Here is a 57671-nt window from a genome sequence, read left to right as displayed (position 1 = left end):
AAATGTAGACTTTTACCTGCGATTCGTTTAAATTGGTCAGTTTTCCGATTTCTGCGTACGAGTATCCTTCGTAATCGCGCAACAGCAGAACCATTCGCTGAATTTCGGGCAACCGGGTTACGGCTTCTTTTAAAACCTCACCCAGGTCGCTGTAATTGTTTTCCCGGCCTTCTTCGGGCAGGTTGAGGTCTTCTGTGTAAGCAGAACGTTTTTCTTTGCGAATACGGTCTATCATGGTATGATAGGCAGTGGTAAACAAGTACGCTTTTACTTTTGCGCCATCAACATTTTCAATGTTTTTCCATAGTTTTTCGTAGCTGTCCTGTACAATGTCTTCAGTCGTGTACGTGTCTCTTATGCTTTTCAGCACAAACCGGTACAGACTGTCAGAGTATAAGTCGATTGCCTCGTTGTATTCGTTTACTGTCATTGGCTATTTGCGAACATTGTTCATAGCATATGACGAACGAGTGCCCCGGATGTTACAGAATTAACCAAAAAAAAGCTCCGGGTTTACCGAAGCTTTTAAATATTATTTCAACGTGTCGAAAACTGTGGGTTTATTCGACAACTTCCACCCATTTAAATTTGTCGGGCTCATCGCCGTATTGTATTGAGCGCAGTTTGTTGTATAATTTGGTTGACCATTCGCCGGCTTCTTTCTGATCGCCGTATTTAAACCATTTGTCGTTGTCGGCATCGTAAACACCTTTTACCGGAGAAATAACGGCTGCGGTACCACAAGCACCTACTTCTTCAAAAGTAGCCAGTTCTTCGTAAGGTACCTTTCTGCGTTCCACTTTCAATCCCAGTTCTTCGGCCAGCATCATCAAGCTTTTGTTGGTAATAGAAGGCAGAATTGATTCGGAAAGCGGGGTAACGTATGTTTTATTTTTTATTCCGAAGAAGTTGGCAGGGCCGCATTCGTCGATGTATTTTTTCTCTTTGCTGTCGAGGTAAAGCACGGCCGAAAAGCCTTTTTTCTTGGCCAGTTTACCGGCGCCCATGCTGGCGGCGTAATTTCCACCTACTTTGTACTTGCCTGTTCCCTGCGGTGCGGCACGATCCTGTCCGCGAATAATTACCAGGTCGGTTGGTTTAAAACCTTCAGGGAAGTAAGGGCCAACGGGCATTACAAATACGATGAACAAAAATTCGTCGGCAGCCTTAACGCCAATTTGCGGGCCTGTGCCAATCAGTAACGGACGAATGTACAGTGCAGCGCCGCTTTCGTAAGGCGGAACAAAATGTTTATTCATTTTAATGGCCATTCTTACTGCTTCCATAAATTTTTCCACCGGAAGCTGAGGCATTAAAATTCCGTCGCAGGAATTCTGCAGGCGTTTGGCGTTTTCATCCATTCTGAAAACCCTAATTTTACCGTCTTTTCCTTTGAACGCTTTCAGTCCTTCAAAGGCTTCCTGCCCGTAATGGAGCGCAGTGGCTGCCATGTGCAGGTTTATGATGTCTGACGAACTGGTTTCAAGCTCGCCCCACTCTCCGTTGCGGTAATAACAGCGGATATTGTAATCGGTTTTACGGTAACCGAATCCCAAGTTTTGCCACTCAATGTTTTCCATTTGTCAATACTTTTGATGGTTTTTCAGAAGAATACCTCACAATCTTTTCTTTAGGCAAAGAAAGCAATTTTTATTTTGGACAAAAAAAAGAATTATCAGGTAAATATCAAAAAACCAGTTATTTTAATAAACAGCTTATTTCGATTTACATGATTTACCCGAATTCATCCGGATGCCTGAATTTTCAAATAATACCCGTTGTGTTTTCGGATATTTAAAACGGTGTTGTTTTCGAAAATGAGGTACTGCCCTTTGATGCCTTTCAGCGTTCCTGAAATTTCAGGTGTTTTATCGAATCCAACGCTTTTTACTTTTTCCGGCGGGGCAGATAATGGATATTCTATGGTTGTAATTGTATTGTCGTTGCAGTAGTATTTTTGCAGTTCTGCAGGCAGAAAATGCAACGCGTTTTTCTTTTCTTCCTGAAGGTTTATATCTGTATTTCCTTCGCTTTTTAACATGGCTTGCCAGTTGGTTCGGTCGGCAAAATATTTTTTCAGAAAAACTTCAATAATTCCGGCAATGTGGCGGTTGGGAGTTTTAGCAAGCTGAATGGCAAAGCTGGCGCCCTGGTCGATCCAGCGCGTAGGTATTTGATGGCAGCGGGTAACCCCAACTTTGAGCCCGCTGGTTACTGCCATGTAAACAATGTGCTCAATCAGGTCGTTTTTTTTTGCCCATTCCAAATCGCGGGCAATGCCAAATTGTGATTTCGACAACTCCGGGCGCACTACCGATTCGCTGGCCTCGGGAGCAGTTTGAAGGCAGTTGTAGCAAAAACCCTGGTTAAACGATGTTTTGGTAATTTTTCCGCACGAAATACAGTTGATTTGCCCGGTGAACTTCAGGGTAATTTCTTTTCCAATCAGGCTGTTCATATCGATCTCCCGGCCTCCCACATACAAAAAATAATTTACCGGTTGTGCCAGCTCGGTACGCATTTTTATGATGTTGCCTTCGTAGTTCATCCCGAATTATTTTGTGATTGAAACCAGAAAAATACAAAAGTTGTCTGCGATGAAGCAAGTTTTACGCAAAAAGTTATCAATACTCCTGTAAAAATAACGCCGGGATATTGTTAGAGTGCCTGCGCCTTAACTTTGTTGGCTGTGTTCTGTGAAGAAAAATGAATAAAACGGAATTTAAAAAGATGGCCGGATTACGCTTGTGTGCACAATTATTTTGTGTTTCCTGTCATTCAAATCCGCGGTGCTAACAAAGAAGAATACTAATAAATTCCTATCTTGCGGGTCATAATAACAAGCCGAAATTCAGAAAAAATATTCGCTATGAAGAGTGTATCGTTTTCTTTATTTACATTGATTTTTCTTTTTTTGTTAACCGCTTCAAAACCGGATAAAAAATATTACAACGAGCTTTATCGTCCACAATTTCATTTTACCCCCGAAAAAAACTGGCACAACGACCCCAACGGGCTGGTGTATTACGATGGCGAGTACCACATGTTTTATCAGTACAATCCGAAAGGAAACGAATGGGGCTACATGCATTGGGGGCATGCAGTAAGTACCGATTTGGTGCATTGGGAACACCTTCCGGTTGCAATTTATCCCGATGAAAATTCTGAAGACAAAGAATATTGCACAGCATTTTCGGGGTCGGCCATTGTAGATGATCGAAATTTGCTGGGAAAACAGCAGGGCGACGAAAAAACGCTGGTGGCTTTTTACACCAGCAAGAGTTGCGGGCAACGAATTGCCTACAGCACCGACCGCGGCCGGACCTGGGAAAAATACGAAGGCAACCCGGTCATTGCGTACGATGAGACCGACGACGCCCGCGATCCCAAAGTAATATGGCATGAGCCTACGCAAAAGTATGTTATGGTATTGTACCGCAAAACGCTGGACGACGACAAGTCAAAAGGAATTTCGTTTTATACTTCGGAAAACCTCGTGGACTGGGAATACAAAAGCCATGTTTTTGGTTTTTACGAATGCCCCGATTTGATTCCAATGCAGGTGAGTAACCGTCCGGAAGAAACCAAATGGGTGCTTTTCGACGGCGATGGCAGCTACCTTATCGGAAATTTCGACGGCGAAAAGTTCGCACCGGAATCGGCAAAAATGAAAAGCGATTTTGGTAAAAATTACTACGCTACCCAAACCTGGAGTAATATTCCGGAAGAAGACGGGCGGGTGATTCAAATTGCCTGGATGCGCGGCGGTACGTTTCCGGATATGCCGTTTAACGGGCAAATGACTTTCCCTGCGGAGCTGCAGCTTACCAAATTTAGTTTCGGTTATAAAGTAACCCGCAAGCCGGTTGCCGAAATTGAGCTGTTACACGACAAACAGTATTCCTGGGAAAACGAAACACAAATTCCCGGGATAAACCAGAATATTATTAAAAAGGCAAAAGGCGACTGCTTGCACATTATTGGCGAATTCGACTTGAAAACCTGCAATAACTTTGGTTTTTTTATTCGAAACGGGAAAAAAACAGCAGGCACCGAACTGCTTTACGACGTAAAACGAGGCGTTTTGTCTGTGCTTGGTACTTCGGCGCCTGTAATGCCGGTTGACAACAAAATTACCCTGGAGATACTGGTAGACAGAGCCTCCATAGAAGTTTTTGCCAACGGCGGACAAACGGTTATTTCAAACTGCTTTAATCCGGAAGAGGGCGCAGAAAACCTGGTTCTTTTCAATAATGGTGGCGAGCTGAAGGTAAACAAGCTCGATATTTTTAAACTAAATTCCGCCTGGGTTCCTTCTAAGTAACTACATAAGTACCGAAATTAGCTGCACCATAACAATAAGTAGAACCATTGCCACCGGGTAAACTGTTGCGTATGCAATAGAATGTGCGTTGGTATCGGTCATTGAATCGGCAGCGGCCAACCCGGGAGTACTGGTCATACTTCCGCTAATTGCGCCAAGCATGCTTAAAAGGTTCATTTTAAAAATCCACTTACCAGCGATAACCGAAAAAATCATTGGCAGCAACGTAATTGCTCCACCGTAAAGGAAAAGTTGGTATCCGTATTTTCTGAACGTATCGATTATTTCTGCACCCGCCGAAGTTCCTACAGATGCCAGGAAAAAGATAAGTCCAAGCTGGCGCAGCAACTGGTTGGCGGCACCGCTCATGGTCCAGAGAATGGGGCCGGTTTTACCGAGGCGGCTCACTACCAGAGCAACAATAAGCACTCCTCCCGTTAACCCGGGGCTGAAGTTGAAACTGCCGATTGCAATATTTATTTTTCCAACTAAAACACCAAGTATAATTCCCAGCGAAACCGGTAAAATATCGGTGTCGGAAAGCCGTTTGTGGTCGTCGCCAAATGTGCGGGCCACAATTTCCATATTGGCTTTACTGCTGGCAATTATGAGTTTGTCTCCAAACTGAAGTTTTGAGTTGGGAGTGGGCGAAATATTAATCCCCGACCTGCGGATTCGGGTAATGGTAGCGTTGTAGGTGTGCAAAAGGTTAATTTGCCCGATTGTTTTATTCACCACATCTTTGTTGGTTACCAAAACCGATTTTACATCGTAATTCGGGTCCAGCGGAATTTCTTCTTCGGTGAAAGGGCCAATGAGCAGTTCAACGCGGTTGAGTGCCTCTTCGGTTCCCACTGCTTTAATTACGTCGCCTTTGTGAAGAATGGTGTCACTGCTGGGAGTAATTGCAATTCCGGCGTGCATAACTCTTGAAACAACAGCTTTGGTCATGTACCTGATGCGCAGTTCCCCAATGGACTTTCCCATTACGTTGTCGTTTTCCACAATAAAGTTTTTGCGGGCAATCTCGGGGAACTCCTCTTTCATTTTTGCGTGGTAGTTTTCTTCCGATTTCTTTACAGAAGTTCTCAGCATTTTCGGTAAAAAGCGGATAAAAAGAATTACGCCGATAACGCCAAACGGGTATCCTACACCGTACCCGATTGATGCCAGGGGAGAACCTGTAATATCAATAGCTGAAGCCAGTCCGGGCGTACTTGTGAGGGCACCTGTAAATAACCCGATGGCTATATTTTTGTCGATGTTGAAAACATAAATTATAGCAGCTGTAATACCGGCTGCAATGAGAATAAGCAGAGTCGCAAACGAAGCCAGCTGCCTGCCTTCTCTTTTGAATGATTCGAAGAATCCCGGACCCGCCTGAATACCAATGGTAAAGATGAATAGCACCAGTCCGAGGTACTGAAAATCTTTGGGTATAACAATCCCGAAATGGCCGAAAACCAATGCGACAAAAATAACTGCCGACACATCGAGAGATAGTCCCAAAATTTTAATCCTGCCCAGGATAAAACCCAGAGCAACAATAAGAAATAGTGCAAAGTAACTGTTTGATAAAAGTTCCATTTTCTGTCCAATTTTAAGTAGCAAAGGTAGTGAATTGTTCACTATCTATTTTTTTTGGGCAGAAAGGTGCTCCCTTACTTTCTAATTTAAAGTGAGGTTTATGTGAACCCTAATTTTATGTTAAAAAATGACCTTAAAAGCCGTTTTTTATCAAAAAACTGAAATCGCTTTCGCGGGTGACTTCCATCGGTTTTTCTCCTTTTTTAAATATGCGGCACATACGATCGCCAATTAACTCCAGCTTTTCATCTTCCAGTTTCAGTATGGAGCCTTCCCGTAGCCCAACCACGTATAAATTCGGGTTTACTTCAATAAACTCTTCAATACGTTGTTCGCGTGTTTCCCCGGCATGGCCTTCGGCATTGGCATCGAGGTAGTGCGGGTTTATCTGAAAAGGCACCAGGCCAATGCATTCGAAACCGTGAGGGTCAACAATGGGCATGTCGTTGGTTGTGCGGAGCGTGGGGCAGGCTACATTTGAGCCGGCGCTCCAGCCAATATATGGAGTTTCGTTAAATACTTTTTCACGAATCGGGTTCATCAGTTTTTGATCGTGCATCATGCGCACCAGTTGCCAGGTATTTCCTCCGCCAACCACAATTGCTTCAGCATCTTCTATGGCTTTTATCGGGTCTGAAAACGTGTGAATCCCGACAATGTGATGGCCAACCTCGGCAAAGCGTTCTTCTACTTTTGCGCAATAATCGTCGAACGAAAAAGTGACGGCTGCAAAAGGAATAAATAGTGCTGTAACCGGTTTTTCTCCCAGAAATTTTTGGATTTCATATTTTGGGTAATCCAAATAGGGTTCCCCTGCCATGGTTGAGTTGCTAATCAGTAAAAGTTTCATGTTTCTCCTTTTTATTTCGCTGCAATTACAGAAAAATTCACTGCTTAGGAAATGATAATTATTGGTTTTTATTTTATTCCGAATACAAATCTTCGGGGTTGCATTCTGCCAGTTCTGCCAGAAAATCTCCAATTCGGTCGGTTACTGCTTCCAGAAAAATTTTTCCTTTTTCTGCAGTAGACTTTTTGGGGTTTCCCACGCCGGTATCTTCAGTTACTTTATCCCATTGGCGCGGTGTCCAGGCAGTTTTATCGGCCAGCCCTTTAAGTTTGAATTTTTTTGCCTTTCCGTCTCCGGCTTCGTTCAGCGGCAGTACCAGTTCCGGAAAATAGTGCATAATAACGCTGGTCTCCATTTCGTTGGCATGGTCGCCCTCTTCTTCAAAAAAATCAGAATTGGGAAACAGCCGAAACCATTCGCTCAGGGCAATAAACATACCCGGAAACTTAGCCAGCGTTTCGCGAATCAGTGGTTTGAAGTCATTTCCGCCGTGGCCGTTCATAATAACCAGCTTTTTGATGCCCTGGTTAAAAAGTGCCCTTACAATATCTTCCAAAATAATTAGCTGGGTTGACGGGGGCGTGTGAAGACAAAACGGCATTTCAACCTGCCCGGGGTTTTGTACGCCCAGCGGAATGGTTGGCAACACCATTACTTTGGCCCCTTTGTTCCATGCTTTTTCGGCGGCTTCGGCTGCAATGCATTTGGTTTCGAGCGAGTCGGTGCCAAAGGGGAGGTGATAGTTGTGTGGTTCGGTGGCGCCCCAGGGGAGCACTGCCACATCATATTTTTGGTTTTTTACCTGTTTCCAGTTGGTTTCTTCTAAAATGTAAGGCCTCATATCGTTATTTTAAAAACTGATTAGTGTTATTCCAAATGTTACCGGAGTGAGTTCCGGTCCTTTGTCCTCTTTAAAAAGTGGAACCAAATCGTAGGTTGCAAAAAGGTTAATCCAACGGTATCCTGTTCTTATCATTAATCCGTAACTAAAGTCCTGAAGAGAGTAATGCCCCGGGGTTTTCAGCTTTTCTTTTTTTCCGTCGGCGCGGTATTTTATTTTTGTATGACTGTCAATTCTTATTCCGCCGTAAGCGCCACCGGAAATAAACAGCCTGTTTTTGTAGTGGTTTACCGGTATTTGAAATTCGGCAAGCAGGGGAACAACAATTGATACCACCGACAGTTTCGATTTCTGATTGTGATCAAAGTAAAGCGTTTGGGGTTCAATCCTTCCGTTGTCGAGCCGTTGAATGGTGGTATTTCGTTCAAGCCGGTAGCTTTTTAATTGCAGGCCTAATCCTGTTACCAAACCAATGGTATTTCGGTTTTTCTGAAGTCCGATACTTTGTTGGATAATATTCAGATAGGTTGTATTGGAACGAAAAACATCGTTTTCCATAAATTCCGACGAGTAACCGGTGTAATCGGGATTAACAAGCATGTTAAATCCGAAATCTATTCCTGCCCAGTGGCCGGAAAATTTGTCGTACCAAAAGTTAAACCCATTGTGGGTAAAGTTTCGAATGTTGGTTTTTCTCAGAATTTTTTCTGGATCTTTTTTTACAGGCACTATGGTGTCTTGCTGGGCTTTTAAACTTAAAGTGCAGAGAGTAAGTACCAATCCTGTAAATATCAGCCGGATTGCAAAAAGAACAGATGTTTTCAGGCTTTTATTATTCATACAATTCCTCTGAATTGGTTTTTAAAACAAACAAATGTAAAGCATTTAGGTTGAAATACTGTTTTTGTCGGGTTAAAAGTGAAAAGAGATAACAGAATTATGTATTTGTTAAGATGCCGAAGATTTTTCCATAATCCCCTGAATTTCATTTTAAAAGATTAACTTTGCGTCCACAAATCTTACACGTATTTACATGACATTATTTAACGAGATGGGCCTCAGTCCGGAAATTCAACAGGCTGTTGAAGAATTGGGATTTCAGGCGCCTACCCCTATTCAGGAGAAAACCATTCCTTTCTTGCTGGAAAACAACACTGATATCGTAGCACTTGCACAAACCGGAACCGGTAAAACTGCTGCTTTCGGGTTGCCAATTCTTCAGCAGATTTCCCCTGAAAACAAACACACGCAAGCATTAATTTTGAGTCCTACCAGGGAGCTTGCACTTCAAATTGCAAACGATTTAAGCAATTTTTCCAAATTCAGTAAAAATATTACTACTGTTGTTGTTTATGGTGGTGCCGATATAAGAGGGCAAATGAAACAACTGGATAAGGGTGCTTCTATTGTGGTTGGAACTCCTGGCCGGACACTCGACTTGATTAAACGAAAAAAACTTCACGTAAACGAAATAAAGTGGCTCGTTCTCGACGAAGCTGACGAAATGCTTTCCATGGGTTTCAAGGATGACCTTGACTCCATTTTGGAAACTTCTCCGAAGGAAAAGCAGACTTTGCTTTTTTCTGCAACAATGCCAAAGGAAATTGTTGGTATTGCAAAACGGTACATGACTGATCCTTTCGAAATTTCTGTAGGAAAAAAGAATACCGGAGCAGAAAATGTGGAGCACCATTATTACGTGATTAATGCCAAAAACAGGTACATCGCATTAAAAAGGGTAGCCGATGTTAATCCGAATATTTACGGCATTATTTTTTGTCGTACCCGCGCAGAAACCAAAGATGTTGCTGATAAGTTAATGCAGGACGGTTACAATGCCGATGCGCTGCATGGAGACTTGTCGCAGGCACAACGCGACCATGTGATGTCACGTTTCCGGAGCAAGCATTTGCAAATGTTGGTGGCAACCGATGTTGCAGCCCGCGGGCTCGATGTAAACGATCTTACCCATGTTATCAACTATAACCTGCCTGATGATCCGGAGGTGTATATTCACCGCAGCGGACGTACCGGGCGTGCCGGGAAAAAAGGCGTTTCGGTAACGCTTATTCATCTTCGCGAAAAAGGGAAGTTGAATCAGGTTGAGAAGAAAGTGAACAAAAAGTTTGTTAAGAAACAGGTTCCTTCCGGAAAGGAAATTTGTGAGAAACAGCTTTTTAGCCTCATTGATAAAATGGAAAACATTGAAGTGAACGAGACTGAAATTGCACAGTTTATGCCTGTAATTTACAAGAAGCTGGCATGGCTTGAGCGCGAAGAACTTATTAAAAGATTTGTTTCGCTCGAGTTCAACCGTTTCCTTCAATATTATGAAAATGCGCCCGATATTAATGTTGACGAGTCACGTTCCGGTGGTGGAGATTTTGAATTCGATGACCGGGGAAGACGCGGAAGAAGACAGGAACGCAGTCGGGGTAACGAAAGGCCCGGGAAAAGGCGTAAAGGATACGAATTCTCGCGTATGTTTTTCACCCTCGGAAAGAAAAGCGGAGTTAATAAACGGACGATTATTGATATGGTAAACCAGTACATGCCCGGCAAAAGCGTGGAAATTGGTGACATTGAGGTGATGAAGAATTTTTCGTTTTTTGAAGTGGACAAACGATACGAAAAACAATTGTTGAAAGCTTTCTCAAAAGCTACTTACAAAGGACAGAGAGTCGGTATCGACATTGCAAAGGGGAAATAAATTGGCAGGTTACACTTGCTTACCCGCTGAATAAAAGGCGGGTTATAAAAAATACATTAAAAGTCAGGATTGGGGTTTGAAAAGCAGTTCTGGCTTTTGTTTTGTTTGTATGTTTGTTTGCTGATTGTGCGGCGAAAAAGCTGCGGATTCAGGAGAAGAAACTGAGTTGCAAATGGAGGGGATAAAGTAGAAATAATTTAATATTTCAATAGCTATTAAACAGGCAGGTATAAAAGATGATGCCTGCCTGTTTTCTTTTTGCAATAATTTATTTAGCAACATGAAATGAGCAGGAGAGTGGATTTTACGTCAGGAGAGAGGATTGATCTTTCATGTGAATTCCTGAATGTCTTCAACATTTTTTGAATATTTAGAAATCAAAAAATTTTATACAGATGAAAAAAGCATTCTTTATTGGAATCTCTATTTTGTTTATTGTGCCTTTTTTGCATGCGCAGGAAAAAGCCGACACCTTAAAAATACTCTGTTACAACCTGCGTTTTGGTGAGTTGGCATCGTTGGAAGAGCTTGCGGAGTTTATCTGGGAGCAGGATCCTGATTTGGTTGCATTGCAGGAAGTCGATTGTAAAACTTATCGTACGGGCGCGCCTATGCAAAATGGAAAGGACTTTATTACAGAGTTGGGTTTCCGTACCGGTTTGTTGTCTGCTTACGGGAAAACAATTCCTTACGCCGGCGGGTATTATGGAATCGGTATTTTGTCGAAGTTTCCAATGGCTTCTGTTGAGCGGATTTATCTGCCAAAAACAGAAAACGGCAAAGAACAGCGTGCTGTTTTGGTTGCTGATGTTGAGTTCTCGGAAAACCAATACATCACTTTTGCGTGTACTCATTTAGATTACACAAATACCGAAGAACGGCAGGTTCAGGTGCATAAACTGAACGAGGTGTTGCTTGATAAAACAACTCCTGTTCTGCTGTGTGGCGATTTTAATGCGCGTCCCAAATCAGAAGAGATTGCTGTTGGAATGGCGTCCTGGAAAATATTGGATGACGGCGGATTGACGATTCCGGTAAAAAATCCTGAAAGCAAAATCGACTACATATTCGGTTATCCAAAAAATAGTTGGAAAACAATTGAAGCAACCACACATCAGATTCAACTGTCGGATCATTTGCCAATTAGTGCACTTGTGGAATTGAAAAGATAGTTCAGTTGCTGCGAAAAAAAAACGGTGTTTCCTGGAGATTAGATAATGCTAATTGTGATAGCATATGAGTGATAAAAAAGAAGCAATTTATGGCTATGTGTTCTATGTTGGGAATAGAATGAAGTAATGTCTGCCTCTAACAGATGGTATAGTGCATGCGGGTTTTAGGGGTATGCGAGTGTTTGTGGCTTGTAAAACAAGTTGGAGTAAACTGACTGCAAATTGCCATGTGTTCCCGCACGACACCATACCATAAAAAGATACACCGTTTTGTTGTAGTTATTATGGTTTTGTGTTACTGTTGAAAAGTGTTTATGGGAACTTCCCATTCGATGCCGCTAATGTCGATAAGTTTTAGCGTGTATTGTTTTTTCTCATCCAACGCAATGTTATCCATGTCGATGGTTAAATCAGCCTTTGCTCCCAATGGCACAATTAGGCTGTGTTTGCCGGGCTTTACGTTTGCAACATAATGGTTGTTGATATTGCTTGTCGATAATTTGGAAAGGTCTGTTCCGTCTTTTTTGATAATGATATTCCCTTTTTCGTCTAAAACCTGGATGCCAATTAGGAACGAGCCGTAAACATCAACTCCTTCGGTTCTGTATATTTCAAAATGCAGCGAATTGTCTGCTATTGAGGTGTTGCTGATTTCAATTTTGGGTTTTACTGACTTGTTGTGCAGGGTGCCAAAAATGCCGCCATGGAAATATTGATTGGTGAACAACGTTAGAAACAGAATGGCCAATGATCCGGTTAATGCCAGTCGTTTGGGGTTTTTTATAGGGAAGCTGCCGGAACCCAGCCAGCGAAACCAGGTTTGACGAGTGAATCCAAAGTTTTTGTTGATAAAATACTGGTCGAACGAGTAAGAACTGCTGCCGCTCAAAAACAGGGCAAATCCGCTTGCAACGCCCAAAACGCCTATTTGCCATTCGTCGAGGCAGGTCGTGCCAATCCATCCTGAGCCCAGTAGAATTCCCATTGCCAAAGAGAAAACACCGATTCCCATTAGTCGCGTAAATAACCCGAGCATCACAAATAGCCCGACAATGGCCTCAATAACCGTAAAAATAACCATAGACAGCCAAAGCATGTCGGGGTTTGTTACCAGGTATTCAATAATTGGTTTGATTCCAAGTGCATTGGGAAGAAAGTGGTTGAATTTTTCGCCAATGTAGCCGGCAATTTCCGGGTCTAGTTTGTTGGCCAGAACAACTCTGCGCCAGAACGCCGAAAAGTAGGTCCAGCCTACAACTAAGCGAATTGAAAGGCTGAATAGTCCAGCCATTTCGGTGGAGTATATTTTTGAATTGTTTTTCATTTGAATTGTATTTTTTAATTTGTGTTGAAGTACTAAAGAAGCATTCTGACATACCGATTGCGCAATGTGCTGTTTGTTTTGCCGGCAGTACATTTTGTTGTTGCAATCCGAACATTGCCGGTTTTTGCAATGATGCTAAAATCGTTTTTTAGTGTGCTTCCTGAGTTTGTAAAAGCTGTTTTGATTAAGAGAAGCCGGTCTCTTTTTTTTGTTAGGCTTTTAAGGTAAGGTCAAGCTTTAGCCGCTGGTACAGAATGTACATGGGCGGCTTGGTGTCTGCGGGTAATAACGCAGTATTTGCGAAAATGAAATGTTGGTCTTCTGTGTGAGGTGCTGCCGGCGAAAAAAGAGAATGAATGGCGGCCGGAAAATGAACTTCGTCGTTTGCCGGGATGCTTGCTTCAAAGTTGCCGTAAAGCGTTGTCTCGCAAGTGTCCGTTAATTTTTGTACGGTTTTATTTTTGTTGAGCGGGCGATTGTACTCAATCCCCAGCGACTGGAATACAGGCTCTTTCACATCGCACGGAAACAAAGCAAATATTGTCAGCAATATTGTGCTCAGGTGTAATGTATTGATATGTATTCTTGTTCTTGTCATTTTTAACGGGCAATGTGTTGCCTGGCTTTAATAAGTACCAACAATAACGCAATCGAACGGGTTAAGTTCAATGCATTTTGAGGGTGGGGCTGACAGTGGTTTGTCGCCTAAATAAAGAGACATATTTTGGTTGTTATTTTTGTGTCTTCAGAATGATGAAAGACAGCGTGTTGGCTTGTTTTGTGGTGTGTTTAGTTAATTTTGCAACTGCTTTAAAAGTTTTAAACCTGATGTTTTGAAATCATCTGTTGGCTTTTTTTAAAGTCGCTCGGCGTGCAGCCTTTCTTCTTTTTGAAAATACGGTTGAAGTTAGAAAGGTTGTTAAATCCGCATTCGTAGCCGATTTCTGCCATGGTTCTTTCCGACTCGATTAACAGGCGGGTGGCATTTCCCACGCGAACATCGTTTACAAAATCGGAGAACGAGCGGTGAGTTCTTTTTTTGAAAAAATGGCTAAATGCAGTATCCGACATATTAACAATTTCGGCCACTTCTTTTAGTTTAATCTGGTTGTGGTAGTTTTCGTAAATGTAGTCGGTAACTTTTTTTATGCGGCGGCTTTTGCTGCTTTCGTATTTGTTTACATACGACGAGCTGCTCAGCAGCTTTTGGTTTCGGGAAATGGATAAATCATACAGTATTGACAGGAGTTCCAGTAGTGAGTCGAATCCCGATTTGTCGGACAGTTCTACGAGCCGGGATTTGAAATTATTCTGAATTCCTTTGGAGAACTCAATGCCCCGGTACGATTTGAAAAGCATGTCTCTTATGGGAGTCATTACTTTTCTGTTGAGTGTTGTTTCCGATAAAATGTCTTGCTGAAACTGAATGGTAATAACCCTTACATCGTCGTGGTCGTTGTTGCCGGTCCAGGCGTGCGGAGTGTTTGGGCCTATTAAAACCATGTCCATGTCGTCGTATTCCTGAATTGAATCTCCAACAATCCGTTTCCCTTTTGAGTTGAAAACAAAATTTAATTCGTATTCGGGATGGTAATGTACCGGGAAGTCAAATTTGGCGTGAAAGTTATTTAAGACAATAAAAAAGTCCTCGTCGGTTAATGGGGTAATTTCTCTTTCTATGGTGTTCATCGGACAATTATTTTCATTAGACCATATTTGTGGTATTATTCTGCAAATATAGTAATTATTGTAATTCATAATAGTATTGATAATAGATTTTGTAAGGTGTTGTATTTTAGTTTGGTTGGTAGTTTGTTTTCCTTATTTATATAATGGAATTCATAATAGTATTGGTAAGAAGCATTAAAATACTTGTTTTGCGGAGGATTAAGAACAAATTTTGCATTTGTAAAAATTAATTTTAAATGATAGGCACTTATGAATAAGAACACTTATTTATTTAAACTGTTATTTACCTGTTTCTTTGCCCTGAGCACGAGCATATTGTTTGCTCAGAACTTTGTGGTGAAAGGACTGGTAAAAAGTGAAAGTGGTGAAACACTTCCGGGAGTAAATATTGTAGTTAAAGGAACTGCAACCGGAGCCATCACTGATTTGGATGGTAACTATGTTATTAAGTTAGACGATTCAAACGCAACTTTGATTTTTTCATTTATTGGTTTTAAAGCGCAGGAAATACCTGTTAATGGCAAAAACTTAATTAATGTAACACTGAGTCAGGAAGTTGAAGGACTCGACGAAGTGGTTGTGGTTGGTTATGGATCGGTTAAGAAAAGTGACCTGACCGGCGCTGTTTCTTCGGTAAAAATGGATAATATTCCCATGAAACCTTCAAACTCTATTGATGGGTTGTTGCAGGGACAAAGTGCCGGAGTGCAGGTAACCACATCATCTGATAATCCGGGAGCAAGCTCAACCATTCGTATTCGCGGGGGCAGTTCGCTTCGTGGTGGTAACGACCCGCTGGTTGTTGTTGATGGTTTCCCGATTGGCTATGCCGGCGATTTAAAACAGATATCGCCATCAGACATTGCGTCCATGGAAATTCTGAAAGATGCATCAGCATCAGCTATTTACGGTTCTCGTGGTGCCAACGGCGTAATCATGATTACCACTAAAAAAGGTTCAAAAAACACAACCGAAATTACTGTTTCGCAACAAAGTACGGTTTCCGAATTTACTTCGGAACTGAATTTGTGGCGCGACCCTGTTTTGATGGCGCGACTGAGTAACGAAAACCGTATTAATGGCGGATTTGTGCCGTTGTATATTGGCGCTGAAAACGCAAACGGAGTTTACTATCCGTCAGTTAACGAACTTTCGAGCGGCAGTTGGCCGTATTATACTGAATGGGACGACGTGGTTTTCCGCAATCCGGTATCAAACAATACAAATATTGCGGTTCGTAGCCAGAATGAAAAGACACAGTTTAGCCTGAGTGGAACATATTTTACCGACGAAGGTGTGTACATCGAAGACGACTACGAAAAGTTAAATGCAAATCTGAACGTAATTCACAAAGTGTACGACAAACTTACCGTTGGCACAAACGTAATTTTCTCAAAAGGAAACCGCAACAATAACGGTGGCCTGGCTTATTGGCGTAACCCGGTTTTTCCGGTTTATATCGATAATGACCCGACAAAAGGATATTACATGGCCGGAGTACAGGATTATTCGCATCCGATTGCCCTGACGGAAAACAAAACAAACACAAGTGATTTTCTCGATTTTATCGGTTCTGCTTTCGCCGAAGCGCAGGTTTTGCCGTCGTTGAAATTGAAATCACAGGTCAATTATAAATTCGGACGCTCGATAAATGATTACTACAATCCGAAAATTTATACACAAGATGGTACCTTTAATAATGGCTCGGGAGGAATAAAAAACTGGGAAAGCAAAGAAACTGTTTCTGAAACGTTCCTTACCTACGACAAGCTGTTTGCCGAAAAACATCAGTTTACGGCCATGGGCGGTTTTTCTTATCAGTATTACACAAGCCGTTCTTCTGATTTGAAAGCATACGATTTTCTGAACGAATCTTTGGGGAATGAAAACCTTGCAGCAGGCGACCCTGAAAAACAATCGGTTTCAAACAGCCTCACCGAAATAGTGATGTACTCGTGGCTGGGACGTTTGAATTATACCTACAACGATAAATACCTGGCAACATTTACAATGCGTGCCGATGGTTCTTCAAAATTCGGCCCCAACAACCAGTGGGCAATGTTCCCGTCGGGAGCTTTGGGCTGGAAAATGCACCACGAAGATTTCATTAAAAATCTTAATGTGTTCGACGAATTAAAATTACGTGGTAGTTTTGGTATTTCAGGAAACCAGGGGATTTCTCCTTACCTGATTAACAGCCGCTACGGGCAAGACCAGTACTACGTTGACGGCAGATGGCAAACTGCAATCGGCCCCGGATATGTTGTCGACTGGGAAAGCCACACCGGTAAAAAAATCTGGGGTGGTATTCCAAATCCTGACTTAAGGTGGGAAACAACACGCCAGTTAAACATCGGAACCGATATGGCATTTTTCAACCGCCGCTTACGTGTAATTTTCGATTACTACAATAAATACACAACCGATTTACTTCGCGAACGTTTGCTTTCCCCGTCGTCTTCGTACGACAGGATGTGGGTGAACGACGGCGAAATTAAAAACCGGGGAATTGAGTTGACCTTCGACAGCGACATCGTAAATACAAAAGACTGGGGAGTAACTGCTGCACTGATTTTGTCGAAAAACAAAAACGAAGTGGTAAGCCTTGGAGACAAACTTGCTTCGGGGCTGAATACCGATGCAATAACCGGAATGCAATACGAATTTTCGGGTAGTCAGATTGAGGCTTTCCGCGCAATTCCTAACATTCTGGCAGTTGGCCAGCCTGTAAATGTTTTTTACGGATACACTGTTGACGGGATTATTCAGAGTGAAGAAGAAGGGTTGGCTGCCGGATTGGATGGAAAACTGGCACAAGCCGGCGAATTCAGGTATGTCGACCTGAACGAAGACGGAACTATTGATGAAGACGACCGTGCGGTTATAGGCGACCCGAACCCGGACCTGATTGCAAGTTTGAACATGAATGTTCGGTATAAAAATTTCGATTTGGCCATGTTTTTCAACGGAAGTTTCGGCCAGGATATTTTGAATACAAAAGCATTTGACCAGCCCAGCAATATGCCTTTGCGCTGGACTTTGGACAATCAGACAAACGATTACCCGAGCTTGCGCGACGGCAGAAATTATTATATGTCAGACTGGTTTATTCAGAACGGAAGTTACCTGCGTTTGCAAAACGTTAGTTTAGGGTACAACATTAACGAGCTTAACCTGTCGTGGTTTAAGCGTGGCCGTGTTTACCTGAACGCAACCAACCTGTTTACCATTACCGACTTTGAAGGGTACGACCCCGAAATAGGAACAGATGGAATTTATTGGGGTGGATATCCGAAGTTGAGAAAATGGACTTTAGGAGTTGAGTTAACTTTTTAGTTTCATTTTAAAAAGTAGTTACAATTTTAATTGATTGAAAATGAAAAAACTAAATAAATTAATAGTGGGTTTGGCTTTCGTAATCGGGCTGGTTTCATGCGAAAGTCTGGATGTGGAACCTTATGGTTTCTATTCTGACGAAAACTTCTATAACACAGTAGAAGACGCCGAAGCATCAGTTTTATATGCATACGACGCATTAACGCTGGTAAGTTATGCGCCTATTACGTATTACCTGACCGAACTGGCGTCTGATAACGCAAATGTAAAACCAAGTGAAGGAGCCGATGCACAGGCTTTTGTAAATTGGGAAGTAACTTCTCAAAACCAGTTGCTGTTTCAGTACTACCGTTGTGCCTACATTGCCGTTAATCGCGCCAATGCTGTTATCGAAAATGTACCTGGAAAAGGATTTAATGAAGCCGATGAAAAACGTTTGATGGGCGAAGCTTATTTTCTGAGAGCCTGGAACAACTTCAATATAGTAAGGGCTTTTGGCTTGGCACCAATTCAGAAATCGTTAATCGACAGGCTGGACGAAACAACAGCCAGCTTGCCCGCAGACATGCAAGAAGTGTATTCGTTTATAATTGACGACTTAACAACAGCAATCGATTTTCTGGAAGTAAATCGTGTGGTAGGGCGTGCTGATAAAGTGGCTGCCGAAGCGCTGATGGCAAAAGTTTATCTGTTTGCAGCATCGGCAAAAGAAAGCGGAGTGCCCAAATACGATGCGCTTACCGAAAGTGTGGATGACATGTATGCAAAAGCCGCAGAATATGCCGGAGCTGTTTTAACCGGACAGTCGGAATACTATTTCGATACGGACTTGCAGAATATCTACGACAACACAGTGCCAAACGGGCCCGAACATATTTTTATTATGTCAATGGACCGCTCGGGAACTCAGGAAGGCGATTACTCAAAACTTTCAAAATATTTTATTCCCTGGATTGGTGGTTCGGCAGTTTATCTGAAAAATGCCGACGGCTCTCTGACAAAAACTCACGATGGATGGAGCGTATTTCAGACTTCCAACGAATTGGCTGCCGCTTACGAGCCGGCCGACAAACGTTTTTCCGAACTGTTTGTTAGCGAAGTGTTCGATGCAGCTGGAAATTCGCTCGGTACAGTTTCAAATGGTGTTGTTGAATACCCGTTTTGTCGTAAATACATCGACCCGAATTACGAGGGCGATAAAACCAGCACCCGTCCGTATTTGCTGCGTTATTCCGATGTTCAGTTGATTTATGCTGAAGCTGCCGCAGACGAATCGGGTTTGGCAGAATACAATCAAATCCGCCGCCGTGCAGGTGTTGAAGAATTGCCAAGCCTTGCCGGTTTGTTAAAAGCAGACTTCCGTAAACTGGTTGTGGAAGAACGTCAGCGCGAGTTGGCTTTTGAAGGCGACCGGCTTTGGGATTTGAGGCGTACAAATACCGTTCAGCAAAATGTAACCAAGGCTGCAGGTTTGTCGCCCGAAAAAGTTGCATTTTTCCCAATTCCGCAACGCGAAATCGATTTGAATCCTAACATCAATTAATCAATCAGAAATGAAGAAGTTATTTAATATATTTTTAGTTGGGCTGGCAGTTGTAATGACTGCCTGCACAGCCGACCCTTTTGAGGACTTAAAAGGAACCGGCTGGCAGAAAGAACGCAATATTCTTTCCGTATTGCTGGAAGGGCAAATCGGAACGGCTGTTATTGAACGTACTGCCGACAAGGCAACAATTAATGTGTATGCCAAAGAGGAAAATATTGCTGACATTACCAAAGTAGAGATTAAAGGTATTGAATTGTCTTACGGGGCTTCGTCTCAGAACACCGTCGGTTCAACGCTTGATTTTTCTGACGGAACTGCAACCATTTCTGTGGTTTCTGGCGCCGGTGAAACACTGGACTGGGAAGTAACTTTAACACCTTTTGTGTCAGACCTCGAAGGAACATGGTACATCAAAAATATTGGTTTGTACTGCAACATGTTCACCTGGGAAAGCTGGGGGTGGGAGGAGTACGTGAATGTGCCCGACCTTCTGCCATCGGCCTTTGCAGAAATGGATAACATTTTAACTTTTGTTGTTGAAGGCGCCGATGAAAAAGGAAATCCTTTCGGTAATTATATTCATGCTGTTGGTCCTGATGGAGCTTATTCTGATTTTACAGACGCTGCAAACGGCTGGGATTTTAACACCCGATTCCGGAAAATTCCGGTAGGGGAAGGAACCTGGTTGCGCGATTTCGACCGCAACAAAGTTGTAATAACTGATGCAAACGGCAAGGTTACCGAACTCGATCTGGAATTGAATGCCGAAACAAAAGAGGTAACACTGAAAGCAGAAATTCCATACCTGTCAAGTGAATTCAGCTGGACCGACACCGATTGGAATTATGAAAAGCTGGCTCACATGTCGAATCCGATGTGGTACACACTTACAAAAGAGCGCGAAATTCAAACCGGGAACAGCATTGTTTCGTTAGGTGTTGCCAGTCAGGTTGGAGATGCTGCAATTGATGCTGAAAATAAGGAAATATCAGTAGTTGTTGAAAATAACGGAGCCGACGTGTCTGCAATTGAAATTACAGAACTTACAACTTCGTACATGGCAACTGCCGATAAAACTGTTGGCGAAACACTGAATTTCTCCAATAACAACACCGCCGAAATAGTTGTTACTTCCGAATCCGGAGAAGCAGTTACCTGGACCATTAAGTTGCAGATTGACTTTGCTGCCGACGATGTTTCCATTGCCGGAACATGGACAGTCGGACAAATCGGAGTCTACTGCGACTTGTTCAGTTGGGAAGACTGGGGATGGGACAAAAGCGAAACGCTGACCAATTATTTGCCTCAGGCATCTGCCGAGTTGGATAACACCATCACATTTTCTGTAGACGGCAAAAACGAACAGGACCAGCCCTACGGTACTTTTGAAAACAATGCAGGCGCCGATGGCGAATATGCCGGTTTTGTATCGGATGATACCAGCTGGCCGGAAACCGATTTCAACAGTCGGTATAGAAAAGTACCAACCGGAAAAGGCACCTGGGTGCTCGATGGAGAAACGGTTAAAATAACCGATGAAGGAGGTGTTGAATACATATTAACACTGGAAGTAAAATCAGAAACAGAAGTTTCGCTGGTTTCAGAACTGGAATTCTTATCCGATAGTTTCGACTGGGATGCACAGAACTACAGTTACGAAGAAGTAGCCCACATGTCGAAAAAAATGTGGTATAACTTGAATAAACAATAGCAGAGAAGAGGAAGCTGTTGCACGAGTAGTTGCGGCCTCTTACGGGCGGCAGTTACTTTTGCGGCAGCCTTTCTTTTTTATAATTTATAAAATGAGCAAAAGCATGGAATTTACACTAGGTGAGACGATTAAAATCTCATGCGAATTCCATCTGTTGCCATAAAAATTTCAAAATTAAAGCAGATGAAAACAGGACTCATAATAACCGTAATGCTTTCTCTTTTGTTGTCGTCGGTGGCATGCGACAAAGACGATTCTACCCCCGATATAATTAAACAGAACAGAGTGCTGAACATTACGAACAAACTTATTTCTTCAGAATTTGTAGGAAACGGAGCGCAGTGGGGAGGTTACGATTTGGTTCCCACGTGGCTGGGAACAGAAACGTTAAGCGAAGCTGACTGGAATAAGCTTTTTCAGCGGATTGATTTTATGCGTCCTCCGTTTTTGCGAATAATGACCAGCTCGGGTTGGGCATATATGAATGACGGGCAGTACAACGAAAGTGCTAAAACAACATCGCTTTTTAAAATGCTGGATTATGCACAAAGCAGAAACATTGAAATTACTTACGGAGAATGGGGGCACAGTTACACCGGTAATCGTATTGACGTTGGCACCGAGTGGATTGCCAATTCAGTTCGGTTTCTCAATCATTTGATAAACGAAAAAGGGTACACCTGCATTAAAACCGTAAATATTATTAACGAACCCAACGGAAATTGGTCAACTGCCAATGGCGATTACAACGTTTATAAAAAGGTTCAGGAACTTTACCTCGCCGAAATGGCAAAATATGCGTTGGCTAACGTGAAACTGATGGGGCCGGATATTGCCATTTTTAACGCTGCAAATCAGGTGGAATGGCTAACAAAAACAACAGCCGATTTGGGCGATAACATGGGACTTTACGATGTGCATGTTTATCCCAAACAGCAACTTGTTCGAAATGGCGAATTTGGCGAAATGCTGCAAGTGTACCGAAAAGTAACTCCGGCTGACAAGCGCATTGTTTTAGGCGAAATAGGGTTTAAATACACTGAGGTAGATGCAGAGTTGCAAAAGGAAAACAAAGAAGCCATTGCAAACGACCCTTATGCCGGCGACGATTCAAACATGATGGTGTACAAAGCATTTTATGGTATCGACATGGCCGATGCCTTAATTCAGGCAATGCGCGAAGGTTATTCCGGCGCGTTAATCTGGGATATGGACGATGCTATGTACAACAGTCCCGACGATGGCAATTACCAAACGGAAAAGCTAAAACGCTGGGGGTTCTGGAATATTCTGGGAGAAGAGCTTTGCGGCGATGCAAGCGATGAGGAAATCCGACCTTTCTTTTACCCGGTTTCTTTGCTTTGCCGGTATTTCCCGGCCGGTAGCGATATTTACAACATCGAATTGCCCGATAAAAAAGGCGTGCGTGCAGTTTGGGCCGAAAAAGACGGAAAATACACCATTGCCCTGGTTAATTCGCATGTTACCGACTACGAATTGGTTCTGAAATCGGAGTCAATCAGCAATCTCACAGCAAATAAGTACAGTTATAAATCGAATACTGACGGCTCGTTTATTGGAGCTCAGGATGAAAACGGTTTTGCAACTCCATCAGAAAAAAACATCGACCTTGATTTTGAAAATGGCGTTGACATCACACTGGAAGGGCAGTCGTTTATTCTGTATACAAACATGAATTAGCCAATCTCGAAAAGTATTTTTCTTTTTGCTGAAACAGCCTTTTAAAAATGAAGATAATTCTGTTTTGGAGTGGCGCTTTTTTTTCAAAAAGAAGTAGCACTATCAGGTAAATCGAAAAGGAGAATCAAATCAAAAAAATAAAAACCAAGAAAGAAGAAATTAAAAATGATAAAGTTCAAAAAGCATCCCAATAACCCAATTCTGAAACCTCACCCCACAAACTGCTGGGAAAACCTTGCCGTGTGTAATCCCGGGGTTTGGTACGAAAATGGAAAATTTACAATGCTTTACCGCGCTGCCGGCGACGATGAGCAGCATTACATCCGGATGGGGCTTGCAGAAAGTAACGACGGTGTTAATTTTGAAAGGGTTTCTGATGAACCGGCTTTCGGGCCAAGTGTTGACGGCCCCGACCAGGGTGGTGTTGAAGACCCGCGTATTGTGAAGTTCGGCGACGAATATTACGTGACTTACGCTTTTCGCCCGCATTATCCGGGACAATATTGGAAATTTGCCCACGATGTGATTTTGCTTCCTGAAACAGGAGAACATTCGCCGGAAGTGCTGAAAGAAAACATTGCCAACTCAGGTTTGGCAGTAACTAAAGATTTTAAAAACTGGCGTCGGTTGGGGCGAGTTACCCAAACAAATCTCGACGACCGTGACGTGATTCTTTTCCCAGAAAAAATTAACGGCAAATACTGGATGTTGCACCGTCCTAAACAATGGGTCGGAAATGGGTTTGGAACAAATGAACCGGCCATCTGGATTCAGTCAACTGATGATTTGATGGTTTGGAACGGCCCCAGTAAATTGCTTATGACCGGGCGCCCCGGAACATGGGAAGAAAAAATAGGTGGTTCCACTCCGCCGCTGAAAACTGAAGAGGGCTGGTTGCTTATTTACCACGGCGTTGCAAACGGAGGTACCGGCTACTATCGTGTTGGTGTTGCGTTGCTCGATTTGGAAGACCCGACAAAAGTAATTGCGCGCTGTGAAAATTTCGTTATGGAACCCGAATATGATTACGAACTTGAAGGATTTTACAAAGGGTGTGTTTTTCCTACAGGAAATGCAATTGTTGACGGCACTTTATACGTATATTACGGCGGCGCCGATAAATACATAGGCCTGGCAACGTATGATGTAAAAGAACTTCTGGATTATTTAAAAAATTGCTGATATGAAGGCGACTAGTTGGCTGGCTGTTATTTTAATGGTGTTGAACATCGGCTGCACCTCCCACACCGATAATGGAATTAAGATTTATCCTGAACAACCGATTTCTACTGATTATATAGGGAATGGAGTTCAGTGGTCTGCCTATCCGCATGCCGATACTGAAAATGCGGAGTGGGGAAAACTGATGACTGACGGAAAATGGGACATGAATTACAAAAGGCTGGATTACATGCAACCGAAACTTTTTCGTGTACTCGACCAGGCAAACTGGCGTTATATGGTGGGGTTTGATGAAAAAGGTGAACCAATTCTTGATTTTGATACGCCCGAAGTAAAAGCGGTTGAGAAAATTTTGGATTACGCCCAAAAGAACAACATCACGGTTTTGTTGGGAGAGTGGGGCACGCCGTATAAAATGCACGATAAAGACCAGGGAAATTCAGATAAGTTCACCGGGGCAAACGACCCGAAATGGATTAATGCCATTGTTGAATACCTCGATTACCTGATTAACACCAAAGGCTACACCTGCCTGAAGTATTACAATCTGGTGAACGAACCAAATGGCGACTGGGCAAGTACCAAAGGTGATTTTAACGAATGGCGCGATGGTGTTATACTGCTTAGCAAAGCATTAAAAGATAAAGGGCTGGATAGGCACATTTCTGTCGCAGGACCCGATGCAGTTACTCGTTACGATAATCCTCGGTCAACCTACTCCGGGTTGGGCTGGGTAGAAGAAACAGCCCGGCAAATTGACGAAAATATCGGCATTTACGAGATTCACGATTACACGGCGCACGACCTGGTGAAAAGTGGCGAATTTGAGCTGTTTCATAAAAAGGCGGCTGATATTGCTGCTTCGAAAAATAAGCAGATTATTTTTGGCGAACTGGGCATGAACAGAAGTGGACAGCTCAATCAGGACCGCGCAAAAGCAGACCCTTATGCCAGCGAAGACAGCCAGATGGAAGTGTACGACCACAGCTACGGAGTTTATATGGCCGATGCTGTTATTCAGAGCATGAATGCCGGATTTTCGGGTGCAGCCGCCTGGGCGCTCGACGATGCCATGCACACAATGAACGACCTTGGCAATAAAAACGAATTAAAAAGGTGGGGAATGTGGAATTCCCTGGGAACCGAAATCTGCAACAACCCTGACGACGAAAACATCAGGCCGTGGTTTTATCCCTGGTCGCTGGTGTGCCGCTATTTTCCGGGTGGAACCAGCATTGTAAAAACCGATAGCACCGGAATCGACGGAGTGCGATTAACCGCCGGCGTTTTTGAAGATGATGTTACCGTGGCCGTAGTAAATAATTCGGATGTGGATAACGTTATTTCACTGAATATCCCAACTTCAAAAGCAATGCAAAAGTTTTTGTATGTCGAAGGGGAAAGCAAATTGGATGACAACGGATTTCCGGTTGCTGCAGAGAAAAATATTAAAGCGAAAAAGGCATTGAAGGTAGCCGTTCCTTCAAACAGCTTTGTATTGCTTACAACATTGGATGATTAAAAAATTGAGAAATTTAGTTGAATGAATATTAGTACAATAGATATTATCATATTAGCCTTCTTTATAATCGGAATTGTATGGTGGGCTCTTCGAAATGGAAAAAGTTCTGATTCGACTTCCTACTTCCTGGCCGGACGTAACATGAAATGGCCTGTGGTAGGTTTGTCGTTGTTTGCAGCCAGTGTGTCCAGCTCTACATTAATGGGGCACTCGGGCGAAGGCTTCATTACCGGGATTGCAGTGTTTAATTACAATTGGATTTCGGTACTGGTGATGGTGTTTTTTGCTCTGTTTTTTCTGCCGTTTTACATCAAGTCGGGTATTTTTACCATGCCTGAATTTTTGGAAAAGCGGTTCGATAAACGTTCAAGGTACTATTTTTCGTTCATCACAATTTTCGGAAATGTTTTTTTAGATGCAGCCGCAACTTTGTACACCGGCGCATTAATAATAAAGCTGATTTTTCCGGAAGCCGATTTGTTCTGGATTATTCTGATAATGGCCGTGGTTGCAGGTTCGTACACCATTGTAGGAGGTTTGTCATCTGCCATTAACGCAGACATGATTCAGGCAACTATTTTGATTATCGGCTCTGCCATTCTTTACTTTTTTGCATTAGACGAAATTGGTGGCTGGGAAGAACTTTATAACCGGTTTGGCGATGGAGTGTGGTTGAAACTCACCCGTCCGCTCGACGATCCTACAGTGCCCTGGCTGGGCATGTGGGTGGGAATCCCGATTCTGGGATTCTACTTTTGGGCCAATAACCAGGTAATGGTACAGCGTGTGCTTTCGGCAAAATCAATTGACCACGGACGAAAAGGGGTGTTATTTGTTGGATTCCTGTACTTGTTTACACTGTTTATTTTTATTCTTCCCGGGTTAATTGGCCGGGGAATTAACTTGTTTGGAGTAGACAACCTCCCCACCGAAATTATTGACGGGAGCACGTTAAAATCGGCTTACGGAATTAATACTGACCAGGTGTATCCGAGGTTAATTGTAAAACTATTGCCGGTTGGTTTAATCGGGTTGATTCTGGCGGCTATGATTTCTGCTTTGACTTCAACCTTGAGCGCCACTTTGAGTTCGGTTTCCACGCTTTTTACCATGGATTTTTATTCCAGGATAGATAAAAAAGCGGATGGCAAAAAGCTGGTGAGAGTTGGCCGGATTACATCGCTTGTGGTGTTGGTAATTGCCATATTGTGGGCGCCGTTTATTCAGCAATTCGATTCGCTGGTGGCTTATTACCAGGAAGTGATTTCCTACCTGGCTCCTCCAATTGTGGGCACGTTCTTTTTGGGCTTGTTTTGGAAACGTTCCAATGAAAAAGGTGCACTTTGGGGACTGGTGTCCGGAATTTTGGTTGCTGCGCTAATTATGATTTCTAAATATGCTTTGGGAATGGAAATTCCTTTCCATTTCTTGCTGATTGCGCCAATAGTAATGCTTTTCAGCGTTTGTGTTAATGTTGTGGTCAGCCTGTCAACCGGGTTACCCAATGCCGAAAAGGTAGCCCATAACACATGGTCGGTAAAAATCTGGAAAGAGGAAACAGAAGAGTTAAAAGGAGTTGTTTGGTACAAAAACTATCGGGTGTTGTCGCTTCTCCTTGTAATAGCTTGTTTCGGAATGTATATACTATTCTTTTAATTGTTGTTTGATTAAAATAATACCTGTCAGCTTTTGAGTTGACAGGTATTGTTATTTAATGCTTTTGGTTCTGCACCTATAGTGCGATTCCCTGCGGGCTGCCCGGCATAATTTTAATTTTCAGAACCCGCTCCACATATTGAAAATAGTAAAACAGCTTGTGGTTTAATTCAAACCCGTAGTCGATGTTTGGCTCGTAACCCACAATCGGTTCAAAAAATGAACTTTTCCCCGGCTGGGTGGATTTGCTGTTCCATGCAACCACGTATTGCCGGTTCCAGTTTTCGTAATATTCCTGGGAGCGGTATTGCGAAGGATTGTCGTGCAATGCATACCAGGTTTTGAATTTTGCGTCGAAAGTCTCCAATTCATATTGCAACGAATCTTGCTCAACAGAATCCTGCACATCAATAATATCGTCTTTGTTTTCTTCGATTTTAACAACCCCTTTTTGGGTGGAACAGGCCCATACAAAAAGCAATACACCCGTAATAAATAGTAACTGTTTCATGTTTTTCTCCTTTTTCCGAACATTTAATGTTACGAATATTATTCCAAAATTGTTTATACGGTTAATTTTTATGAATTTTAACACGAAAATATCAAAATACCAATTGTGTTATGCACCCAGGAGTTGATTTTTGGACTGTCTTTTCATTAATTTTTCTGGTAACTGCCATCCCGGTTGCAATCATGATTATTCTGGAGAAACGCTCTCCGTTTAAAACGGCAGCCTGGGTTCTTGCTCTTATTTTGTTGCCTGTTTTCGGTGTTGTTTTTTACCTGTTTTTTGGCCAGGAATACCGGAAAAAGAAGTTGTTTTCAAGAAAAGGACTAAAAAGCCTCAACGTGTACCGCAAACTTTCATTCAGGCAGATTCGGCAGTTTGAGCATTCGCTTGATAAGCTGAACCCCACGGCGCGCGGAAAAGAGAATATCATCAGGTTGTTGCTGAAAAATTCAAATGCACTGTTAACAACCGGTAACGAGTTGCAGATACTAAATAACGGAGAGGAAACATTTACCGCAATTTTTGGTGCAATTAAAGCGGCCCGTCATCACGTTCATCTCGAGTACTACATTCTTGATAATGATAAAATAGGAAATCAGCTTAAAGATTTACTGATTGAAAAACGAAGAGAAGGCGTTGAAGTCAGAATGATTGTGGATGACGTGGGGAGCTGGGGTCTGGGTAAAAAGTACATGACTGAGCTTCGCGAAAAAGGCGTTGAAATATACTCGTTTATGGAGGTTCGGTTTCCACGGCTTACTTCGCAGGTGAATTACCGGAACCACAGAAAAATTGTGGTGGTTGACGGGAAAATAGGATTTACCGGAGGACTGAACATTGCTGACCGCTATTTGCGCGGATTAAAGAGAATTGGGCCGTGGCACGATACTCATTTGCAAATAACCGGAGATGCAGTTAATTGCCTGCAGGTGGTGTTTGCTGCCGATTGGTTTTTTGTGGTTAACGAAAATCTGAACGGCGAAAATTACTTTCCGCCGCTGAAAGAGTATCCGGGAACTCCGGTGCAAATTTCTGCAAGTGGTCCGGATTCCGACTGGGACAGCATAGGGCAGGCGTTTTTTGCGGCGCTGGGCAGTGCAAAATCAAAAATATATATTGTAACCCCTTATTTGATGCCGCCTCTGGAAATCATCTACGCTTTAAAAACGGCGGCATTAAGCAATGTGGATGTCCGCATTTTAATGCCCGAAAAGTCAGATTCCATCATCCCGCGCTGGAGTTCTTTCTCGTACATCGAAGAGCTGCTCGAAGCCGGAGTGCGGGTTTTCTTTTTTCAAAGCGGATTTATACACAGTAAGTACCTGGTTGTTGATGATGTGTTTTCGTCAATCGGAACAACCAACCTCGATTTCCGAAGCCTCGAAACAAATTTCGAAGTAAATGCATTTGTGTACGAAGAAGCATTTAATGCCGATTTGGCGACGCTGTTTAAAAACGATTTAAAAAACAGTTACGAGATAAAACTCGACGAATGGAAACAGCGCAGTTGGCGTTTTAAACTCAGGGAGTCGCTGGCGCATCTGGTAAGTCCGCTTCTCTAGTTTCTTCTGCTTTTTTTTTGTTGAAACAAATTTGTTTTGAATCGATTTAATTTGCTGATTTTTCTGTATTTATATTCAATGTAATATTCTTCTTCTATTTCATTATTTTCTGTTTTTCTTAGTGCCAAAGTGGCGGAAAACGTACTTTTCAGTTTTATAACTGAAAAAATAGTTGCATAACTGAAAAATCAGTTGTATGTTTGTTCTGTCTTTTAGATACTGTTTCAATACAGTGTTTAAAGTAAAAATCAGCAACAATGAAAAAACTTACACGAAAAGAAGAAGAGGTGATGAAAATCCTCTGGGATTTAAAAAGAGCGTTTGTAAAAGATATTATTGAAGAATATGATGATCCGAAACCGCATTACAACACCATTTCGTCGTTGGTGCGGCTGCTGCAGGACAAAGGAATTGTTGGTTACAAACAATATGGAAATACTTACCAGTACTTTCCTTTGCTGTCGAAAGAAGAATATCGCCGGTCGTTTATGAAGCAGGTGGTAAGTGATTATTTCGATAATTCTTACAAAAGTGCAGTGGCCTTTTTTGTCAAGGAAAAGGGCTTGTCTCCCGAAGAGTTGGACGAGTTGGTTAAAATGATTCAAGAAGAAAAGTGATGGAAAGTTACCTTTTGTATATCGGAAAAGCAGCCATTGCTGCCGGAGCCTTTTTTCTGGCGTACCTGGTTTTGTTTCAAAACCGGAAACAGTTTGTTTTTAACCGGCTCTACCTGCCTGTTTCGCTGGCAGTCAGTTTCCTGATTCCGGTTATAACTTTTACCACCGTGCGTTATATTAATGCCGATGCTCCCTCTGATTTTAATGGGCTTGTCTGGCTTCCCGAAGCAGCCGAATTGCAGCAGTCTGCATTTAGCATGGAATGGTATCACTACCTGTTTGGATTGTATATTCTGGGAGTTGCCGGCTTTCTGTTTTATTTGCTGCTGGGGCATTTTAAAGCGTTAAAAATAGTTCGTAACAGCAGGGAGGAAATGCTCTTTGGCAATCGAGTCAATATTACGGAAGAGGACGTGCACCCGTTTTCGTTTTTCAACAAAATTGTAATTTCCGAGAAGATACTCTCCACTCCCGATTTAAGCATGATTGTTGAACACGAAAGCATTCACGTAAAAGAAAAGCACACGTTGGATATTCTTGTTACCGAGATACTTTTTCTGTTTCAGTGGTTCAATCCGTTTGCCTGGCTCATTAAAGATGCCGCTAAAAACAACCTGGAATATAAAACTGACAATGAAATAATAAAAAACAGCGACCCTAGAACATACCAGATGGCAATGGTTGCGCTGGCTGCAAAAAAAGGGGTGGCACCATTTTTAACTGCCTTAAATGGCTCACAACTTAAAACCCGAATTATTATGATGAAAAAGAAAACTGAAAACAAATTTTCTCTTTTGAAACAATTGGTTGTTCTTCCGTTGCTGGCCGTTCTGGTTATGGGTCTTTCCGGCCGCGAGGTGAAAACAGAGATTGTTCAGCCTGAACGTGAAGTTGCCGAAATGCAGGAAGGCTTTACTGTTACCGGGAAAATTACTGCAGAAAACAGTGAGCCTGCTATTGGCGTAGCTGTTTTAATAAAAGGGAAAACGGTTGGAACGGTTTCCGATCTGGAAGGGAACTATCAACTTGAGTTGGAAAATAAGAACGAAACCCTCGTATTTATTATGATGGGGTATGAAAAACAGGAAATCGAGGTTGGTGGAAAACAGAAAATAGACGTTAGTTTGACGCCGGATAATCCGGAAAAATCAATACAAAAAGAAGCAGATAAAGCGAAGAAGAGTTCTGCTTTTGTTCCCGGCTCGTTCAATCCGGCATTTTCAACAGACCCGCTTTATGTGGTCGACGGAAAGATTATAGAAGATATTAACCAAATTTCTCCGGACGACATAAAACAGGTAGATGTTTTAAAAGATGCATCGGCCACCGCAATATACGGGGATAAGGCAAAAAACGGGTTGGTGTTTATTTCTACCAAAAAAGCGGAAGGTGCCGCCCAAGAAACGTTGCCTGAAAACTCGCTGATTGTAGTTGACGGAAAGAAATTTGAAGGGAGGCTGACCGAAATTCCGCCAAATGTTATTGCCAATGTTTCGGTAGTAAAAGACGGGGACTCCCATTTGGCCGGCTTGGATGAAGATAAAGCTAAAAACGGAATTGTAGTAATTAATACCAAAACACCATATAACACGGAGAAAGAAAGCGATGCAGTATTTTTGTCCGTGTCTGAAATGCCGGAGTTTCCCGGAGGAGCAACTGCTTTGAGAGATTTTATTGAGCAAAACAAACGCTATCCTGAAGTTGCAAAAGAAAACGGGATACAAGGACGTGTGTTTGTGACTTTTGTTGTTTCGAAAACCGGCGAGGTAACCCAGACAAAAGTTGCGCGTGGCGTTGACCCTGCTCTGGACAAAGAAGCGTTGCGTGTGGTAAATTCGTTGCCTGACTGGACTCCCGGTACCAATGATGGAAAGCCGGTGGATGTTTCTTTCACCGTTCCCGTGAATTTTGTGTTGAAAGGGCGTCCCTCCAAAGTAAAAAAAGTAACAAGCGATTTGGCATCACAAAAACCACTTTTTGTTGTAGATGGACAGAAAGCGGATGGTATTGATGACATTCTTCCGGAAGATATTGAGAGCATTAAAGTTTTGAAGGATGCTTCGGCCACCGCAATATATGGTGATAAAGCGAAAGACGGGGTGATTGTTGTTACAACAAAGAAATATGCCGCGCAGAACAGAATTACATCTGACTTGGATTTTCGGAAGTTTATTGCCAAATCCATTAAATACCCGGCTGGAGCACGGGAAAACAATATTCAGGGTACCGTTGACCTTTGGGCGGTGATTGAGCCGGATGGACAAATAAGCAGCTTCTACGAAAAGCAGCCACAGGGAACAGTTGTTCCCATAGACGAGATTGTTGTTGTTGCTTACAGTGATGAAAAAAATGGCAGCTCAGCGAATGCGTCTGTTGCAGAAAGCAAATTCGTTAAAAATAACCCACTTCTTATGAAAGAGGTAAAAAGGGTAATGAACGAATGCCAGGCAATAGATGTTCCCGAAATGAAAGGGAAAACGGTGAAAATTCAAGTGAAATTTATGTTGCAAGAACCTTGAAAATGAACCGTAGTTTATTGATCTGCTACCGGAAACAGAAATGGAAAACAATTCGGAGATAAAGAAAACAGAATAAAAATAGTTACTAAAAATTAGTAATTTAAAACAGCAGATTCCCTAAGTCGAGATTTCCTCCAGAAAGGATAATCCCGACTTTTTTTTCGTTTACATCCACTTTTTTTCCCAGGATGGCGGCTAGCGGAACAGCAGACGACGGTTCAATAATTATTTTCATCCGCTCCCAGATGAGGCGCATGGCTTCCACAATTTTTTCTTCGGAAACGGTAACAACATCATCTACCTTGCTGGTGATGATTTCAAAATTTCGTTTCCCCAGCGAAGTGAGCAGTCCGTCGGCAATGGTTTTAGGGTTTTCAGAAGGAATTAGTTTTCCCGAGCGGAACGACCGGAACGCATCGTCGGCACCGGCCGGCTCTGCGGCAATTACTTTGCAGCTTGGCACTAAATGTTTTGCTGAAATGGCTGTTCCGCTGAGCAGTCCGCCACCGCCCACCGGAGCCAGAATAACGTCAAATTCCCCTGCATCTTCAATTAGTTCTTTGGCAGCAGTCCCCTGGCCGGCAATAACATTAAAATTGTCGTACGGATGAATTTCGGTAGCTCCTGTTTTTGCTACAATTTCGGCCAGAGTTGTTTCGCGGGCCTGCAGTGTGGGTTTGCAGAAAGTAATTTGCGCCCCGTATCCGGCCACTGCTTTTTTCTTGATTTGGGGCGAAGTTTCGGGCATTACAATGTAAGCCGGAATTCCGCGCATTTGGGCAGCCAGCGCCAGCGCAGCAGCGTGGTTTCCCGATGAATGTGTGGCCACGCCTTTTTTCATTTCCTCCCGGGTAAGCGAAAACACGGCATTGCACGCTCCGCGAAATTTAAATGCCCCGACTTTCTGAAAGTTTTCGCATTTAAAAAACAGGCTGGCTCCAACAATTTTATTGATGCCTGACGAGGTTAGCACCGGCGTGCGGTGAATGTATTTCTGAATATTCTGGTGTGCCTGTTCAATGTCTGAGTATTCCGGTAAGAATTTCATACGGTTCAACTTTATTTTCTGTGCAACTAATTAACGAAAATGCGAAAAGAACAAGTGGGTTACAATGTTTCCGGGAAGGCTTTTTGCTAAAAGTTTCCTTTAAAGAAAAATGCTTCCACGCCTTTTACGCCCGGGCGGATTTTGAAAACACCGCCGGCATGAGGAAATTTTTCCAGCTCTTCTGCGCTTGTTCCCTGGGTGGCGGTGGTAATGTACAGCGTGCCCAAATCGTCATCGCCAAAAGCGCACGATGTAACATTTTTTGCCGGCACATCAACAGTGCGAAGCAGTTCGCCGGTTTCCGGATTCCAGCAGCCCACTGCCGATCCTCCCCAAAGGGCAATCCAAAGGTTTCCGTCAGCATCAATGGTCATTCCGTCGGGGTAGCCCATTTCGCCCGGTATTTCAATGGCTGTTTTGGGATTGCTGATTTCCCCGGTTTCGTTGTCGTAATTCCATGCAACAACTTTTTGGGTTGGCGTATCAATGTAGTACATTTTTGTGGCATCAGGCGACCACACAATGCCGTTGGATGTGGTTACGTTTTCAATCATTTTATGAACCGAACCATCTGTGTCGAGCCGGTAAAGTGCGCCTGCCTGCTGTTTCCCTTCTTTGCTCATGGTGCCTGCCCAAAAGCGGCCGGCCGGGTCGCATTTGCCATCGTTAAATCTGTTTCCGGGCTTGTCTGCTTCCGGATCTGCAATCAGTTGTTTGGATCCTGTTTTGGAGTCGAATTGGTAAAAACCATTTTCGAGGGCAACAATCATTTTGCCCGAATCGGCAGGTACCACAGTTCCAATCATCTGCCCGGTAAACATTTCTTTGTTGTTTTTTAGCTTCGGATTGTAAATGTTCAGAATTTTTTCGGTGATGTTGACCCAGATTAATTCCCCGGTTTTCGGGTTCCAGATGGCTCCTTCTCCCAGCGCTGATTTAGTATCGAGTACCAGTTCCACAGTATCTTTTTTTGGGGTTGAACAACTCATTAACAAAGCAGTTACAGACAGTATTAACAGAATGTTTTTCATTTTTCCCGGACTATAAATTTTTACCAAAGCATTTTCAGAAACACGATTTCTGAGAATGCAACAAATGCATCAGAGGCTTTCTATGAGCTTCTTTAAAATCAGGGTCATTTTTGGCTCTGCTTTCATGGCCACTTCCTGCACTTCTTCGTGCGAAATCTCCACAATTTCGCCGGGTACTCCGCTGTCGGTAATAATGGAAATTCCAAAAATTTTCATTCCCGAATGTTGCGCTACAATTACTTCCGGTACTGTTGACATGCCCACGATGTCGGCTCCAAAAATGCGGAACATTTTGTATTCTGCCGGAGTTTCGAAAGTAGGACCCGAAACGCCAATGTAAACTCCTTCTTTTATGCTGATGTTATGTTCCAGCGCAATAAGTTTTGCTTTGTTGCGCAGGCGTTCGTCGTACACCTTGCTCATGTCGGGGAAACGCGGCCCGAGTTCATTGTTGTTTTTTCCGCGAAGCGGATGTTCGGGGAAAAAGTTAATGTGGTCGTTTATCAGCACAATATCTCCCACCTTCCAGTCGGGGTTCAACCCGCCCGAAGCGTTGGATACAAAAAGCCGTTCGACTCCGATGAATTTCATTACCCGCACGGGGAATGTAACTTCCTGCATGGAATACCCTTCGTAAAAATGAAAACGGCCCTGCATGGCCAGTATTTCGCGGTTTCCAAGCTTCCCGAAGATCAGACGCCCGGCGTGCCCTTCCACTGTTGAAACCGGAAAATTCGGAATCTCGTTGTAGGGGATGGAATCAATAATTTCAATTTCATTTACCAGTCCGCCAAGCCCTGTGCCCAGTATAATTCCTGTGTCAGGCCGGGCTTTGATTCTTTCTTCTATGTAGGTCGCGGTTGCTTTTATTTTCTCCAACATAATTTAAAATCTTTTTGTTAAACATTTTTCCTTCTTCGTCAAGGAACTGAACTTTTACGGGAAGGTAATAAAGAACTGATTTAAACTGCTCGTCCAGCTCGGGCATTCCGGCAAATCGAACAGCATCTTTCTCAGTGGTTACAATTATTTTTTTGCTCGTTTTCAGCTTGTTAAACTTGTTCATTATCTGCTGAATGTCGTCTGCTGAATAGTAGTGGTGATCGGGAAACTGAATAAAATCGGTTTCGGAAGCAAACTGCCTGAGGTACTGGGGAATTAATCTGGGGAATGCAACTCCGGTAACAACCAGAAAGGCGGTTAACCCTTTTTCGCTGAGGTCGGGTTGTGTGCCGGCATCAGAAAAAACAGGTTTAATTTTTTCGTATTCAAAAGTTGTGAAGAAAAGCTCCTGGTACGGTTTCAGTTTTACTTCTTTCTGAAGAATCCTTCGCATAATTGGCGTTACTTCACCGTGCGGGCATTTTGTGAAAATAATGATGTTTGCCCTTCTCATCTGAACAGCACTTTCGCGCAGCCGGCCAGCGGGCAGCAGATTGTCCTTTTTTATTGGCCGGTTGTAATCAATCAGCAGAATATTTATTCCGGGAGTAATTCGCCTGTGTTGAAATGCGTCGTCAAGCAAAACAACATCGGGCGATTTTATGTCCGGAGAATCCAGCAGTTTTTCCACGCCTTCCACCCGGTCTTCGCAAACCGAAACCGTTATTTCCGGAAATTTCTTTTTGATTTGAAGCGGTTCGTCGCCTGCTTCCGAAACGGCAGAATCTATTTCAACCTGCTTAAAACCTTTTGTTTTTCTTTTGTAACCACGGCTAAGTGTGGCAACCTCAAATTTTTCTTTCAACAACTCGACCAGGTATTCCACATGTGGCGTTTTTCCGGTTCCGCCAACAGTAATGTTCCCGATTGAAATGACCGGCAGGTCGAATTCTTTCGATTTAATCAGGTTTAAATCGTAAAGACGGTTGCGGACATAAACTCCAACGCCGTATAGAAAAGCAAAAGGATAGAGCAAAATTTTGAGCATTCAATTCAATGTTTTTAAGTAATTGGCTAAGATAAAAATTTGATTCCGGCTTTCCCAACAGGAATCATTCTGTAATACGAACAGTTAACAATTTTAACCACAAAGGCCTGTGCATTGATTGTGCCCGGTTATTTTCCGACTATTTTAATAAGTTTGCCTTTTTGCAGCCTGTCGGTAAGTTCCATGTTGTTGAGCAGTGCCAGTTCCTGCATTTGGTCCTGCGGTACGCCAAAATATTTGAATGCATTGGCTACGGTCATGTTTTGCTGTACTTTTTTTACCTGAATTCTCCGGGGTTTTACATTCAGTTTGGAGGAGTCGGTCAGCCGGTTAAATTTCATCATTGTCGATTCAAAATTCCGGGCAAAAGTATTAAAATCGGCATCGTTTGAAACACCGTGAAAAATATAAACAGCACCTCCGTATTCAATAAAATAAGACATTACTTTTATGGCTTGTTGCTCGCCGGTTTGCTGGTTTTGAGATACCTGTTGCGAAATTACGGCAATGGCAGGCAGTCCGTTTACCTTTGCCTGTTTCGAAGAAATTGCCGTCAGGTTCAGCTCTTTGAGTGTTGTCTCCGCAGTTTCGGCAGCGGAGGCTTGTTTTCCCATCATAAAAATCATCATGGCCCGTCCGTCTTCGGGTGCCATTTGAACCTGGAGGGGAGAGTTTTCCAGTTTCCAGCCTGCCGGCACCGGGAAGCTGAATTTCAGTTCGGGATGGTAAAATACATTCCTGTCAACATATCCCTGCCGTGGGTCTTCGCCGTAAACCATGCCGTCGATCATGTGCAGGTAGCTGTCCTCGTTTACTTGCCAGTCGGAATATCCCAGGCTGGTTTTCCACCGGTTGGTTTGTTGGGCAACAGCAACCTGGCGGTCGCCCGGATCGGGGTGAGTGGAAAGGAACGAAGGGATTCCACCGTGGTCGCTTCCCCCGCTCATTTTATTGAGAACGCTAAAAAAGTCAGCCATTTTTTGTGCATCGTACCTGATTTTAGATGCGTACTCCACGCCTAAACGGTCAGCCTCGCGCTCGTTGTCGCGGCTGTATTTCAGAAAAAGCAACTCCATTCCCTGCATTGCGTAACCTGCAAGATTCCGAAAATCTTCAGAGGCCATCATCCCGCCAACCAGCAGCAGTTGCCCCAGTTGTTGTTTGCTTTGCTGGCTGGCTGTATGGCGCGCGGTAATGTGGCCCATCTCGTGACCCAAAACACCCATCAGTTCGGCTTCGTTGTTAAACTGCGCTAAAATTCCGCGCGTGAAATAAATGTATCCCCCCGGTACTGCAAACGCATTAACAACCGGTGTGTCCAGAATTTTGAAATGGTATTGCAGATTGGGTCTGTGCGAGAGTTTTCCCATTTCGTTTCCTTTCGACTGGATAAAACGAAGCAGCTGGTCGTTCTGGTATTGCCCAAATGACGCAACTACTTGTGGATCGTACTGCTTCCCTGTTGCAATTTCCTGTGCTTCAGACATCAACATGAGCTGTTTTTTCCCGGTAACCGGATTTACAGCGCACGAAGGAACCATTAAAATGACAGCAAATGCAAGTAAGGTTTTTATAACTACCTGTGTTGATTTCATTATTTTGTGTTTTTTATTCTGTTTTACTTTTCAGCGCAAAATGGTTGAGCCTGTTTGTTTTGGGGAGAAAATATTATTTTTAACCATTTGAACTGGCAATATCGCAATTTATTTTCTCAGAATTGAAATGAAACGCTGTAAATATTTATTCCTCTTTACAATATCTTTACTTTTATTTTGCTCTGGATTTTCTCAGAATTTGGAGCTCCCGCGCATATCCAAAAGTAAGCTGAAAGAGCATGTGGAATTTCTGGCTGCAGACAGTTTGCAGGGCAGGAGTTTTGCCGGCAACAGTCGGGCATTGGATGTTGCTGCTGACTACCTGGAAGAGGAAATCGGACAAATGGGTTTGCACTTTGAAGGGAATAGTTATTCTCAACAGTTTGAGTTGTTTGTTTCGGAGCGCGATGAGGAAAACTCTTTATTGAAGGTTGTTTTTCAGGGGAAAGAACAGGTTTTCGGGTCTGATGATTTTTTTGTGGTAAATCAAAAAGCAAAGGAAGTTCGCGTCGATGGGAAGCCGTTTGTCGCGGGGTTCGGGCTAAATACCGACAATTCGAATTACGACAGTGTGAGCAGTTCGGTTTTAAAAGACAGAGTGGTTCTGGTGTCTGTTGGAACGCCCGAGTCATTTGCCGGAACATCTCCATCGTATTGGGACAATAAACTTGAGAAGGATAAAACCGATTTGGTTTTTGATGCCGGGGCCCGAACAGTTATTTTAGTTACCGGCGTGCGCGACAGGAATGACGAAATTTTCAGGGAAATAGCACAGTGGGCAAATCAACGAAAATATTCCCTCGATAAAAATGTTTCTGAAGATGAAATAACGCTGGTAATTGCCAAACCCCGGGTAGCAGATGCGATTTTAGGAGGAAAGGGACGTTGGAAAAAAGCACTTCGGAAAACTGTCAGAAAGGAATCGGTCGTTCCTGTGGAGTCAGCAGGAGATATTCGTTTAAGCTCGGTTAGAAAAGTTGATGAATTGGAAGGGCGGAATGTTATTGGGATAGTGGAAGGAACGGATTCAGTTCTGAGAAATGAGTGCGTGGTTTTTATGGCGCATTACGATCATCTTGGGGTAACTAAAACAGGCGAAATATTCAATGGCGCAGACGATAATGCGTCGGGAACCTCAACGCTGCTGGAAGTTGCACGGGCTTTTTCGGTTTCGAAGGAAAAGCCCAAACGAAGCATAGTTTTTTTGTGGGTAACAGCCGAGGAAGTGGGGTTGATTGGCTCCGAATTTTACAGCAGAAATCCGGTTTTCCCCATGAAAAGCACGGTGGCCTGCGTTAATCTGGACATGGTTGGGCGCGTGTACGAACCGCGCGATTCGGTTTGGAATCATTCGCCCAAAGTGGTAAAACCTTTTCATGAGATTTATGCACTGGTTAACAACTTTGACCCGTCTTTGCCGGAAATTACCGGTTCTGCATGTGAGCGGCTGGAACTGACTCCCGATTTTTCTTTGCCGGAAAACTTTTTTTATTCCAGCGACCATTATAATTTTCATCGGAATGAAGTTCCCATTCTGAATTTGTCAACCGGCTACACTGCCGACTATCACCTGCCAACCGATGATGTGGAGCGTATTAATTTTGATAAAATGAAAAAAGTGGCTGAACTTTGTTATTTAGTTGGCTGGCAATTGGCGAACCGGTAATTTGTTCTATTTTCGAGAATAGGAAACGAGCATCTGAATAATTGCATTCAGAAAATAATTAAAAGCGATTGCGAGTTTTATGCTGAATTGCTGAAATTAAATATTTTAAGAACATGAAGATTGTAGTACTTGACGGATATACGTTGAATCCAGGAGATTTAAGCTGGGAGGGCATTAATCAACAGGGCGAATGTACTGTTTATGACCGCACGTCGCCGGATAAAACAGTGGAGCGTTGCCAGGGTGCGCAGGCTGTGTTTACCAATAAAGTGGTTTTTAACAACGAAGTTATTCAGCAATTGCCCGAGCTGAAATTTATAGGTGTTTTGGCCACCGGATACAACGTGGTGGATTTGGCTGCTGCGGCCCGGGCAGGAATTGTGGTTACCAACATTCCGGCGTATAGTACTGCTTCTGTGGCGCAGATGGTTTTTTCGCACATTCTGAATATTGTGCAGAATATTTCGGAACATGCGGCATCTGTAAAAAGAGGGGAGTGGGCATCCAGCATCGATTTTAGCTACCACATTACGCCGCAGGTTGAACTGGCCGGTAAAACGCTTGGAATAATAGGGTTCGGGCAAATTGGACAGGCGGTGGCACAAATCGGGCTGGCATTCGGAATGAACACTATTTTTCAAAACAGAAGCAAAAAGGAAACGCCCCTGAATGCGCGACAGGTTGATTTGGATACACTGCTTTCGACGAGCGATTTTATAAGCATTAATTGCCCTCAGACTGACGAGAACAAAGGGTTCATAAATAAATCAGCCATTGAAAAAATGAAGGCTTCGGCAGTGCTGATTAATACCGGGCGCGGGCCGTTGATTAATGAGCAGGATTTGGCCGATGCTTTAAACAATGGCAGGATTGCCGGTGCCGGCCTCGATGTGTTATCAACCGAGCCGCCGTCGCCAAATAACCCGTTGGCAAAAGCCAAAAACTGTTGCATTACGCCTCACATTGCCTGGGCGACAACCGATGCGCGAAAAAGATTAATGGACATCGCTTCTGCAAATTTGAAAGCATTTTTGAACGGGCAGCCGCAAAATGTGGTTGGCTAAGTGGCAGCCCGGTTTTCGATGGCTTGGCGGTTGACGGGGTGTTGAAGCAGTTTTTTGTCAGCGGCAGAGAGGTTGATTTTTTTAATTTCCGATAAAGAAAGCCATTTGAAATCCACGTGTTCTTTCAACTGTATTTCCCCGCTTTTTATGTGGCAGATGAAAGGAATCAGCTCTATTTCGCGAAATCCGTAATCAAATTGAACAGGATGTAATTTTTGTACCGCTTCAATATGCAGGTTCAGTTCTTCTTTTAGCTCCCGTTCAACGCACTCCTTGTCTGTTTCTTCCGGTTCTGTTTTTCCCCCGGGAAACTCCCACTGGAAAGGGTGGCGCGGATGGTTTCCCCGTTGGGTAATCAGTATTTTTTTATGCTGAATAATAATGGCACAGGTAACTTTGATCATCTTTCAAAATTAGTTAAATTGAAACGAATATATTTGCAAAAAACCATTGAATGACCCAAAAAGAATTGTTTGAGATGATTGTTTTGTGGGAGAATATTCCACTGCTTATTCAACAATTGGAGTCTGGTCCCGACGAATTAGAAATGCTAATGAATCTGGCACTGGAGTCAGATTCCCCAAAAAGTTGGCGTGCCGCTTACATTGCCGATAAAATAAATGATGACCATCCGGAATTGATCGCACCTTTTCTGCCTCAAATGATTTCTAAATTAAAAACTGAAAACAACCTCAGTAAAAAAAGGCACTACCTGAAATTAATCAGCCAGCATGATTTTCCGGCCCAATATTATTCCTTTTTAGTTGATTATTGCCTGGGTTGCTTTACTTCGGCAAGCGAACCCATTGCCAACCGGGTGCATGCCATGCAGGTTTTATTCAATATTTCAGAATCAGAACCCGATTTCAAACCGGAGCTTTTGTCGGTTATTGAACAGGAAATGGAGTTTCATCCTACTCCCGGCATTTTGTCGAGAGGGAGGAAACTTGCCCGAAAACTTTTTTTTCAGATTCAAAAATTATGAGTCCAGTTCGTTGGACAACCGGTCGATAATTGTTTTCAGCTTATCGTCAATTTCTTTGTTTAGCTCCGTAAGTTGGTAGTGCCGCGTCAGAATCAGCAGGTTTTGAATGTTCCCTATTTCCCGTTCCTGCTCTTCCTGAACCGCGCGCGCAAAACGCTCGGGCAGCGAAAGGTAATAGTTAAGCATGGCAAAACCGTTTTCAGCCAACTGCCTGGCTTTTTCAATGCCTTTTTGTGTGGCGCCTGCCCTGAGGTATTGCTCAACTGCAGGGAATGAATCGTAGCTCAGTGGCAGTTTTTCGTTGGGGAAAAGCTCAAACATTTTGTCGATAACTTCTTCTGCTTTCTGTTTTTTTCCTTCGGTTACCAGCGCTTCTGCCAGCCGCGAAAACATGTATCGCGCCTGAATAATGCGAATGGCTTTTTTGTTGTAGTCGTCGAGAAAAACATCAGGGGCATTCACATTTCCCCAAACGAATTTGTTCATCACATTTTCGTAGAGAATCTGCGTATTTACGTGCCCTTTGTTAATTGCCTGGCTTTCGGTTTTTATGGGCACGAAACGGTATGCCAGCCCTTCGAACTGAAGCCAGTCTTTGAAAAATATGTTGTTGGTGTAAAGCAGGCTGTGGTCGATATACACCGGCCTTTCCCAGTCGTTTGCCGCAATAATGTTCAGCACGGCCCATTCGCCTTTTGTGACGTACCTTTTGTTGATGCTGAATCGTATTGTGTCTGCAATCAGATTTTCGTCCTCGGGTTGAACAGTTCCGGTTTCCAGCACCTTTTGTTTGTTTACCGGAAGGTAAAATTCGTTGGAAGGGAAGTAGTCCAGTTTATGTCCGCTCATTGTTTCCGCTTTTGTGCGTTCATCGTCGCTTCCCATAAACTGCATGGCATCCCGTAAATCGATAGCCCTGTTGATGCGGTTTTGAATAAATGCACCATCGCGCACGCCCAGGTAATACTGTTCTTCTTTAAAAGAAAATGGCACAGGTGCAGCTTCGTAAGTTGCTTTCCGGTGTTGATTGATGTACCAATCCATGCTCAGGTAGCTGAGGTTTACAACTTTTACGTCGGTGCGTACGCCCTCTACTTCCTGCGCATACCATAGCGGAAATGTGTCGTTGTCGCCGTAGGTGAAAAGAATGGCATTCGGCGCGCACGATTCCAGGTAGTTGATTGCGTAATCGCGTGTCATGTATCGGTTCGATCGGTTGTGGTCGTCCCAGTTTTGGCTGGCCAGTACTCCGGGAACCAAAGCCAGAGAAAGCAGGGTAACCAGCACAGCTCCGGGAACTCCTTTTACTATTTTCCGGATGGACGAATAGAGTGCAGGCACTGCAAGGCCAATCCAAATGGCAAATGCGTAAAACGATCCAACGTAGCCGTAATCTCTTTCCCTTGGCTGAAGGGGAGTCTGGTTAAGGTAAATGATAATGGCAATTCCGGTTAAAATGAAAAGAGCCATTATTACCGCAAATCCTTCTTTCCCTTTGCGGCTGTGGTTGTATTGATAAAACAGGCCGATTAGCCCAAACAAAAGAGGAAGAAAAAAGTAGGTGTTTCTTGAAGGTTCGTTTTTCATGAATTCGGGGAGCTTGTCCCGGGGGCCGGTTCTGAGTTCATCCAGAAACTGAATTCCGCTAATCCAGTTGCCGTTCATAAAATCGCCATAGCCCTGTGCATCGTTTTGCCGGCCCACAAAATTCCACATAAAATACCTGAAGTACATGTATCCCACTTGATAGCTGAAGAAAAAACGCAGGTTCTCCGTAAAGGTGGGTTTCATTAATGTTTTAACTTCGCCCTCTTCCCGAATTCTGACGGGCTTTCCTTTTACATTTCCCCAGCTTTCGTACACAGAAACATGACGTGGATCGCTGCTGTACATTCGCGGAAATATCTTTTCCATTTTGCTGTCGTAAACAGTTTTTGCAGCCGAGGTGCCGGTAACTTCATATCGCCCGTTCACCTTGTTGTAGTACTTTTTCTCTCCGGAATTTGCAATTGCCGGGGCATTGTAGTAGGGGCCGTAAAACAGAGGACGGTCGCCATACTGTTCGCGGTTCAGGTATCTTCTGAGGGCAAATGCATTGTCGGGGTGATTTTGGTTCATGGGCGGATTGGCAGCCGCACGAATCAGAATTAGTGCAAATGTGGAGTATCCAATCAGTATAACAATAATTGCGGTAACCACTGTGTTCCAAATCGCCAGGTTTCGTTTTCGTGTGTAACGCACAGCCCACACAGAGCCTGCAACAAGAAGAGCAATAAATGCAAGCACGCCTGTGTTGAACGGCAGTCCTAAAGAATTCACAAAAAACAGATCGAAAATGAAAGCCATTTTTGGTAATCCAGGAATAATAACATACTGAATACTGCCAAGTATTAGTCCCGAAACCAGTAGCGCAGAGGCAAAGCCTTTCCATGAAAATTCATATTTCTTGAAATAGTATACCAGTCCGATTGCAGGGATGGCAAGCAGGTTGAGCAAGTGCACCCCGGTAGAGAGCCCCAGCAGGTAGGCAATAAAAATCAACCAACGGTTTGCATATTTTTGCCCGGCTTCATTTTCCCATTTCAGAATAGCCCAAAAAACGGCAGCCGTAAAAAATGAAGAGAGTGCGTAAACTTCGCCTTCAACCGCAGAAAACCAGAATGAATCGGTAAAAGTAAAAGCAAGCGAGCCCACCAGTCCGCTTCCTAAAACTACAATTTGCTCGGCTTTTGTTAACTCTTCTTTGGGGAACAGTTTTCTGGATAAATGGACGATGCTCCAGTAAAGCAGCATAACGGTTCCTGCGCTGGCCAACGCCGATAAAAGGTTTACCATAAAAGCAACTTGGGACGTATCTGCGGCAAATAAACTGAAAAACCGGCCAAGAATAATGTGAAATGGCGCACCGGGAGGATGTCCTACTTCCAATTTGAAAGCGCTGATAATAAATTCGCTGCAGTCCCACCAACTGGCCGTTGGTTCCAGCGTGAGCAAATAAGTGGTCGAGGCAGCCAGAAATACTACCCACCCTAAAATATTGTTGATTTTGTTAAACTGACTCATTGAGTTTTTTATGAATTCCCACAAATATACGGTTTTAAAAAAGCGCCCCAATTATCCATTGTTTGGAAACCGATCTATCGGAACAACGTTTTCTCAAAAAATGGCCGTTAAAAGCCTCGAAATGAAAAAAATTTATATTTTTGCAGCGTCTTTAACAAAAAGGCATGAATGATTGTCCCGTGGTGTAATTGGCAACACGTCTGATTTTGGTTCAGAAGAGTCCAAGTTCGAGCCTTGGCGGGACAACCAAATGGTTCACCAGAATTTATTAGAAAGCTTGGAATCACTGATTTCAGGCTTTTTTATTTGGTGCAATTTTCTGATTTTTTCTGTTGTCTTTTCCGGGCCTCAGGATTTGTCTGTTAAACATTACAATCGGTTTTTTTTGCTTTTTGATGCGTAAGGAAAGGTGTCCTCTCTATGTTGAGGTTGTAATGGGTTTGTGAACAGTTTGTTATGTGAGGAATAACTGTGTTGTTTGATTTTAGAGAAATAAAAAAATTAGAGATAGTAACGTGCAATTATTTGTGAATATAAAAAATACATATTAGAAATATTTATATTTGTTTCTAGTCAAACCGAAGAAGAGTTAATAAATTTTAAGAAAAGTGTTTAAGCTTTTATTGATTTGAAGGAATTCAGGAGAGTATATTTCTGTAATTGATAAAGAGAGCCGGTTGAAAATTTTTAGCTGAACCAATTTCGTCTCTATGAGTACTTTCGACCAAATATTTCTGAAATATTATCATTCGTTACTGTTGTATGGATTAAAATTTATACGAGATGAGAATGATGTTCATGATATTGTCCAGGAGGTATTTGTTACGGTGTGGGAAAAAGAAAAATACACATTCTCTGATGCTCATTTAAAGTCATATTTGTTTAATTCGGTACGAAACGGCTGTCTGAATCACATCCGCCACCAATCCGTTGTTAATAAGCACATAGAAAAGCAGGAGTTGTCTTTACTGATTAATGAATTGAACTTTTACGGAAGCGGTGAAAAATCGTTAATCGAAAAGGAAAGTTTGAAAGAGATCTATGCCGCTATTGAATCATTGCCTCCAAAGCAGAAAGAAATGATTGAATTAAGCAGGTTTGAGGGGCTAAAAAATAAGGAAATTGCAGAGAAACTGGGCATTCCACTGCGCACGGTAGAGACGAGGTTATTCCGCGCCTTATCCGGCCTGCGAAAGGTTTTAACAGGTAAACAGATTTACATTTTACTGAATTTGGTCGTTCGACATAAAGCGGATAACCCATAAAGCATACTCTACAAAACATTAAGTAATAATGCAATTGGAGCACTCGTAATTTGACCAAAACGATGAGGTTGAACGTGTGTGTTTTCTGGCAAAAAATATTTTTTCTATTTCAGTGACGTATTTTTTACCTCACGGGTGTAATAGAAATAGAAGGAAAAGAGAATGAACCAAGAAACTGATATTACGCAAATAATTCTTCGCTACTTAAATGGGGAGTGTAATATTGCCGATCGGCAAACACTCACCAGTTGGTTGAAGAGCTCTGGAAAGAACCAGAAAACTTTCTATGAAATGAAGGATGTTTGGGACGCTTCTTTAAAAAAGGAAGACAATTCCAGAGATGCATTACTCCGGTTTTACAAGCAAAAAGCAACAAAAAACAGTGCTTCTGTAAAAAGTCTTCGCTTGTGGAAAACTGTGGCCGGTATCGCTGCTGTTTTTATTGTTGGGCTGATGACTATCCTGTTTTTAAATGAACAGCCCGTGAAAATTCATGAAGGCTCATATGAGACAACAATGATGTCGTTTAAAGTGCCTTTTGGCTCAAAGTCGGAAGTGACATTGGCCGATGGTTCTACAGTTGTTCTGAACTCCGGTTCAGAATTAACATATCCCGGGACATTCACAGGCGGGAAACGTGAAGTGAGCCTGCTTGGCGAGGCCTTTTTTAACGTAAAAGCAAACGAAAACGAGCCGTTTGTTGTAAGAACCGACCATTTTAATATTCAGGTTACAGGAACCCAATTTAATGTCTGTTCCTACACGGATGACGACTTTTCCAAGGTGTCGCTTTTGGAAGGCAAGGTTGGTGTTTTAGTTGGGGAAGGCACCAGTGCTATTGACATCGTCCCCGGACAACAATTCTATTTAAATGAAAAAGAGAGAAAGTACAGAGTGCTGGACAGCGATGTGGGCATGGAATCATCATGGAAAGACGGAGAGTTTCGCTTTAAAGAAATTGCTTTTCCTGAATTGTTAAAACGGCTTGAACGGTGGTACGACGTTAAGCTTTCTTACTCATCCCCCGAGCTGGGAAAAATGCTTTACAACGGTAATTTCAGAAATCAGGAAACCATCTGGCAGGTGCTGGATGGTTTAAAATTGACTACATCTATAGACTATAAAAAAACAGGATTCCGAAAGTTTGAAATAATATATAAGCCAATGAAATAAAAGAAAGGTGGCTGTCGGCCAGGACAACCACCTTCGATAATCAATAATAATTTAATCATTGTATTAACATGTCAAATTTATGAAAAAAAAACCAATTAACGGGAGTAGTTGGCCGTTGGGCAACCTTCCCAAAATTTATCGAACTATGAAGCTAATGTGTTTCTTTATGTTTGTTGTTTTACTGCAGGTTTCGGCCTCTAGTTATTCTCAAACGAAAAAACTAACCCTCGAAGGGAAAAACCTATCGCTTGAAGAGGTATTCGAGCTGATTGAAGCTCAGTCAGAGTTCTCTTTTCTTTATAACCTAAAACAAGTTGATCTGAGTAATAGGGTGGATGTTGATTTTAAAAATGAGTCTGTTGAAAAAGTTCTCTCCAAAATTTTGAAAGGAAGCCACATAACTTACACAGTAGATAACCGGTTAATTGTTATTCACAAAGAAAATGAAGCGGGCGCAAAAGAACGCTTGGCTCAAGTCCAACAAAACAGTGTTTCCGGGAAAGTCATCGATTCCTCCGGCTTCCCTCTTCCTGGGGTAACAGTCGTGGTGAAAGGTACTACTCAGGGGACCGTGACCAATGCCGATGGGAAATATTCTCTTTCAAATATTCCATCTGATGGAACATTGGTATTTTCTTTTGTTGGGATGTTGACGCAGGAAATAGTTGTAGCCGGAAAAACAAATATTAATGTAACAATGGCCGAAGAGACAATAGGATTAGAAGAGGTGGTTGCAATAGGATATGGTATGCAAAAAAAATCAGATTTAACAGGCTCTGTTCAGAGGGCAAATATTGGTATATTTGAAAACTCCCCCAATACAAATATCCTTCAATCCCTTTCTGGAAGTGCGCCAGGTTTAAGCGTTGGAAAAACATATACTACTGGAAGCGAACCTAGTATGCGGATAAGAGGACAAAATACTTTAAGCGGCAGTACATCCCCATTAATCGTACTGGATGGTATGATATACAGAGGAAATGTTGGGGATATTAACCCGAGCGACGTGGAATCGGTAGATATTCTGAAAGATGCCAGCAGTAAAGCCGTATATGGGGCACAGGCGGCAAATGGTGTAATTATTATTACAACCAAAGCAGGCAAACAACAGAAACCGATGTTTAATATTTCCACTTATTATTCTTATCAGACACCAGTAAATTCATTAAGAACTCTCAATAGGGAAGAATTTATTCAGGCTGCAAAAGATTTTGTTTGGATGGAAGCCTATTTGCCCCCTAATTACCTCACCGAGAATTCTGATTTTGTGTTAACTGACAATGTCGCTTGGCAAGGTAATATTTTAGATGGTTATAATAAAGGCATTGATTACGACTGGGTAGGAAATTGTACCAGTCCGGGAAGGATAGCCAATACAGATTTCAGTATTACAGGTGGAGGGGAAGACTTTAGCTATATGATATCTTTTAATTATAATAAACAGGAAGGCTGGGTAATGAATGATATGTACAACAGGAAGTCAGGAAGGATAAACCTGAAATATGATATTACAAAATGGCTTACCATCGGTACAAATTCATTTCTGAGTTTTTCTGATTTTTCAGGAGATACACCCGATTTTGATGTTGTTGCAAGGATGAACCCCTTGGTTACACCTTATGTGGGGAATGCAGGAAGCGGGGAATATGAGCCATATCCAAATGGCACTTACTTAAATCCATTTATGAACAGCGCCACAGAAGAAAAAAACATTCGTAATCAACTGATGACAAAGGCCTATGCTGTCATCAAGGTCCCGAAAATAAAAAATCTGACTTATACGGCAAACTACAGTTATGATTACAAATGGCAACCCCAGGTCTATTCAAATGAGTATATGGCAGGATTAACAGGTAGGGCTTATGGAGCATTTTCAAATAACACAGGATATATTTTTGACAACATCATTAATTATTCCGGTCAATTTGGAGATCACAAAATAAACACAACCTTACTGGCTGGTATCGAGAAGAGAGATGGATATTCGTTTACGGCGAATGGTACTGGTTTTACAGATATGACTTTAGTGTATTATGCTTTGGAAACAGCTGCTAATCAAACGATAAGTTCATCGGGATGGCAGGAGCAATATGCCTATCAAATGGCCAGAGGAAATTACAATTATAAAAATAAGTATTTTTTGACAGGAACAATCAGGAGAGACGGCTTTAGCGGTTTTGCAAAAAACAAAAAATCGGCATACTTTCCCTCTGTCGGTCTTGCATGGGTCCCTTCTGAAGAAAACTTTTGGAATGATAACAATGTATTGAATTATGTTAAACTAAGGGCGAGCTATGGGGTCAATGGAAATACGGTAAGCAGATATAGCAGTATAGCACGCGTTTCAAGATCTAATCAATATGTGTTTGATAGCCAGTCTGTTTTAGGCCAATATATCTCAAGCCTGGCAAACAATGATTTGTCCTGGGAAAAAACAAACTCGTACAACTTTGGAGTTGACTTTGGCCTTTTTAATAATAAGGTGATGACCAACATTGATTATTATACTTCTAAAACTACCGATTTAATATGGAACCTATCCCTCCCCCAGTTAACAGGCTTTAGTTCGATAACTTCAAATGTGGGTGAAATAGATAACAAAGGAATTGAGATGTCCTTACACGCAAACAACATTTTAAATACCTCGACCTTTCAGTGGTCATTTGATCTTTTCTTTGATTCAAACAGAAATAAGATCAATAAACTGATAGGATTGGATAGTGATGGCGATGGAAAGGAAGATGATTTAATCGCAAGTGGTTTATTTATCGGAGAGGCTATACATTCACTTTATGATTATGAAGTAGATGGTATCTGGCAAATATCCGAAATGAATGACGTACCCAGCGATTCGGAAGTTGGAATGTATAAATACAAAGACTTGAATGGTGACGGGAATATAACACCTGAAAAAGACAGGAGAATATTGGGAAGACAGGAGCCTGCATATAGTTTGGGGATACAAAATACATTTTTCTACAAGAACTTATCACTTAGTTTTTTTATTAAATCTATACAGGGTGGTAGAAATGGTTATATGAAACTCAATGAGCCTGATCATCGGGGAGGTGAAGTGTTAACATACATGAGCTGGTTTGCAGGTGTCGATTACTGGACTCCCTACAACCCTGAAGCTACATACCGAAGGCAGGGAGGCGACGCAAGAGAATACGGAGGTGGCACTTATCAACAACGAAATTTTGTGCGCCTGCAGGACATCTCATTAGCATATGATTTTAACAACCAAATTATTCGAAAAATTGGAATTGATAACCTGAAAGTGTATTTAACCGGCAAAGATTTAATTACCATTACACAATGGTTGGGGTGGGATCCGGAAACAGGTCAAGGTGTTGCTATGGGAGGTTACCCGGTTATGAAAAGTATCACCCTAGGGCTGGATATTAAATTTTAACTTATCGAATGCAAAATCTGAAAAAATGAAGACAAATAAAAAATACAAAATTTTCATCGTTCTTTTGCTGGTGTTTTTTACATCCTGTAATGAGGCAGACTTCCTGAAAGAAGAGGCAAAAGACTTTTTAACCCCTTCCAATGCCTATGTAACAAATAATGACTTTCAAACTTCTTTGAATTATCTTTATACAATTGTAAGGGAAAGATATTATGGGAGAGAATCAAATTATTCCCACATGATGATGATGCGAAACGGAACGGATATGTGGTATGATGCACGTGTCTCATCAGGTATTAGTAGATGGGGACATTATGACGTAAACATGGCCACTGATAGTAGGGTTCCATTGAATGAATGGAGAGACTGGTATAAATTGATAAGTGAAGTCAATACCATAATAGCGAGCATAAATGGTTCTGAATTGTCAGAAGACGAGGCGAACCAAGTTGAAGCTGAAGCAAGGTTTTTCAGGGGCTTTGCATACAGGCATCTGGTTTACCTTTTTGGAGGGGTGCCGTTAATCACAGAACAAATTACTTCCCCAGAAACTGATTTTACAAGGGCCACAAAGGATCAAATATTGACTCAGATTATTGATGACCTGGAATATGCTTCTGCAAACCTACCGGAGCTTAATGAAGTTTCCCAGGATGGCAGGATTTCGAATCTTGTGGCATTGCATTACCTGGCAGAAACTTATATTAGTGAGGGTGAAGATGACAAAGCCATAACAGCCCTGACTACCGTAATAGACAATCCGAATACAGCGCTTATGAAAGAAAGGTTTGGTTCTCGTAAATCAAGGGAGCCGGGCGATGTGTACTGGGATTTGTTTAGAAGAGGGAATCAAAATAGAAGTGCAGGAAATATTGAAGCCATTTGGGTTGCTCAAATGGAGACTGATTTGCCCGGTGGATTTCTTGTTACAACCGCTACAACTTATAATCATGCATTTGAACGTTTTTTTATACCTGCTATTTGGACGCTTAATGATCCAGATGGTATACTTGGGGTAAGAGGTTATGAAGGAGATGATAATGTTGGAAGTGCGGGAGTTTCTCTGGCTATGCCGACCGACTACCTTATTAATCAAATATGGGAAAGTGATTTTAATAATGACATCAGGAATGCTCCTCATAATATAGTCAGGGACTTTATTTATTCCAATCCGGAATCCGCATATTATGGAAAAAGCGGACTGGAATATCCAGGTTCGGTTATACTTGCCCAGGATTGGAGATGGTATCCCTGGTTTGTGAAAGCTACCACTCCTGAAAACCACCCTGATGAACTATATATTGACAAATCAAACTATGTTTTGAGCTCTTTTGCGGGTACTACATATAGAGAGTCTTATATTCTGAGATTGGCCGAGTGTTATCTGCTTCGGGCTGAAGCCTACTTGAATAAAGGGTTAAAAGACAAAGCGGCTGATGATATTAATGAGGTTAGACAGAGGGCTAATGCCACGCCTGTTAACGCAGGAGACGTAACCATAGAATATATACTTGATGAAAGAGCAAGGGAGTTGGTTTTGGAAACACCTAGGAGGTTAACTCTAATGAGATTAGGTTTACTGATTAGTAGGGTAAAGGAATATAATTTCTGGAATGCAGATGATATTCAGGACCATCATAGTCTTTGGCCTATTCCAAACAGTGAAATAGAGGCGAATATTAATGCTAATTTGGAACAAAACCCAGGGTATTAAAAGCAAAATAATTTAGCTACTGTAATCTTTGATAGAATAAGATAATTGAATTAGGCATTTAAGTAATAATTGATTGATGTGGTATTTTTCATTCATATATATTTATGAATTAGGTGTTATCCCTAAACGTAACAATGTTTGAGAAAACTCCATAACTGTTTTTGTACAAAAAAACAATATCATTGATATTATTAACAAAGTGCCTAATTCAATACCATAAATTAAAACCGTTCAACTCCCTATTATGAGGCATGCGGTAAGTAATAAATAGAAGTGATAAAACATTGAAAAGAAATGCTGCAAATAGTATTGTACAAGAAGTTGAAAGTTGACCAACGGAAGTTTATATCGATGATTGCATTTCCTGTTTCGATTTAAAAGAGTACACCCAAAGCACAATTCACAGTTGATATAGAAAACAAAGTAGGGGAAACATGGTACCGTAGCTATTAGTAATACAAACTGATATGGGGTAATAACATCCATACGAATCCTCTTTTACAGATTATTGGGGTTGATGAGAGTTCGGATTAATCCAACATACTGCAGCAGTAGTATATCGAATATTAGAAGAAATCAATAAAGAGGTTGAAAGATTAAAATAAGGGTATTGGGAAACTTGAATATTTATAGACAAAAATGAAAAAAGTAATCTTTATAGTGTTCTTTTTAGTTAGAATAAACTCTTATGCCCAAAATTTGAGTTACAGCAACCCAGACAATAATTATTACCAGGAACTTCCTAATCCAACTGCAACAATAATTGAAGGATGGCAACTCCTTAGCAATGATGTAAATGTAAGCTTTGCAGACGATAATGTCAGATACGATAAAGAAAAAGTTCCGGATATCCCTTTAGTTTTTACATGGGAAGCTAAAGTATGGAAAGGGGAAAAAATTCATACACAGATACTGGTTTGGTCTAACACCGAAATACCTGAACTAAGTTGCGAGATTGGTGACCTTCATAATAAAGATGGCCACCGACTCAAAAGTGAAGATATAGAAGCCGCCTTTGTAAGGTATGTCATGGCAGATGAATATGGAGGGGGGTGCAACAGAAGGGAGCCTTCAGATTATGATTCGTCCCTTGTGGCAGATCCAATCGATATTATAAAATCAATCCCTGTCTGCACCAATACGGTACAGCCAATTTGGTTGAGTATAAAAGTGCCAAGGGGACAACAAGCGGGGACTTATGAGGGGACAATAATTATAAATGCACTCCGTGAGTACAAATTAGATATTTCAATAAACGTTCTGGAGCATGTTTTGTCACCACCACGCCAATGGAAATTTGATTTGGATATTTGGCAACACCCCTCCCGAATTGCCAGGATACATGGAGTAGGATTATGGAGCAAAGAACACTTCGAATTAATGAGGCCTTATTTTACATTGTTGGCAAATGCCGGGCAAAAAGTAATTACTGCTAATATTATTGAAAAGCCATGGAACCGTAAACATAAATTGTTTGAAGATCCAAGTCTTATAAAGTGGATAAAAAAGAATGACGGAAATTGGGAATATGATTATAGCCTGTTTGATCAGTATATTTCATTTCTGATGGATTGTGGAATAAACCAACGTATCAATTGTTACAGTATGATTAATTGGGATTTATATTTTACATATTATGATGAAGCTTTAGAAAATGAGATAACATTTCAGGCAGAACCCGGGACTACTGAATACAAACAATATTGGATTCCTATGCTTAAAGATTTTACTGAACACCTAAAAACAAAAGGATGGTTTGATATTACTACAATAGCGATTGATGAACGTCCGCTTAAAAGTCTTCAGGTTGTAATATCTCTTTTAAAGCAGATTGATTCATCGTGGAAAGTTTCTTTGGCGGCAGATTCATATCATCCTGAATTGGAAAATGACATCTACGATTACTGCCTGGCTTCATACCTGTATTTTGATGAAGATTTTTTATTAATACGAAAAAAGGAAAACAAACCGGCAACATTTTATACGGCGTGCAAAGAAAAGCACCTTGCACCATATACTTTTTCTTCTCCAGCCGAATGTACTTGGTTAGGATGGTTAGCTGCAAAAAGGGGATATACAGGCTATCTTTTTTGGGCATTTAATAAATGGAACGAGAATCCATTGATTGATTCCAGATATAAATATTGGCCTTCTGGGACATGTTATCTTATTTATCCTGGTCCAAGGACCTCAATACGGTTCGAGAAAATTATTGAAGGGATACAAGATTTCGAGAAGATAAAGATATTACGTGAAGAATTCATAAATAAGGGAGAAATTGAAAAATTAAAACGGATGGACAAAGTACTAAAGGAATTTGAGATAAATAGATTGGATAGTATCCCTGCCTCAGAGATACTGGTTAAAGCTAAAATGCAACTGAATAGCTATTAAACGACAAATAAATCTTGAGAGCTAAAATTCGAATAAGGTTGAATATAATATAAAGATGATATGAAAAGACGAAATTTTGTAAAAAAAATGAGTACTGGAGGAGGAGCGTTATTTACTGGGATGAACCTGCTAGGGATGGAAAAGGAAGGTTTCGAGGGGAATATTAGGAGAAATTTGGTTCGCGAAGGTAATATTGGAAAATCATCAACTTCTTGCCACCTTAAACAGTATATGGGTAAACCGACTGTATTCATTAATGATGAGCCATGTTTTCCGACAGCATACTTATCACATTTTCCGCAACAGTTCAGATACAAAAATATGTATGAACACGGGACTAAAATTTTTGGATGTTATGTTTCTTTGGGAGATAGATTTCCAGGATTCTATAAAAACCAAAAGGTAAGACTTAATAAGCATAATATATGGATTGCCCCGGGAAAAATTGACTTTGATATTATGGACGCTAGCATCAATGAAATTTTGGAAGTAGCTCCCGATGCTTATATTCTTCCTCGGATAAGTTGTAATAGTCCAAGTTGGTGGGATAGCTTCCATCCTGCAGATACATGCAGGACATACGAAACAGGATTACCTCAGTGCCAATCTTTTTCATCTCAGATATGGAGGGAAGAAACCGCGGAAGTATTACGTAAAATTGTTCAGCATGTATATCGATCGACCTATGCTGACAGATTTATAGGAATGCATATATGTGTTGGAGAGACAAATGAATCTGTACACCTCGGTTGGCTCGGAGATACCGACTATAGTATTGTTGCGGAGGCCCGATTTAAGGAATGGTTATTGCAAAAATACAATAACGATAGAGAATTAATCCAAAACTATTTTGGTAAATCCATCGAACAAATAAGTATCCCATTACCCGTGGAGAGAGAAAAACCTGAATTCGGTAATTTTTTTGATCCAGAAAAGTCCAGGCTGAATATTGATTATCGTTTTTTCAGGTGCGACGAAATTATAGATAGCATTGAATTCCTTTGTCGGGCAGTAAAAGAAGAAAGCCATGGAAACCTGCTTACAGGGACGTTTTATGGGCACACTTTTACGCAGTGGCTGGATCATATGAATTTTTCGCGGTTCCTTAAATCCCCTTATGTTGATTTTTTTACATCAACGACTTTTAGGACAGAAATTGATTCAATAAAAAAAGCAAATAAACTTTTTTATAATGAAGGGGACGAAAAAACATGTTTAGGGAAATGGATTTCAGAGATGAGACCTGAAATTGACCCATACCATGTATATGATTTACCCATATGGAAACGTCCGGGAACATTGGATCAAACTCTGGAACATCTCAAGTCTGAATTTACACATGCCATATGTACAGGTACAACCCTTTATTGGTATGACTTGTGGGGGGGATGGTATGACCATGAAAGAATATTGAAATTTTTCAGTGAAGCACAAAAAGTTGCAGATGAAAGTATCCATAAATCAGGTGATTCATTAGCAGAGGTATGTGTGATCGTTGACGAGAAATCAATTCCGTATTTTGCCCCTTTAAAAAGGCAGCGAGTAAGTAATATACCATGGTTAAACTACCAAAAAGCACAAATTGATAAAATCGGGACCCCTTATGATATTTATTTATTGGAAGACCTTAAGAATTTAGATATCTCGGGATACAAGATGATGATATTTTTCAATTCGTTTGTGCTCTCCTCCCAAGATAGGGACCTAATATCCAGGAAATGTATGTCAGGTGGCAGAACGTTGTTATGGCTTTATGCTCCCGGGCTAATAGGCGATAAAATTTCTGTGGATAATGTATCCTCCCTGGTTGGAATGCAGCTGGGATATGAAGATAAAAAAGAAGCTTCAGACATTATCATAGACCTTCCAACCGGGAAATTGAAATATAAAGGTAGTGCAGCCTCCCCTTTTATATACATAAAAAGTGGTGGGGCTAGCAATATCTATGGACACACTAATGACGGGTTTGCAATATTTGGAGAAAATAGAATGAAAGACTATTCAAATATTCTTGCCTGCTATCCAACCCTGCCTTGGCAGGCAATACAACATTTTGCCTTAGAGGCCGGTGTGAATATTTATAATAATAATGGGGATGTCCTTTATTGCAATCAAAGCTATTTATCAATTAAGGCATCCAGCCCTGGCAAAAAAATAATCTCCCTGCCATTTCAAGCAAGCCTTATTGAATTAATGGTTCCTAATAAAGGATATGGATCAGGGGAAAGGATTACATTAAAACCAGATAAAACTTTTGAAATTGAATTTTCTTCATCTGGAGAAACTAGGTTTTTTCGGTTCGACAATTAAAAACTAAACGCAACTTCTGTCTATGTAGAGATGATGGAATTATTTTCAAGAGACTGTAAAATGAACTCTGTCCAACAGTATTAATTTTGCAAGACAGAGTAATTATGGAAAGTAAAAAATTTAAAGCGATGCGTGACAAAGCCCTTGAGCAGTTACGCAGTGGACGATCCCTAACAGGTAAAGATGGCGTATTTGCGCCCTTGTTGAAAGAGTTTATCGAAAGTGCCCTTGAAGCAGAGATGAGTACCCATTTGGATGATTTTGAACGATTATCAGGCAACAAACGTAATGGGAAGAAAAGCAAAACGCTCAAAACCGACTCGGGAGAAATTGAGATAACCACCCCGCAAGACCGCAACAGTAGTTTTGAACCACAACTTGTAAAAAAGCGAGAGACTGTACTGGCGGATAACCTTGCCCCTAAAATCATTGGATTATATGGACTGGGGATGAGCTTTCGGGACATCTCTAATCATATTAAAGAGATGTATGATGTAGAAATCTCCCATTCTACATTAAGTGAGATAACCGACCGGGTTATTCCACAGGTCAAAGCCTGGCAAAGTCGTCCGCTTGAATCGTTGTATCCGATTGTTTGGCTCGATGCGATGCATTATAAAGTCAGGGATGAAGGCCGAGTGGTAAGCCGTGCAGTATA

General features: G+C 42.0%; 41 protein-coding genes and 1 tRNA gene (1 of these 42 running past the window's edge). 24 read left to right on the top strand and 18 right to left on the bottom strand.

Annotated features, from left to right (window positions below):
* The 3 genes from BUB08_RS16470 to BUB08_RS16460 all read right to left on the bottom strand — a co-directional run.
* A protein-coding gene (locus BUB08_RS16470; protein ID WP_073003013.1) for an RNA polymerase sigma factor crosses the window boundary here: on the bottom strand, window positions 1–430 show its 5' portion. Its footprint begins 56 nt before the window's first position; the window shows 430 of its 486 coding nt (coding positions 1–430); its start codon is at window positions 428–430; the stop codon falls past the left edge of the window.
* Window positions 431–560: 130 nt separating this feature from the next.
* The gene (locus tag BUB08_RS16465) at window positions 561–1580 is read right to left on the bottom strand and encodes a branched-chain amino acid aminotransferase (protein WP_073003012.1); all 1020 of its coding nucleotides are present in this window, start codon (window positions 1578–1580) and stop codon (window positions 561–563) included.
* Between the two features lie 164 nt (window positions 1581–1744).
* Window positions 1745–2548: a DUF2797 domain-containing protein gene (locus BUB08_RS16460; protein ID WP_073003011.1), complete on the bottom strand. Its 804-nt coding sequence runs from the start codon at window positions 2546–2548 to the stop codon at window positions 1745–1747.
* Between the two features lie 321 nt (window positions 2549–2869).
* Here BUB08_RS16460 and BUB08_RS16455 point away from each other — a divergent pair, with 321 nt between their 5' ends.
* Complete coding sequence (locus BUB08_RS16455) at window positions 2870–4324, top strand: glycoside hydrolase family 32 protein (protein ID WP_073003010.1); 1455 nt, start codon at window positions 2870–2872, stop codon at window positions 4322–4324.
* Here the strand turns inward: BUB08_RS16455 and BUB08_RS16450 are convergent, their stop codons facing one another.
* The 4 genes from BUB08_RS16450 to BUB08_RS16435 all read right to left on the bottom strand — a co-directional run bounded on the left by BUB08_RS16450 (window position 4325) and on the right by BUB08_RS16435 (window position 8442).
* A complete protein-coding gene (locus BUB08_RS16450; RefSeq protein WP_073003009.1) occupies window positions 4325–5911 on the bottom strand; it encodes an aspartate:alanine exchanger family transporter in 1587 nt (528 codons plus the stop codon).
* 133 nt (window positions 5912–6044) lie between these two features.
* Window positions 6045–6761 carry a dipeptidase PepE gene (gene pepE / locus BUB08_RS16445; RefSeq protein ID WP_073003008.1) on the bottom strand — a complete coding sequence of 239 codons (717 nt, stop codon included), beginning with the start codon at window positions 6759–6761 and terminating at the stop codon, window positions 6045–6047.
* A gap of 73 nt (window positions 6762–6834) precedes the next feature.
* A complete protein-coding gene (locus tag BUB08_RS16440; protein WP_073003007.1) occupies window positions 6835–7602 on the bottom strand; it encodes a creatininase family protein in 768 nt (255 codons plus the stop codon).
* A 9-nt stretch (window positions 7603–7611) separates the two neighbouring features.
* Complete coding sequence (locus BUB08_RS16435; protein ID WP_073003006.1) at window positions 7612–8442, bottom strand: outer membrane beta-barrel protein; 831 nt, start codon at window positions 8440–8442, stop codon at window positions 7612–7614.
* Window positions 8443–8635: 193 nt separating this feature from the next.
* Here BUB08_RS16435 and BUB08_RS16430 point away from each other — a divergent pair, with 193 nt between their 5' ends.
* Together BUB08_RS16430 and BUB08_RS16425 are read left to right on the top strand one after the other, a co-directional pair.
* The gene (locus BUB08_RS16430) at window positions 8636–10312 is read left to right on the top strand and encodes a DEAD/DEAH box helicase (protein WP_073003005.1); all 1677 of its coding nucleotides are present in this window, start codon (window positions 8636–8638) and stop codon (window positions 10310–10312) included.
* A gap of 395 nt (window positions 10313–10707) precedes the next feature.
* A complete protein-coding gene (locus BUB08_RS16425) occupies window positions 10708–11484 on the top strand; it encodes an endonuclease/exonuclease/phosphatase family protein (RefSeq protein ID WP_073003004.1) in 777 nt (258 codons plus the stop codon).
* 295 nt (window positions 11485–11779) lie between these two features.
* Here BUB08_RS16425 and BUB08_RS16420 read toward each other — a convergent pair whose 3' ends face one another.
* The 3 genes from BUB08_RS16420 to BUB08_RS16410 form a co-directional block, all read right to left on the bottom strand.
* Entirely contained in the window at window positions 11780–12808 is a 1029-nt protein-coding gene (locus BUB08_RS16420) for a TQO small subunit DoxD (RefSeq protein ID WP_073003003.1), read from the bottom strand.
* A gap of 211 nt (window positions 12809–13019) precedes the next feature.
* Window positions 13020–13406 carry a hypothetical protein gene (locus tag BUB08_RS16415; RefSeq protein WP_139249766.1) on the bottom strand — a complete coding sequence of 129 codons (387 nt, stop codon included), beginning with the start codon at window positions 13404–13406 and terminating at the stop codon, window positions 13020–13022.
* Window positions 13407–13627: 221 nt separating this feature from the next.
* Entirely contained in the window at window positions 13628–14497 is an 870-nt protein-coding gene (locus BUB08_RS16410) for an AraC family transcriptional regulator (protein WP_073003001.1), read from the bottom strand.
* A 249-nt stretch (window positions 14498–14746) separates the two neighbouring features.
* Here BUB08_RS16410 and BUB08_RS16405 point away from each other — a divergent pair, with 249 nt between their 5' ends.
* From BUB08_RS16405 to BUB08_RS16375, 7 genes are all read left to right on the top strand, one after another.
* Window positions 14747–17833 carry a SusC/RagA family TonB-linked outer membrane protein gene (locus BUB08_RS16405; protein WP_083570818.1) on the top strand — a complete coding sequence of 1029 codons (3087 nt, stop codon included), beginning with the start codon at window positions 14747–14749 and terminating at the stop codon, window positions 17831–17833.
* A 40-nt stretch (window positions 17834–17873) separates the two neighbouring features.
* Window positions 17874–19376 carry a RagB/SusD family nutrient uptake outer membrane protein gene (locus BUB08_RS16400; RefSeq protein ID WP_073003000.1) on the top strand — a complete coding sequence of 501 codons (1503 nt, stop codon included), beginning with the start codon at window positions 17874–17876 and terminating at the stop codon, window positions 19374–19376.
* Window positions 19377–19386: 10 nt separating this feature from the next.
* Window positions 19387–21090, top strand: coding sequence for a hypothetical protein (locus BUB08_RS16395; protein ID WP_073002999.1), 1704 nt, complete (start codon window positions 19387–19389; stop codon window positions 21088–21090).
* A 183-nt stretch (window positions 21091–21273) separates the two neighbouring features.
* Window positions 21274–22791 (top strand): hypothetical protein, encoded by a 1518-nt coding sequence (locus BUB08_RS16390; protein WP_073003075.1) that lies wholly within the window; start codon window positions 21274–21276, stop codon window positions 22789–22791.
* Window positions 22792–22956: 165 nt separating this feature from the next.
* The gene (locus BUB08_RS16385; protein WP_083570817.1) at window positions 22957–23973 is read left to right on the top strand and encodes a glycoside hydrolase family 130 protein; all 1017 of its coding nucleotides are present in this window, start codon (window positions 22957–22959) and stop codon (window positions 23971–23973) included.
* 1 nt (window position 23974) lies between these two features.
* Window positions 23975–25495, top strand: a complete 1521-nt coding sequence (locus BUB08_RS16380; RefSeq protein WP_073002998.1) for a cellulase family glycosylhydrolase — start codon at window positions 23975–23977, stop codon at window positions 25493–25495.
* A gap of 21 nt (window positions 25496–25516) precedes the next feature.
* A complete protein-coding gene (locus BUB08_RS16375; RefSeq protein ID WP_073002997.1) occupies window positions 25517–27151 on the top strand; it encodes a sodium:solute symporter in 1635 nt (544 codons plus the stop codon).
* Window positions 27152–27227: 76 nt separating this feature from the next.
* Here BUB08_RS16375 and BUB08_RS16370 read toward each other — a convergent pair whose 3' ends face one another.
* Window positions 27228–27662, bottom strand: coding sequence for a DUF6146 family protein (locus BUB08_RS16370; RefSeq protein ID WP_139249765.1), 435 nt, complete (start codon window positions 27660–27662; stop codon window positions 27228–27230).
* Between the two features lie 110 nt (window positions 27663–27772).
* On the opposite strand from BUB08_RS16370, the gene cls reads away from it, so the two are divergent.
* From cls to BUB08_RS16355, 3 genes are all read left to right on the top strand, one after another.
* Window positions 27773–29224 (top strand): cardiolipin synthase, encoded by a 1452-nt coding sequence (gene cls / locus BUB08_RS16365; RefSeq protein WP_073002995.1) that lies wholly within the window; start codon window positions 27773–27775, stop codon window positions 29222–29224.
* Window positions 29225–29481: 257 nt separating this feature from the next.
* A complete protein-coding gene (locus tag BUB08_RS16360) occupies window positions 29482–29841 on the top strand; it encodes a BlaI/MecI/CopY family transcriptional regulator (RefSeq protein WP_073002994.1) in 360 nt (119 codons plus the stop codon).
* Window positions 29841–32360 carry a TonB family protein gene (locus BUB08_RS16355; protein ID WP_073002993.1) on the top strand — a complete coding sequence of 840 codons (2520 nt, stop codon included), beginning with the start codon at window positions 29841–29843 and terminating at the stop codon, window positions 32358–32360. The genes BUB08_RS16360 and BUB08_RS16355 overlap by 1 nt, the downstream gene beginning before the upstream one ends.
* Before the next feature lie 100 nt (window positions 32361–32460).
* On the opposite strand, the gene BUB08_RS16350 is transcribed toward BUB08_RS16355, so the two are convergent.
* From BUB08_RS16350 to BUB08_RS16330, 5 genes are all read right to left on the bottom strand, one after another.
* Window positions 32461–33408, bottom strand: a complete 948-nt coding sequence (locus BUB08_RS16350; protein WP_073003073.1) for a pyridoxal-phosphate dependent enzyme — start codon at window positions 33406–33408, stop codon at window positions 32461–32463.
* 86 nt (window positions 33409–33494) lie between these two features.
* Complete coding sequence (locus BUB08_RS16345; protein ID WP_083570828.1) at window positions 33495–34439, bottom strand: SMP-30/gluconolactonase/LRE family protein; 945 nt, start codon at window positions 34437–34439, stop codon at window positions 33495–33497.
* Between the two features lie 69 nt (window positions 34440–34508).
* On the bottom strand, window positions 34509–35321 hold the full coding sequence (locus BUB08_RS16340) for a purine-nucleoside phosphorylase (RefSeq protein ID WP_073002992.1): 813 nt from the start codon (window positions 35319–35321) through the stop codon (window positions 34509–34511).
* Entirely contained in the window at window positions 35260–36369 is a 1110-nt protein-coding gene (gene lpxK / locus BUB08_RS16335) for a tetraacyldisaccharide 4'-kinase (RefSeq protein WP_073002991.1), read from the bottom strand. Before lpxK ends, BUB08_RS16340 begins: the two co-directional genes overlap by 62 nt.
* A gap of 128 nt (window positions 36370–36497) precedes the next feature.
* On the bottom strand, window positions 36498–37964 hold the full coding sequence (locus BUB08_RS16330) for a M48 family metalloprotease (RefSeq protein ID WP_217651640.1): 1467 nt from the start codon (window positions 37962–37964) through the stop codon (window positions 36498–36500).
* Window positions 37965–38163: 199 nt separating this feature from the next.
* Between BUB08_RS16330 and BUB08_RS16325 the strand changes: the two genes are divergently transcribed.
* Together BUB08_RS16325 and BUB08_RS16320 are read left to right on the top strand one after the other, a co-directional pair.
* Window positions 38164–39630: a M28 family metallopeptidase gene (locus tag BUB08_RS16325; protein WP_073002989.1), complete on the top strand. Its 1467-nt coding sequence runs from the start codon at window positions 38164–38166 to the stop codon at window positions 39628–39630.
* 113 nt (window positions 39631–39743) lie between these two features.
* Entirely contained in the window at window positions 39744–40694 is a 951-nt protein-coding gene (locus BUB08_RS16320) for a D-2-hydroxyacid dehydrogenase (protein WP_073002988.1), read from the top strand.
* Here the strand turns inward: BUB08_RS16320 and BUB08_RS16315 are convergent.
* Window positions 40691–41098, bottom strand: a complete 408-nt coding sequence (locus BUB08_RS16315; RefSeq protein ID WP_073002987.1) for a (deoxy)nucleoside triphosphate pyrophosphohydrolase — start codon at window positions 41096–41098, stop codon at window positions 40691–40693. The two genes, BUB08_RS16320 and BUB08_RS16315, sit on opposite strands and share 4 nt — an antisense overlap.
* Window positions 41099–41148: 50 nt before the next feature.
* Between BUB08_RS16315 and BUB08_RS16310 the strand changes: the two genes are divergently transcribed.
* Entirely contained in the window at window positions 41149–41679 is a 531-nt protein-coding gene (locus BUB08_RS16310; protein WP_073002986.1) for a hypothetical protein, read from the top strand.
* On the opposite strand, the gene BUB08_RS16305 is transcribed toward BUB08_RS16310, so the two are convergent.
* Complete coding sequence (locus BUB08_RS16305) at window positions 41674–44742, bottom strand: glycosyltransferase family 117 protein (protein WP_073002985.1); 3069 nt, start codon at window positions 44740–44742, stop codon at window positions 41674–41676. The two genes, BUB08_RS16310 and BUB08_RS16305, sit on opposite strands and share 6 nt — an antisense overlap.
* Before the next feature lie 173 nt (window positions 44743–44915).
* Here BUB08_RS16305 and BUB08_RS16300 point away from each other — a divergent pair.
* From BUB08_RS16300 to BUB08_RS16265, 8 genes are all read left to right on the top strand, one after another.
* A tRNA-Gln gene (locus tag BUB08_RS16300) sits at window positions 44916–44991 on the top strand.
* A gap of 461 nt (window positions 44992–45452) precedes the next feature.
* A complete protein-coding gene (locus BUB08_RS16295) occupies window positions 45453–46007 on the top strand; it encodes an RNA polymerase sigma-70 factor (RefSeq protein WP_073002984.1) in 555 nt (184 codons plus the stop codon).
* A gap of 162 nt (window positions 46008–46169) precedes the next feature.
* Window positions 46170–47180 (top strand): FecR family protein, encoded by a 1011-nt coding sequence (locus BUB08_RS16290; protein ID WP_073002983.1) that lies wholly within the window; start codon window positions 46170–46172, stop codon window positions 47178–47180.
* A 79-nt stretch (window positions 47181–47259) separates the two neighbouring features.
* The gene (locus BUB08_RS16285) at window positions 47260–50595 is read left to right on the top strand and encodes a TonB-dependent receptor (RefSeq protein ID WP_073002982.1); all 3336 of its coding nucleotides are present in this window, start codon (window positions 47260–47262) and stop codon (window positions 50593–50595) included.
* A 25-nt stretch (window positions 50596–50620) separates the two neighbouring features.
* Window positions 50621–52309 carry a RagB/SusD family nutrient uptake outer membrane protein gene (locus tag BUB08_RS16280; protein ID WP_073002981.1) on the top strand — a complete coding sequence of 563 codons (1689 nt, stop codon included), beginning with the start codon at window positions 50621–50623 and terminating at the stop codon, window positions 52307–52309.
* A gap of 639 nt (window positions 52310–52948) precedes the next feature.
* Complete coding sequence (locus BUB08_RS16275) at window positions 52949–54703, top strand: DUF4091 domain-containing protein (protein ID WP_073002980.1); 1755 nt, start codon at window positions 52949–52951, stop codon at window positions 54701–54703.
* A gap of 87 nt (window positions 54704–54790) precedes the next feature.
* On the top strand, window positions 54791–57013 hold the full coding sequence (locus BUB08_RS16270) for a beta-galactosidase (RefSeq protein ID WP_073002979.1): 2223 nt from the start codon (window positions 54791–54793) through the stop codon (window positions 57011–57013).
* A gap of 104 nt (window positions 57014–57117) precedes the next feature.
* The coding region (locus BUB08_RS16265) for a transposase (RefSeq protein WP_175550029.1) at window positions 57118–57671 on the top strand (554 nt) is incomplete at its 3' end.

It is taken from the genome of Mariniphaga anaerophila (assembly GCF_900129025.1).
Lineage (GTDB): Bacteria > Bacteroidota > Bacteroidia > Bacteroidales > Prolixibacteraceae > Mariniphaga > Mariniphaga anaerophila.
The sequence above is the reverse complement of the archived record's forward strand: the minus strand, read 5'-3'. Positions and strand labels throughout refer to the sequence as shown.

Bases quoted from the DNA above. Each gene is read 5' to 3' on its own strand.
- BUB08_RS16465 (WP_073003012.1), bottom strand. From the start codon at position 1,580: ATGGAAAACATTGAGTGGCAAAACTTGGGATTCGGTTACCGTAAAACC.
- BUB08_RS16460 (WP_073003011.1), bottom strand. From the start codon at position 2,548: ATGAACTACGAAGGCAACATCATAAAAATGCGTACCGAGCTGGCACAA.
- BUB08_RS16455 (WP_073003010.1), top strand. From the start codon at position 2,870: ATGAAGAGTGTATCGTTTTCTTTATTTACATTGATTTTTCTTTTTTTG.
- BUB08_RS16450 (WP_073003009.1), bottom strand. From the start codon at position 5,911: ATGGAACTTTTATCAAACAGTTACTTTGCACTATTTCTTATTGTTGCT.
- pepE (WP_073003008.1), bottom strand. From the start codon at position 6,761: ATGAAACTTTTACTGATTAGCAACTCAACCATGGCAGGGGAACCCTAT.
- BUB08_RS16440 (WP_073003007.1), bottom strand. From the start codon at position 7,602: ATGAGGCCTTACATTTTAGAAGAAACCAACTGGAAACAGGTAAAAAAC.
- BUB08_RS16435 (WP_073003006.1), bottom strand. From the start codon at position 8,442: ATGAATAATAAAAGCCTGAAAACATCTGTTCTTTTTGCAATCCGGCTG.
- BUB08_RS16430 (WP_073003005.1), top strand. From the start codon at position 8,636: ATGACATTATTTAACGAGATGGGCCTCAGTCCGGAAATTCAACAGGCT.
- BUB08_RS16425 (WP_073003004.1), top strand. From the start codon at position 10,708: ATGAAAAAAGCATTCTTTATTGGAATCTCTATTTTGTTTATTGTGCCT.
- BUB08_RS16420 (WP_073003003.1), bottom strand. From the start codon at position 12,808: ATGAAAAACAATTCAAAAATATACTCCACCGAAATGGCTGGACTATTC.
- BUB08_RS16415 (WP_139249766.1), bottom strand. From the start codon at position 13,406: ATGACAAGAACAAGAATACATATCAATACATTACACCTGAGCACAATA.
- BUB08_RS16410 (WP_073003001.1), bottom strand. From the start codon at position 14,497: ATGAACACCATAGAAAGAGAAATTACCCCATTAACCGACGAGGACTTT.
- BUB08_RS16405 (WP_083570818.1), top strand. From the start codon at position 14,747: ATGAATAAGAACACTTATTTATTTAAACTGTTATTTACCTGTTTCTTT.
- BUB08_RS16400 (WP_073003000.1), top strand. From the start codon at position 17,874: ATGAAAAAACTAAATAAATTAATAGTGGGTTTGGCTTTCGTAATCGGG.
- BUB08_RS16395 (WP_073002999.1), top strand. From the start codon at position 19,387: ATGAAGAAGTTATTTAATATATTTTTAGTTGGGCTGGCAGTTGTAATG.
- BUB08_RS16390 (WP_073003075.1), top strand. From the start codon at position 21,274: ATGAAAACAGGACTCATAATAACCGTAATGCTTTCTCTTTTGTTGTCG.
- BUB08_RS16385 (WP_083570817.1), top strand. From the start codon at position 22,957: ATGATAAAGTTCAAAAAGCATCCCAATAACCCAATTCTGAAACCTCAC.
- BUB08_RS16380 (WP_073002998.1), top strand. From the start codon at position 23,975: ATGAAGGCGACTAGTTGGCTGGCTGTTATTTTAATGGTGTTGAACATC.
- BUB08_RS16375 (WP_073002997.1), top strand. From the start codon at position 25,517: ATGAATATTAGTACAATAGATATTATCATATTAGCCTTCTTTATAATC.
- BUB08_RS16370 (WP_139249765.1), bottom strand. From the start codon at position 27,662: ATGAAACAGTTACTATTTATTACGGGTGTATTGCTTTTTGTATGGGCC.
- cls (WP_073002995.1), top strand. From the start codon at position 27,773: ATGCACCCAGGAGTTGATTTTTGGACTGTCTTTTCATTAATTTTTCTG.
- BUB08_RS16360 (WP_073002994.1), top strand. From the start codon at position 29,482: ATGAAAAAACTTACACGAAAAGAAGAAGAGGTGATGAAAATCCTCTGG.
- BUB08_RS16355 (WP_073002993.1), top strand. From the start codon at position 29,841: ATGGAAAGTTACCTTTTGTATATCGGAAAAGCAGCCATTGCTGCCGGA.
- BUB08_RS16350 (WP_073003073.1), bottom strand. From the start codon at position 33,408: ATGAAATTCTTACCGGAATACTCAGACATTGAACAGGCACACCAGAAT.
- BUB08_RS16345 (WP_083570828.1), bottom strand. From the start codon at position 34,439: ATGAAAAACATTCTGTTAATACTGTCTGTAACTGCTTTGTTAATGAGT.
- BUB08_RS16340 (WP_073002992.1), bottom strand. From the start codon at position 35,321: ATGTTGGAGAAAATAAAAGCAACCGCGACCTACATAGAAGAAAGAATC.
- lpxK (WP_073002991.1), bottom strand. From the start codon at position 36,369: ATGCTCAAAATTTTGCTCTATCCTTTTGCTTTTCTATACGGCGTTGGA.
- BUB08_RS16330 (WP_217651640.1), bottom strand. From the start codon at position 37,964: ATGAAATCAACACAGGTAGTTATAAAAACCTTACTTGCATTTGCTGTC.
- BUB08_RS16320 (WP_073002988.1), top strand. From the start codon at position 39,744: ATGAAGATTGTAGTACTTGACGGATATACGTTGAATCCAGGAGATTTA.
- BUB08_RS16315 (WP_073002987.1), bottom strand. From the start codon at position 41,098: ATGATCAAAGTTACCTGTGCCATTATTATTCAGCATAAAAAAATACTG.
- BUB08_RS16310 (WP_073002986.1), top strand. From the start codon at position 41,149: ATGACCCAAAAAGAATTGTTTGAGATGATTGTTTTGTGGGAGAATATT.
- BUB08_RS16305 (WP_073002985.1), bottom strand. From the start codon at position 44,742: ATGAGTCAGTTTAACAAAATCAACAATATTTTAGGGTGGGTAGTATTT.
- BUB08_RS16295 (WP_073002984.1), top strand. From the start codon at position 45,453: ATGAGTACTTTCGACCAAATATTTCTGAAATATTATCATTCGTTACTG.
- BUB08_RS16290 (WP_073002983.1), top strand. From the start codon at position 46,170: ATGAACCAAGAAACTGATATTACGCAAATAATTCTTCGCTACTTAAAT.
- BUB08_RS16285 (WP_073002982.1), top strand. From the start codon at position 47,260: ATGAAAAAAAAACCAATTAACGGGAGTAGTTGGCCGTTGGGCAACCTT.
- BUB08_RS16280 (WP_073002981.1), top strand. From the start codon at position 50,621: ATGAAGACAAATAAAAAATACAAAATTTTCATCGTTCTTTTGCTGGTG.
- BUB08_RS16275 (WP_073002980.1), top strand. From the start codon at position 52,949: ATGAAAAAAGTAATCTTTATAGTGTTCTTTTTAGTTAGAATAAACTCT.
- BUB08_RS16270 (WP_073002979.1), top strand. From the start codon at position 54,791: ATGAGTACTGGAGGAGGAGCGTTATTTACTGGGATGAACCTGCTAGGG.